Raw genomic sequence first — 42,231 nt, forward strand, 5'->3', positions numbered from 1 at the left:
GTCGCCCGCGTCCGCGCCGGGCTCACCGACCTGTTCTCCCTCCCCGAGGGGTACGAGGTCGTGCTCGGCAACGGCGGCACCACGGCGTTCTGGGACATCGCCTCCTTCGGGCTGATCCGGGAGAAGTCGCAGCACCTCAACTTCGGGGAGTTCTCCTCGAAGTTCGCGACGGTCGCGAAGAAGGCCCCCTGGCTCGCCGACCCCTCGGTGATCAAGTCGGAGCCGGGCACCCACCCGCTGCCGGTCACGGAGGAGGGCGTGGACGTCTACGCGCTCACCCACAACGAGACCTCCACCGGCGTCGCCATGCCGATCAAGCGCGTGGGCGGCGACGACTCTCTCGTTCTCGTCGACGCCACCAGCGGCGCGGGCGGCCTGCCGGTCTCCGCCGAGGACTTCGACGTCTACTACTTCGCGCCGCAGAAGAGCTTCGCCTCCGACGGCGGCCTGTGGATCGCGCTGTTCTCGCCGAAGGCGCTGGCCCGGGTGACGGAGATCGCCGAGAGCGGCCGGTTCGTTCCCGAGTTCTTCAGCCTGCCGACCGCAATCGACAACTCGGTCAAGGACCAGACCTACAACACGCCGGCGGTCGCCACGCTGTTCCTGCTGGCCGACCAGCTCGACTGGATGAACGGGCAGGGTGGCCTCGGGTGGACGACCGCCCGCTCGGCCGACTCCGCCTCGCGCCTGTACACCTGGGCCGACAAGACGTCGTACACCTCGCCGTTCGTGGCCGACCCGGCGCAGCGCTCCAACGTCGTCGGCACCATCGACTTCGACGACTCCGTGGACGCGGCGGCGGTGGCGAAGGTGCTGCGGGCCAACGGCATCGTGGACACCGAGCCGTACCGCAAGCTCGGCCGCAACCAGCTGCGGATCGCGATGTTCCCCGCCGTCGACCCGGCCGACGTCGAGGCGCTGACCGTCTGCGTCGACTACGTGGTCGAGCGCCTCTGACGCTTCTTCACGGTGGCCGCCTCTCCGGCGGCCGCCGTCCAAGCCGACGGCCTCAGGCCGTCGGCTTTTTCTTTTTCCTCCGGACGTGTAACGGTGCGGGGTGCTCCGTCCAAGCAGGGGTGTGCTGAACCACACGACCGAGGGGAGCGCCGGTGCGCCGTGAACAGACCGGTCCGCCGGACTTCGCCCGAGATCCCGACGCGTTCGAGACCTTCTACCGGCGGCATGTCGACGCCGTGACGCGGTTCCTGGCCAGGCGGGCGGCCGATCCGCACCTGGTGGCCGACCTCACCGCCGAGGTGTTCCTCGCCGTGCTCGACTCGGCGCACACCTACCGGCCGGACCGGGGCAGTGAGATCGCCTGGCTGTACGGCGTGGCACGCAACACCGTGCTCGCGCAGCGCCGCCGTACGGCGAGGGAGTTGCGGGCCACCGGCCGGATCGCCGGCCGCCGCCTGCTCGACGCCGACGACATCGCCCGCCTGGAGGAACGCGTCGACGCCGAGTCGCCGGCCCGGCTGGCGCTGGAGGCGATGGCCGATCTGCCGGACGGCGACCGCGCGCTGCTCGAACTCGTGGCGGTGGACGGGCTCAGCCCCTCCGAGGCCGCCGCCGCGCTCGGCATCGGGCAGGGCGCCGCCCGGGTCAGGCTGCACCGCGCCCGGCGGCGGATCCAGCGCGTCCCCGGAGTCATGGAGCTGATCGGAGGAACGAAGTGAACGACACGTTCGAGGACAGGCTGCTCGCGGAGCTCAAGGCGGAGATCGTGGCACGCGAGGCCCGGACGCGCGCGCCGGGCTCGCGCCGGATCATCCGGCCCCGCTTCCTGGCCGGGGCCGGGGCCGGGATCGCCGTCGCCGCCGCCACGGCCGTCGCGGTGCCGCTCGTGGCCGGACAGCAGACCCCGGCGTACGCGTTGACCAGGCACCCCGACGGCTCCATCAGCCTTCAGATCAACGAGTTCAGGGACCCTGACCAGGTCGAGCTGGACCTTGCGAAGATGGGTGTGCGGGCCGACGTCACCTATCTGCCGCTCGGAAAGAGATGCGCCGACGGACGCGCTCCTTTCGTCGCGGGCGACCACACGTCCACCTCGAAGGAGGACCTGGCGAGCAAGGATCCGGCCGTGCAGGCGCGGATCCGGAAGGAGGCGCAGAAGCTGGCCTCGGCCCGGGCCATCCGGTCCGAGCACGGCATCACGATCCGTCCCCGGTTCATCGGGCCGGGGCAGATCGTCCTGATCGAGATCAACGAGAACCCGGTGCCGCCGGACACCGCCCACCCCGGAGTGGCCTGGCAGTTCAGCGGGCGCCTGACGGACGGCCCGGTGAAGCCCTGCCGGGTGGTCGACGATCCCGGAGCGTTCGACATGGGGACCGCCGGCCCGCCGCCCGGGTCGTGAGTCCGTGCGTCAGTAGGCCCGGCGGCGGCGGAGCAGCCAGGCGGCGATCACGCCGCCGATGAGGCCGAACAGGTGGCCCTGCCAGGAGACGCCCGGCTGGGTGGGCAGGGCCCCCCAGAGGATCGAGTAGTACGCCACGGCGACCACGACGCCGAGCACGATGTCGAGGGCCCGGCGGTCGAACAGGCCCCGGGCCACGACGTAGCCGAAGTAGCCGAAGACGAGGCCGCTCGCGCCGATCGTGAGCGTGTCGGGCGGGCTGGTGAGCCACACGCCCATGCCGCTGACCAGGATGACAATCAGGCTCGCGGCGAGGAAGCGGCCGATGCCCCGGATGGCGGCCACGAACCCCAGGATCAGCAGCGGCACCGAGTTGGCCATCAGGTGGGCGAAGCCCGCGTGCAGGAACGGGGCGAACAGGATCCCGGGCAGGCCGTCCGGCTCGTGCGCGACGATGCCGTACCGGTCGAGTCTGTTGTTCTCGACGTAGTCGAGGATCTCGATCGCCCACATCGCCGACACGAGCACGATCATCAGGATCGCGCTGCCGAGGGCGCCGGTGAGCAGCTCGGACGTGCGCTCCCGCATCGACCGGCCGGACGGGGGCAGCCCGGGCCCGGATACACTCATGGATTCACCGTACGCAGTCACGCCCATGGACGAGCGGACTGCCCCGGTCTGCGAGGATCATGCCATCGAGGCCGCTCGGACCTGGACCGCCCCGGGATCATCGAGGAGACCACCGCGCGGGTCACCCCGGCCGGCAAGGACACCGGCATCGCGCGCAGCCGTCCTCCGGGTTGGTCAGAGCGTCTTGGACGGCGTCGGCGTCGCGGGCCGCGTGGCAGACGGCGTGACGGACGGCGTCGGCGTCGGCGTCGCAGGTCGCGTGGCGGACGGCGTGGCGGACGGCGAGGTGGTGACGACCTCGGGCACGCTGGTCGCCATCAGCCTGCTCTCGGAGGTGACCGTGATGGTCTCCGTCGAGGAGAGCTGGCACGTGAGGATCACTGGGCCGGGCGTGTCCAGCTTGGCGGTGACGAAGAAGGCGAGCAGGATGCCCCCGTCCAACTTACTGGAGCCGGACTGCCGCGGCGTGGCGGAGGTGACACCCGTGGGCGTGCTGACGTCGCACGTAAGGATCTGGGACCCGTGCGACACCGCGACTATCTTGGTACTGATGCTGGTCTGGATGATGTATTCCCCCGCAGGAACCTCGGGGATCCGTGCCACCTCGACCTGCTTCCCATCCATGTAGCTCACGCTCTTCTGGGTGTTGTAGGTCTTTCCGTACGCGGCACCGGGGTCGCCCTTGTCCCCCTTGGGGCCCTGGGGTCCGGCCGGGCCCTGGGACCCTTGCGGACCGGTCTCTCCCTTGAGCCCCTGAAGTCCGGTCGGCCCGGTTTGGCCCTGAGGTCCGGCCGGTCCGACGGGGCCCTGGGGTCCGGCGATGTTCCAGGAAACGGTCCGGTACTCGGCGGGACACGTGCCGACGGAGCCCGGCGCGGCGACCTGCGCGCCCGCGGTACGGCCCCGGACCGACTCCTCCGGCGCCTGAGGCATCCGCATGACGCCGTCGGGGCCCACGCAGGCCACGATCGGCTCGGCCGTCGCCGCCGTCGTGGCCACGGCGACTCCCCCGCCGCCCACGAGCAGCCCCGCGACAGCCCCGGCCGCCAGCCAGGCGCTACGACCAGCTCTCACGTGCGATCACCCTTTCCTCGTTCCTCAATTTGATCAACACGAGGAAGCTAGACGGGCGTGCCGGAGCGACGCGTCATCCCAGCGGGCGATGCCCGGTCCGCCGCCCGGGCTAGCGCGCGGCCACGATGTCCCGGACCCGCCCGGGACACGCCTGGGACACTGGTCCCGGAAACCGTCCCGAGTCCGGACGAGCCCGTCCTCGGCCCGGACACGGCTCGGGGCGCCTCCCCGTGGAAGCGCCCCGGCGGCCTTGCCGACCTCAGAAGCTGAGAGTCACTCGCCCTTCCAGACGGGAGGGCGCTTCTCCGCGAAGGCCGCGGCTCCCTCCATCGCGTCGGCGGAGGTGAAGACCGGGCCGATGATCTCGCCCTGCCTGCGGAACATCTCCTCCCGGGACCAGTCGGCCGACTCGACGACGACCCGCTTGGTCGCGGCGAGGGCCAGCGGCGCGTTCGCGGCGATCGTGCGGGCCAGTTCGAGCGCGCCGTGCAGGGCCTCGCCCGGGTACGTGACCCGGTTGACCAGCCCCAGCTCGTACAGCCGGGCGGCCGGGTAGTGCTCGCCGGTCAGCGCGATCTCCATCGCGACGTGGTACGGAATCCTGCGCGGCAGCCGCATGATCCCGCCCGCGGCGGCCACGAGCCCCCGCTTGGGCTCCGGCAGGCCGAACTTGGCGTCCTCGGACGCGACGACGAGGTCGCAGGCGAGCGCCAGCTCGAACCCGCCGGCCAGCGCGTATCCCTCGACGGCCGCGATGATCGGCTTCTTCGGCGGCGCCTCGGTGATGCCGCCGAAGCCCCGGCCCTCGACCGTGGGCATGTCGCCGGTGAGGAAACCCTTCAGGTCCATGCCCGCCGAGAACGTGCCGCCCGCCCCGGTCAGGACGATCACCGACACCTCGGGACTGTCGTCGAACTCGTCGAGGGCGGCCGCGATGCCGCGCGCCACCGCGCCGTTGACGGCGTTCCTGGCCCTCGGCCGGTTGATGGTGACGACGGCGACCCCGCCGTCGACGATCTCGGCGAGCACCTCGTCCGGCGGGCCGGCCGCCCCTGAGTCAACCTCGGACAACCTGACCTCACTTGGGCTGGAAGCGGATGCCGCCGTCGAAGCGGATGACCTCGCCGTTCATGTAGTCGTTCTCGATCAGCGTGCGGACCAGGTGGGCGAACTCGGACGCCTTGCCCAGCCGCTTCGGGAACGCCACCGGCCCGATCAGCTTGGCCTTGAACGCCTCGGCGTCCTGGTCGCCGATCTTGCCGTAGATGGGGGTGTCGATGATGCCCGGCGCGATCGTCAGCACGCGGACGCCGACCACGGCGAGGTCGCGGGCGGCGGGCAGGGTCATGCCGATGATCCCGCCCTTGGACGCGGAGTAGGCCACCTGGCCCGTCTGGCCCTCGATGCCGGCCACCGACGCGGTGTTGATCACGACCCCGCGGGCGCCGTCCTCGTCCACCGGCTCGGTCCTGGCCATGGCCGCCGCGCCGACGCGCATGAGGTTGAACGTGCCGATCAGGTTGACGTCGATCACCTTGCGGTAGGACGCCAGGTCGTGCGGAGAGCCGTCCCGCCCGACGGTGCGCTGGGCCCAGCCGATGCCCGCACTGCTGACCACGGCGCGCAGCGGCTTTCCGGTGGCGACCGCCGTCTCCACCGCGGCCTGCACCGACGCCTCGTCGGACACGTCGGTGTGGGCGAACACGCCGCCGATCTCGTCGGCCAGCGCCTTGCCGCGCTCCGCGTTCAGGTCGGCCACGACCACGGTCGCGCCGACACGGGCCAGCTCGCGGGCCGTCGCCTCGCCGAGGCCGCTGGCGCCGCCCGAGATGATTGCTGCTGCTCCGTTCAGATCCATAGCCGGACCCTAACGCGACAACCGAATGAAGTTCTACTCGGGGTGACGCAAAATCGCGGTATCGACGTCCGGATAGACCTTGATCCGCCGGTCCAGCCCGGTCGTGCGCAGGATGCGGGCGACCGGCGGCTGCGGCGAGGCGAGGCTGACCCCGCCGCCCTCGCTCGTGGCGAGGCGCCAGGCCTCGATCAGCACGCTCAGGCCGCTGGAGTCCATGAACGACAGCTCGCCGAGGTCGAGCACGAGAGTCGGGCTGTCATTGGTTATGGCATCGCGCACCTCGTCGCGCAGGAACGGCGCCGTGAACAGGTCGAGTTCACCCTCGACGGCCACCACGACGGCGTTGGGGCGCGATTGGCGCGCGAGCCGCAGCTTCATCGTGAGACCTCCTCCGCTGCGCCCACTTTACTTATCCATCACCCGGGGTGAGCCGGCACGGCGAAGCCGTACGGCAGTTCGAGCCGATGTTCGGCGAGCAGCCGCTCGTCGGCGAGCAGCGTGCGCGTGGGCCCGTCCGCGGCGATCACCCCCTCGGACATGACGAGCGACCGCTCGCACAACTCCAGCGCGTACGGCAGGTCGTGGGTGACCATGAGCACGGTCACGTCCAGGCTTCTGAGGATCTCGGCCAGCTCGCGGCGCGAGGCGGGGTCGAGGTTGGACGAGGGCTCGTCGAGCACGAGGATCTCCGGCTCCATCGCCAGCACGGTCGCCACGGCCACCCTGCGCCGCTGGCCGAAGGACAGGTGGTGCGGCGGCCGGTCGAGGGCGTCGAGCATGCCGACCCGCTCCAGCGCGTCGCGGACGCGGCGGTCGAGTTCGGCGCCGCGCAGGCCGAGGTTGGCCGGCCCGAACGCGACGTCCTCGCGGACGGTCGGCATGAAGAGCTGGTCGTCGGGATCCTGGAACACCAGCCCGACCCGGCGGCGGATCTCCGGCAGCGTGCCGGCGCGCACCGGAAGGCCGCCCACCTCCACCGTGCCGTGCCCCGCGGTGAGGATGCCGTTGAGGTGCATGACCAGCGTGGTCTTGCCCGCGCCGTTCGGGCCGAGAAGGGCCACCCGCTCCCCCCGCCGGATCGTCAGGTCCACGCCGTACAGCGCCTGCGTCCCGTCGGGATAGGCGTACGCGAGCCTGCTCACCACGAGCGAGGGGCTGCCGGAGGTCATGTGGTGCTCCACGCCAGTAGGGCCGTCGCCGCGGCGAGGCAGGGAAGGATAGCGGCCGTCCCCCAGTCTCGCCCAGACGCCGATATATCCCTAATCGTCGGCATCTCGCCGGTGTAGCCCCGGCTCAGCATGGCGAGGTGGACCCGCTCCCCCCGCTCGTACGCCCGGATGAACAGGGCGCCCGCCGACTTCGCCAGCACCGGGGCCTGCCGCAGGTCACGGGCGACGAATCCGCGCGACTCGCGGGCGACCCGCATGCGCCGCATCTGGTCGAGGATCACGTCGAGGTAGCGCAGCATGAACGTCGCGATCTGCACGAGCAGCCGGGGCAGCCGCAGCCGTTCGGCGCCGAGCAGCATCATGCGGGGCTCGGTCGTGGCCGCGAGCAGGATCGAGGCGGCCACCCCCAGCGTCGCCTTGGCGAGGATGTTCCAGGCGGCCCACAGGCCGGGGAGGCTGAGCGACATCCCGAGCACCTGCACCCGCTCACCGGTGCCGATGACCGGGATCGCGAGGGCGAACAGCACGAACGGCACCTCGATCACCATCCGCCGCGCGATCGCGCCCGCGGGCACCCGCGCGGCCACCGCGACCGCGGCCAGCAGCAGCGCGTGGACGGCGAACGCCCAGAAACGCTCGCGCGGCGTGGCGACCACGCACACCGCGAACGCCACGACCGCCACCAGCTTGCACTGGGGCGGCAGCCGGTGGACGGGCGTGTCGGCGGGCCGGTAGATCGGATGATGGTGCCCGGCGCTCATCCGGCGCCCATCACTGCGTGCCCGACTTGGCGCCTGAGTTCGCGCCTGAGTTCGCGCCCGACTTCACACTCGACTTCGCGCTCACACTGCCATGATGGCCGACCCGCCGCCGCCCTCCGCGCACCCGAGGGGCGGCGGGGCTCGTGGAGGAGCTCACGCGAGAGCTCGCAGGGTGCGGTGCTCGCGAGAGGGCTCACCGGACGCTGGAGCAGGGCTCACGGGGCCCCGGCGGGCGTCACGCCGCCGGTCAGCCGCCGGCGTCGCCGGACCGCGTAGAACACCCCGCCGCCGGCCGCGACCGTCAGCGCGACGCCCGCGACCCCGGCCAGCCCGCCGGAGAGCCGCTGGTCGCTCAGGCCCTTCACGGAGTATCCGGCCAACGGGGCGTCCTCCGCCGCGTGCGGCTTCTCCTGCGCGCTCAGCCCCTTGTCGGACGCCACCTTCTCCAGCCCGTCGGGGGCGCTGGAGGCGTAGAACGACACGACGCCGGCCAGCAGCACGGCCACGATCACGCCGCCCGCCAGGACCGGACGCAGGCCGATCCCCGCCGGGGGCGCCTCGGCGGGCCGCCCGCCGACCTCGACCTCCCCCTCGGCCGTACGCAGCACCAGCGGCGCGGCCGTCCCGCGCGCGCCGTAGACGAGGTCGGGCCGTACGGCCAGCACGCTGCTCACGGTGAGCGCGGTGATGAGGCCCTCCCCCAGGCCGATGAGCACGTGGACGCCGCCCATCGCGGCGGCCACCGTGCCCAGGTCGATCGGCGCGGTGCCGCCGAGCCAGAACAGGACCGTGAAGACGAGCGCCGCGGCGGGCACCGAGACCAGCGCGGCCAGGAACGACGCGGCCACCAGCGTGCCGCGCCCGCGTGGGCCGGTCCGGGTGACCAGCCGGAACACCGCCCAGCCGACGACCGAGGTGACGATCGCCATGAGCGTGATGTTGACCCCGAGGGCGGTCAGCCCGCCGTCGGCGAAGAAGAACCCCTGGACGAGCAGCACGACCGCGACGCACAGCACGGCGGTGTACGGCCCGACGAGTATCGCGGCCAGCGCCCCGCCGAGCAGGTGGCCACTGGTGCCCGCGGCGACCGGGAAGTTGAGCATCTGCGCCGCGAAGACGAACGCGGCCACCAGGCCCGCCATGGGAGCGGTGCGGTCGTCGAGCTCCCGCCGGGCGCCCCGCAGGCACACGGCCACGCCGGCCGCCGCGAAGACGCCGGCGCCGACGGACACGGGAACGTCGAAAAACCCATCGGGTACGTGCACGATCAAACCCCTCTGAAACGGGCGAATCTCGATCCCACTTTAGAGCACGGGGTTGTAGTTGCAACTAATTCGCAATTAGCGCCGACGCAGGGCCCGGACCGCCCGCTTGACCATGGTCAGCGGGGTGTCCACGCGCACCGACAGGCTGAGCCGCCGGTTGACCGCCGTCGCGTACGGCCTGGCCGTCCACCGCATCGGCCCCTGCCACCACCGCATCGTCCGGGCGGGCGCGTCCATGGCGGCCACCTTGACCGGGAGGCGCACCGGCGGCCCGCCGAGGTCGAGTTCGAGGTAGGCGTCCCAGGTGCCGGGCCGCGGGACGTCCGTCTCGGCCGCGAATCCCTCGGGCGAGACGGCCGCGGCGCGCTCCCGGTGCTCCTGTCCCGATCCCCGCTCGCGCCACACCAGCTGCCGTACGGCCGGGGCCGCGGGCTCCTCGCCGACCCGCACCCGCCCCTCGATCAGCAGCCGCCCGGCCCGCCGACGGGCCCGGGTCAGCCGTGCGGCGGCCGGGACCCTGACCGCGTGTCCTCCGGCGTCGATCGACAGGTGTCCGAGCGACAAGGTGCCGTGCGACCGGGTGAGGAAGGGCGCCACGGCGACGCCGTTCACCAGGCGCGGGCCCGGGACGCCCACGTCCGGGTCGCGGCTGGAGCCGAACCGGGCCGGTCTGCGCACGCCCTCGCACTCGACGAACACGTGGACGTCCCACACGCCCGGGGGCAACGCGGTCACGTCGACCACGGTGGTGAAGGAGCCGGCGGCGTGGTGCGCGGGGAGCGCCCGTTCCTCCCCTGAGAGACGCTCACGCAGCACCAGCCCCACGACCCCGCCCAAACCACCCCGGCCCGGCCCGGCGACGCCCGGAGCGGGGGCGCCCGGAGCGGGGGTGGAGGACGCGACGACGGCCGGCGTGGGGTCCGGTGGTGCGGATGCGAGGGCCTCGGGGGCGGGGGCGTCGGAGGCGGGGGCGTCGGAGGCGGGGGCGCCGTGGGCGGATGGTTCGGCCAGGCAGGCGTGCCCGCCGACCAGCAGGTGATCGCCGTGCCACGTGACGGCGGTCAGCCGATGGCGCAGCGGCGCGGCCTCGACCCGCGCGAGCCGCACGAGACGGGCGGTGTCGTCGAGCGCGGCGAGCCTGGCGGCGTCCATGTCGTCGAGGGCGGCGCGCACGCCGGGCGTCAGCCACTGGCCGCAGATGTCGGCCACCTCGACGGCGATCTTCTCGCGGTCCGCCTCGTCCGCGGCCAGGAACGGCGCCCCCAGCCGGGCCAGCACGTCGCGGCGCAGATGCCGCAGGAGCAGCCGGTCGCGCAGCGCGCCGGGCGGCACGTGCCGTGCCATCACCTCGATCGGCGTGCGGACCAGCCGCAGCCGGGTCAGCGGGTCGGCCGCGCATCCCGGTACAACGCTCTCCGCTCCGGAGGGCTCTCCCACGGCTTCGGCCTGGTAGCAGTCGTGATCGGCCACCACCGAGACGACCCGGGCGTGGCAGTAGGCGTGCACGGTGAAGGTCATGTCCTCGCCGGTCCGCTGGGTCTCGTCGAAGCGGAGGGCGTGCCGTTCCAGGAAGGTCCGGCGGAAGAGCTTGAAGCAGGTCAGGTCGTCGTAGACGGCGGCTAAGGAGGCCCGGTCGGCGCTGTCCCGCAGCCCGTCGCGAGCGCCGGAGACCCGTCCCACGACGACGTCCGAGCCGTTCCGGTCGGCCGCGGCGACCAGGGGCGCCAACGCGTCCGGCGCGAGACGGTCCCCGGCGTCGCAGAAGAAGACGTACCGCCCGGCCGCGCTGGCGAGCCCTCTGTTGCGGGCGCCGCCCGGGGTGCAGGGGTGGCGGTCGTGGATCACGGTGATCAGCCGCGGATGGCAGGCGGCGTAGAGGTCGAGCAGCTCACGGGTCCCGTCGCGGGACCCGCCGTCCACGACCACGATCTCCTTCGCGACGCGCTGGACCAGCAGCGAGGTGAGGCAGCGGTCGACGGACGCCCGGCAGTTGTACGCCGGGACGACGACGCTGACGTCGATCCGCCCGTGGGGCCCCCGGCCGACGCGCCGGTCACTCTCCGTGTCCATCGCCTATCATTATGTGCCCCTGACCCTCGCGAACAGCGCCTGAACCGTTCGACCGGCGCGTCACGCCTTGCCGGGGACGGAACCGCAGGATCAAGGAGGGGAACCGGCCGTCGATCTGCCGCCGGTCGCGGCATAGGTTGTCTGGAGTTCCAGCCAACTGACGGCAAAGGCAGGTCACTGTGACTCACGAGCTCAGTCACGAGCGGTTCGAGACCCTCAAGCGTGAATTCGACGCGATCGACCGCGACGGCGACGGCTTCATCACCGAGGCGGAGTTGCTCTCCTACTTCCCCGGCCTGCCGCCGGAGGCGATCGCCGCACTGGACCGGGTCGCCGACGTGGACGCCGACGGCCGGTTCTCGCTGGAGGAGTTCGTCCGCCTGGCCGGCGCCCGCGACTGAGACGCCAACATCAGGAAATTGCGCGTTCCGCAAATTTGCCTTTTGCGCATCTTTGCGGGACGCGCAAGTAGTTGTATGGTGGTCCTGTGAGCGGGGATGACGGGCGCCCGGGGCTGCGCGAGCGCAAGAAGCAGGAGACGCGCATCGCGCTGAGCTGGGCGGCGATCCGGCTCGTCGTGGAGCGCGGGCTGGAGAACGTCCGGGTGGAGGACATCGCCGCGGAGGCCGGCGTGGCTCCGCGCACGTTCAACAACTACTTCTCCAGCAAGGGCGAGGCGATCGCCGCCAGGCACCTCGAACGCACCCGCATGATCGCGCAGGAGCTGCGCCGCCGCCCGGCGTCGGAGCCCCTGTGGGAGGCCATCACGAGCGCCGTGATCACCCAGCTCGCGATGGGTGCGGACTACGACGACCGGCGGCCGGACCAGCAGTGGCAGGCCGGCATCCGGCTCATGATCAGCGAGCCCTCGCTGCAGGGCGAGATGCTCAGGGCGAGTGCCATCGCCGAGAACGAGCTGGCCGCCGCGATCGCCGAGCGGACCGGCACCGATGTCGACCACGACCTCTACCCACGCCTGGTGGCGGGCGCGGCGGGGGCCGCGATCAGGGTGGCGATGGACCAGTGGCTGCGGGCCTCCCCGCCGGTGCCTGTCCGGCCGCTGATCGAGGACGCGCTCGGCCGGCTCGCCGCCGGTCTGCCCGAACCCCGATCGTCGTAGTCGTCACCGGCGGCCCGCGGGCCGCCGGACCTCACCGATTCAGTTCCTGAGGAACGGCCGTTCTCCGTGTGACTGACGTGCCATGTCTTCGGCACGCGGCCGTTCGTTTCCTGATCCGCCCGACCGGGCACCGGCGTCTGCCGGTGCCGCCGGTTGATTCGTCGTGCCCGGAATCTCCGGGCACGCCCGGAAACCAAGGAGGACCACCATGACCGTCGACGTCGTGATCGCCGGAGCCGGGCCGAACGGGCTGATGCTCGCCTGCGAGCTGAGCCTGGGCGGCGTACGGCCGATCGTGCTGGAGCGCCTGCCGGACGACACCAAGGAGAACCGGGCCAACGGGCTGGTCGGCCAGGTCGTGCGGGCCCTCGACCGGCGCGGCCTGTACGAGCGCCTCACCGGCGGCACCGAGCCGCCCCGGCCGAGCCCGGCCTTCGTCTTCGGCGCGATGCCCCTGGATCTGGGCAGGCTCGACGACAACCCGATGTACGGGCTGGCGGTGCCGCAGCGCCGGGTGGAGCAGGTCCTGGAGGAGCGTGCCCGGGAACTCGGCGTGCGGATCCGCCGGGGGCACGACCTGACGGGGCTCGCCCAGGACGAGGACGGGGTCACCGTGGAGATCACCGGCCCGGAGGGCCCCTACACGCTGCGTACCCGGTTCCTCGTCGGCGCGGACGGCGGACGCAGCCGCGTCCGCAAGCTGTGCGGCATCGGCTTCCCCGGAGTGACCAGGGACGACTCGGTCTCCATCGGCGCGCACGTCACCGTGCCGGCGGAACTGGTCGACGCGGCCACCGGCGGGCTGAACGTCCCCGGTTACGGGCTGATCCCCCCATTCATGCACCACCGCACCGATCACGGCCTGTTCGTGTACGCGCCGTTCCCCACCGGAACGCTCGTGAACACCACGGAGTGGGACCGGGACGGCGGCGGCGACGAGCCGCCGACGCTGGACGACCTGCGGGAGAGCGTGCGCCGAGTGCTCGGCGCCGACCTGCCGCTCGGCCCGCCGGCCGGGGACGGCCCGCACCTGCTGCGCCGGCTGAGCGGCGGCAACACCCGCCTGGCCGAGCGGTTCCGGGACCGCCGCGTGCTGCTGGTCGGCGACGCCGCCCACGTGCACAGCGCGATCGGCGGTCCCGGCCTCAACCTGGGTCTCCAGGACACGATCAACCTGGGGTGGAAACTCGCCGCCGAGATCCGCGGCTGGGCGCCGCCCGGCCTGCTCGACACGTACGAGACAGAGCGGCGGCCGGCCGCCGAGCGCGTCGTCATGCACACGCAGGCCCAGTCGGCGCTGATCGCACCCGGGCCGGAGGTCACCGCGCTCCGTGCGCTGTTCACCGAGTTGCTGCGGGACGAGCGGACCACCAAGCACATCGCCGACCTGATGTCCGGCGCCGACATCAGGTATGACCTCGGCGGGGGCCATCCCCTCACCGGCCGGCTCGCCCCCGACCTCACGCTGGAGACGGAGACCGGCCCCGTACGGCTGGCCGAGCTGACCAGGACGGCCCGCCCGCTGCTCCTGGATCTGACCCCCGACGCGGCACTGGCCGGGGCGCTGGAGGGCCGGCGCGACCGCGTCGACCTCGTCACCGGCCTCGTCACCGGCAGGGCGGGCGGGGACGCCCCCGCCGCGCTGCTCGTCCGGCCGGACTGCTACGTGGCCTGGGCCTCCGACTCGCCCCGCCCCGACGACAAGGAGCGCGACGCTCTGCGCGCGGCCCTGACCGCCGCGTTCGGCGCCCCCTCCGGCGCCGGGGCCTGAGCGGAGTGAGCGTCAGCCCGCGGCGCCGGACAGCTCGGGGTTCGGCTGCCGGATCGGGGTGAAGAACGCGGCGAGCGCGATCAGCAGGCAGGCCGCCCCGGCCAGCAGGCAGACCGCCGCCACCCCGTGACGCTGCGCGCCCCAGGTCAGCACGGCCGCCCCCGCCGGTCCGAGCGAGAAGTGGATGGTCCAGAAGGCGGAGGTGACCCTGCCGAGCAGGTGGTCGGGGGTGACCTGCTGACGCAGCGACATCGAGGCGATCCCGGCCACGCTGACACAGCCGAGGTAGACCGCGGCCGCCGCCGCGACCGCGGGCACGCCGCCCGACGTGCCGAGCCCCACGACGGCGAGCCCGGCGACGGCGATCGCCCCGATCCAGGACGCGCCGAACCCCAGCCTGCGGCGTACGGGACCGACCAGGAGCGAACCGGCGACGGTGCCGAGCCCGGCGACCGCGAGCACGGCTCCGACGGCCCCGTCCGGCTGGCCGAGGTCGTGCTTCAGGTGGTAGATCAGCACGTCGGTCAGCCCGAGGGTCAGGAAGATGAAGAACGACAGCAGCACGGTGAGGGCGCGCAGCACCGGCTGCCGCCAGAGGAAGCGGGCCCCGGCGAGTATCTCCCGCCAGGGCCCGCGGGCCTCCTGGTGCTCCTGGCCGTCGGGAGCCTCGCCTTCCTGCCGGACCCCCGCCGACGGCTGCCGCCCGAATCTGATCATTACGACGCCGAGCGCGGAGATCCCGAAACTGGCCGCGTTGACCGCGATCGCGGCCGTCGGCCCGGCCCAGCCCGCGACCACACCGGCCAGCAGCGGCCCGCCGATCCCCGCCGCGGCGGAGGTCGCGCCGAGCCGCCCGTTCGCCTCGGTGATCCGGCTCGGCTCGACCAGGTTGCGCACCACCGTCACGTACGTGACCTGGAAGACCATGCCGATCGCCTCGGCGGCGGGCAGGACCACGTAGAGCAGCCAGATCTTCGGCCCGAAGGCCCAGGCGACGGGCACGATCCCGTACAACGCCATCCTGGCGAGATCGCACCAGATCAGCAGGCGCCTGCGGTCGAGCCGGTCGGCGAGGACCCCGGCGAAGACCCCCGCCGCCACCGAGGCCGCGCTCGCCAGGCCGGTCAGCAGGCCCATCTGCGCCACCGACCCGGTCACGTGCAGCACGAGCAGCGGGACGGCGATCAGGGCGAACGAGTCCCCCGCGACCGACAGAGTCTGCGAGCCCCAGAAGACCATGAAGTTCCGGTCACGCCACAGCGGTGATCCTTTCCCTTCCACCCCCGACATGCTGCCGTACGGACGTGGGATCAGGTGCGCGGGCGGCGGACGACGGGGACGGGCTGGCCGCGGCGCGCGGCCTCGGAACGAAGGCGGCTCCTGAGCTTCCTGCCCTCGCCGAGGAACGACCTGAACCGCGCGCCGCCCCGGGGAAGACTCCAGTCGTTCAGCGCCCGCTCGACCCGCACGCTCAGCCGGTCGCCATCCCCCGTCGCGGTCCCGACGAGCACCACGTTCTCCTGCCAGGCGAGGGCCGGCCCGTGCCGGTGGAAGGTGAGGCACACCGGCCCGTCGGCCGCCTCGATGCCGGCGGGAAGCCGCAGGTTGAAACCCGTCCCGGTGCGTACGGCCGCGCGGGCGCGCACGGGCAGCGGCCGGCCGCCGGCGACCATGGTGACGACCGGCTCGCCCAGCCGCGCGGCGCGCTCGGCGAACGGCCGCCAGTCCGCGGGCGGAGCCGAGCGGCTCGGCAGCCGCGGGCCCTTCGGGGCGGGGTCGGAAGGAGGCACGACCGGCTCACCGGGATGGGCCCACTCCTCCGGCGGCCCGGACAGGTCGCCCTCGGGCCACCAGACGATCCTCTCGGGGGTGACCTCCACCCAGATGCGGGCGAAGTACCACCCCAGCCGCTTCAGCAGGAACCACGGCATCCCGGCCATGCCGCCCGCGTTCGCGGCCAGCGACTCGCGGACGTACCGGTCGGTGCCGGCCTGCAGATCCGCGTCGCGTACGGTCGCCCGGCCCTGGACGAGGACCACGGGCGCCCGGCCAGTGCCCTCGGCGGAGGAGTACAACAGGGCGACGCGCGGGTTCCTGCGGGCCCGCTCCGCCTTGTCCGGGTAGGTGAGGCCGGTGCTGACGTCGAGCGTGCCACCCGCCCCGGCATAGGGCGCCACGGGCCAGGTGACGGGCCGCCCGTCGCGGGTGAGCGAGGCGTACTCGCACACCACGGCACGTCCGAACAGGTCGGCCGCCTCGCGCGGCCAGGTGACGAGCGTGCTCATCACGCCTCCGGAACGGCGGGCAGAACGGCGGGCAGGGCGGCGGCGGTGCCGTACAGCCGGGTGAACCGGCGCCGGTAGGCGGGCCACCAGAACAGGCGGAACATCAGCCGGGCCGGCCCGGGCAGGTCCGCGAACGCGGTCGCGAGCAGGCCGGCGTCCGCGCTGGAGGCGAGCCAGCCGAAGATGACGGGCACCCGGCGGCGGCCGAAGTCGGCCATCGCCTGGCGCTTGTCCGCCTCGATGTCGTCGGCGGTGAGGTGCCGGAGCATCAGCGGCACGGCTGTGCGCTCCTCGTGGTCGAGGTGCTCGCCGACCAGCTCGTGCAGCCGCCGCAGGACGGGCGCGCGCTCCGGGATCGGGACCGCGCGGTCGGCGGCGGCCGCCACGAGCGGGTCGAGCACGGCGTGCTCGGCCTCCAGCTCGGCCAGCGCGGCCCCCGCTTCGGGGTCGCGGCCGGCGAGCTTCGGCCACAGGGTGGCGTCCTCGTGCGTGTGGTGGGCGTGGAGCATCTCCAGCACGAGCGTGAGCTGCTCCTCCAGGAGTTCCCGGTGCTCGCCGTCGCGGGGGTCGCGGCACGCCTCGGCGAGGCGGCCGAACTCCGCGCGGAACCCGGCGTGCATCAGCAGGAAACCGGCCAGGTCGTCTTTTGTGATCATCTCTCTGTTCCCTCTCGCCTGTGGGGAACAGCGTGCGTTTCCTGCCCTTATGAGCACTTGTCGAGGGCTTGGCGGGCCCTAGACAGCCAGTAGCCGGCCCCGGCCTGTTCGAGGAGGCGCACCGCGTCCCGCAGCCGCTCGCGCGCCGCCGCCCGGTCGCCGAGCGCGAGCAGCGCCTCGCCCAGATGGCCGTCGTACGCTCCGGTGACCGTGGTGCAGATGCCGTTCACGAGCAGGCCGCCGGAGAACGGCAGGAACAGGTCGTGCACCTCCCGCACGATGTCCTGTTCGCCGAGCCGGATCGCCGTGTGCAGCCGCACCATCATGGCCATCATCCAGGTGTAGTCGCGCGGCGGCGGAGGGGTCTCCCGCAGCAGCCGCCGGGCGCGGTCCCGCTCGACCTCCCCCCGCCCCGACAGCGCGTACGCCAGGAGGTAGACGAACCCGGGCACGCCGGTGCGCCGGACGATCTCCTCCAGCCGTTCCGCCTCCGGGGCGAGCGCGTCCTCCTTGATGAGCGTCTCGTAGCGCTGGGCGAGCAGGGAGACCTCGAAGTAGGCGAGGTCGGAGAACGACAGCGTCGCCCTGACCGGCCCGTAGTGGCGGGACGGGTCCGGCATGTCCAGGAACAGGTCGAGCCCCGCGTGCGCGACCGCCGCCTGCATCGCCAGCGTGGGACTGTGCAGCTCGCGCAGCAGCCCGTCGGTCTCCGCGAGCGCCGCGCGGGCGTCCGCCACCCGGCCCTGCTCGGCCAGGTGGGCGGCGACATGGAGCCGCGCGATGGTCTCCAGCTGCGGCGACAGGTCGGGTTCGGCGAGCAGGCGATGCGCGGTCTCGGCTCGCTGGACGATGAAGTCCTGCCCCTGCATGGCGACGAGCCGCAGGTGGAGCACCCGCCGCAGCAGATTCTGGTCCTCCAGGCGCTCGGCCGCCGTGACGGCCTCGGACGAGACCGGATCCACCTCGTCCTCACGGCCGGTCTGGGCGAGCAGGACGGCCCGTACGGCCTGCGCCGTCGCCCACGAGGCCGAGGCGGGAGGCAGCGCACTCACGGCGCGCTCGATCGACTCCTGCAGGACGGCCACGTCCAGGCCGTAGCGGAACGGGACCCAGACGCCGTGCCCCATGGCGATGTCGGCGGCCCGCACCGCCTGGTCCAGGTCGTCGCCGGCCAGCGCCAGCGCCTGCTCGATCGCCTCGTAGCCCTCGTCGAACCGCCCGGCGGCGTAGCGGCTCTCGGCCAGGCCCACGGCGAGCTCGAACCGCTCGCCCGCGCCCGCCCCGGCGAGCTCGGACACGGCGAGCGCCTCCTGCCAGGAGGTGGCCGCGTCGTCGAGGGCGTGCCTGCGCATGGCCGCCCGCGCCGTACGGGCCGCGTAGCTCGTCGCCATGCGGGCCGGCTCGGGCCCGAGCTCCGCCGCCGCCAGCCAGTGCCGCGCGATGGTCGCGGCCTGGTCGTCCCGGTCCCCGTACGCGCGGGTGAGCACGCCCGCCAGCCGCGCGTGCACCCCCGCCTGCCACAGGCGGGAGCGGCGCGACAGCAGCGCGTCGGTCACCAGGGCGTGCGCGAACGCGTACCCGCCCAGCCTGTCGCCCGACTCCCGGATCAGGCCCGCCGCCAGCGCGGCGTCCAGCGAGGGCACCAGGTCTCCCAGGCCGCGCCCGGCGACCTCGGCCATGACCGCCGCGTCGAACTCGTCGCCGGCGACCGCGGCCAGCTCCAGCAGGCCGGCCGCCTCCTCTCCCAGCCCGGCCACCCGGTGCAGCACGACGTCGAGCACGCCCTGCGGCAGCTCCTCGCCCGCCCGGGCCAGCTCGGTGAGGAAGAACGGGTTCCCGGCGGTGCGTCCGCGCAGCTCCCCGGCCTTGCGGCTGCCGGGGTCGCGGCCGGACAGCTCCCGTACGAGCGCGCGCACCTCCTCCGTCGCGAGACCGTCGAGTTCCAGCCTGCGCGCGCCGAGCCGGGACAGCGCCGAGAGCGTGGCGGTCAGCGCCGACGCCTCGTGCCGCCGGAAGCTCGCCACGACCAGCAGGCCCGGCCGCGCGGTGGAGGCCACGTGGACCAGCAGGCGCAGCGTCGCGTCGTCGGCCGCGTGGATGTCCTCGAGGACGACGACCACCGCGCCGAGATCGGCCAGGAACGCGCCGACCGCTTCGAAGAAGCGCAGCCGCGCCCCCTGCGCGTCGTACGCCGGGATCGCCTCCACCCCGCCCGACAGGAACGTACGGACCTCCTCGGGCAGCGCGGCTCCCTGCCCGCCCGTCTGCACGGCGTCCGCGAGATCGCGCAGCACCTGCTCCCACGGCCACAGGGCGGGCGCCGTCTCGTGGTCGGGGCTCGACCCCCACCCCACGGGGACGCCGGCCGTCGCGCGGAACCTCCTGAGCAGGCTCGTCTTGCCGACCCCCGGTTCGCCGTCCAGGAGCACGATCTGCCGGCCCGCGGACGCCGCCTTCGCCGCGCCGGCCAGGAACTCCAGCGCGCTCTCTCGGCCGACGAACGGCCCGTCATCCATGTGCCGGCCGGGTGCGGGCCGCTTCACGGGGGCCGGGGCGGGCCTCCGCGCCGGAGTCAGCGCGGCGTCCTGGCGCAGGACGGCGGTCTCCAGTTCGCGCAGCCGCGGCCCGGGGTCGATGCCCAGCTCGCCGGCGAGCACCTCGCGCACCCTGCGCAGGCACTCCAGCGCCGCCGCCTGGCGGCCCGACCGGTAGTGGGCCAGCACCAGCATCTCCCACGCCCGCTCCCGCAGCGGGTGGTCGTGGACGAACGGTTCCAGCCGCGCGACGACGTCGGTGTGGCGGCCCAGGTCGAGCAGGGCCTCCGCCAGCCCCTCGGCCGCGTCGAGCCTGAGCTGCTCCAGCCGGGCGATCTCCGGCCGCGCCCACTCCTCGGCGCGCACGTCGGCGTACGCGTCCCCCCGCCACAGGGCGAGCGCCTCGGCGAGGACGGCGGCGGCCTCCTCGTTCCGTCCCTCGCCGAGGTGGCCCGACCCCGTGGACACGAGCGTGTCGAAGTCCCGCGTGTCGAGGTCGAGCCCGCCGGTCATCAGGCCGTACCCGTCCACGGCGCTCACGAGGACGGCGGAGGGCGTCCTCGCCTTCCGGCCGGGCTCCAGACAACGGCGCAGGTTGGAGACGTACACCTGGATGCTGCCCTGGGCGCTGTCGGGCGGGCTGCCGGACCACAGCCGGTCGGCCAGCAGGTCGGCCGGGAGCACCCGGTCGGCGTGCATCGCGAGGAGGGCCAGGAGCGCCCGCTGCTTGGGCGGCCCCAGCGGTACGGCCTGCCCGGCCACGACGAGTTCCATGGGACCGAGGACGTTCAGCCGCACGGGCCAATGGTAGGGACCCGCCTTGAAACGGTCCAGCCGCACCCTAAGCCGCGAGCCATCACTTTCCCGGCTGATCGGACGGCGGCGGACCGGGCACCGGCGGGAACGGGATCTGCGCCAGGACCGGGAGGAGCCACTCCTCCTCGTCGTCGAGATGCGCCCGCAGCTCCTCCGACATGCGGTCGAGTTCCGCCATGAAGCGCGGAGGCTCGGCCGTGCCGATCCCGTCGAGCAGGGCGACCAGCTCGCCCTGGACGCGTGCGATCACCCGGTGCTGCTCGCCGAGGCGGTCGAGGGCGTCGCGCAGGTGCGGGTGCATGTCCGCGAGCGCCGGGAAGACCGCGGCGTCCTCGCCCCGATGATGGAGCTCCAGGCCCTGGCAGAACGCCAGGCAGTGCTGCCTGAGCCGCAACCCGAGCCTGAGATCGCCGCGCTCCGCCCCGCCCGGCCTCGCGGTCCCCGCCTCCCCCGCGCCGCGTGTCTCCTCGTGTTGTGCCCGCTCGGCGAAGTGGGCCCCGGCCTCCTCCCGTACGTGCCCGAGCTGGGCGCGCAGCCAGGCGTGGATCTCCAGCAGCTTGCCCGCCATGGTGGTGACGTCCTCGGGCACCTCGGCGGGCACCTCCGGGCGCTCCAGCACGACGACCGGCAGGGTGCGGGCCGTACGGGCCTGGTAGTCGCCGTACCCCGGGGCCACCCGCACGACGTGCTCGAACAACCGCTCGCGCGCCGCGCCCTCGGCCGGCACCGCGACGGCGTCGAAGACCTCCTCGCCGAGCTCGACCCGTACGGCCGGACGCGCGAGCAGGTTGTGATACCAGGCGGGATGGCGGGGAGCGCCGGCCGCGGACGCGACGACCAGCAGCAGATCGCCGTCGCGGATGTAAGCGAGCGGAACGGTGTGCTCCCTTCCCGACTTCGCGCCGACGGTGGTCAGCAGGAGCAGGTCGCCGCCCTCGAAGGGGCCGCCGACCTTGCCGCCGTTGGCGCGGAACTCGTCGATGACGGACTGGTTGAACGATTCGGACACTGATGAACTCCAAGAGCGTGGGACGAACGAATACAAGGGCGGGCACGGTGCACCGCCGGGCCGCCGGCCGGTCGTCGCGACAGGCGGCAGCGGGCGGGCACGGGCAGGCCGGGGTGAGGTGCGGTGACGGCGCGTACCGGCATGCCGCTTGGGCACATCGGCACACGGAAAGACCGGCAGGCGGAGATTTCCGTACGCGGCCGGACGGCGAGAACCGCACCGGAGGCACCGGAACGCGGCGGCTCAGCCGCGACGCGCGACCGCGGAGCGCGGCGTCAGGCGGGAGACGCGGAGTGTGTACTCACGGCGGAGGTCCCTTCACGAAGGTGCGGCCCGGCTGCCGATCGGCCTATCGCTGCCTCCCTGGGGCAGCGTCCATGTGATCGGCGCCACGCGGCACGCCGATCATTAGAACCGGCGCGATCTCCTCCTGTCAACGCGGTCCGATCACACCCGCGTCTCCAGCGCCGGCTCCACCTCGCCGGCCGCTCCGGCGTCACACCGACGGTCCGCATGCCGCTGGTAGAAGCGCGGAGCGTCGATATCGTCATATGTCGTGACGGGCCAGACCCGATGCGGATTCGCCCGGCGAGTCTCGCCCCTGACGGCTACAGAGAGAGAAGGCCACATGGCGGATCAGACCACCTCGATCCGGCTCATCCGGGTGGACGACGCCGAGGTCATCGCCGCGCACAAGGCCCGCGACCGGCAGGAGCACGCGCCGTGGGAGCCCGCGCAGCCCGACGGCTTCTACACCACGGCCGGGCAGCGGGCCCGCATCGAGGGGCTGCTCGACGACCACCGCCGGGGCGACCGGTGGCCCGCCGTCATCGTGGCCGGCGACGAGGTCGTCGGCCAGGTGACCGTGAGCACGATCCTGCGCGGCCCCTTCGGCAAGGGCTTCCTCGGCTACTGGGTCGCGACGACCCGCCAGGGCGAGGGGCATGCGACGCGAGCCGTGGCACAGACCCTCACGGTGATGCGCCGGGACCTCGGCCTGCGCCGCGCGGAGGCGCACACGCGACTGGAGAACCTCGCCTCGCAGCACGTGCTGCGCGCCAACGGCTTCCGGCCCTGGGGGATCGCCCACGCGCACATCCTGGTGGACGGCGCGTGGCGGGACGAGATCTTCTGGGAACGGCTGCTCGACGAGGAGCCGCCCGTCGCTTGACCCGCGCTTGGCGATTTCCTGGGGCACCAGTTGCCCGCCCCCGGCGCGTCGGGTGCCGCCGTACGGCCACGGTCTCGAAACTCACTCTCCGCAACCATCTCGTGGAGGAGGAGTTCGTGGTCACAATCGACCGGCGAGGATTCGCCAAGCTGGCCGGGCTGGGGGCGGTGGCGTCCGTCGCCGGCCCGTCCCTGGGTGCGGCCCCCGCCTCGGCGGCCCGCGCGCCGTACGCGGGAGAGCGCCGGCAGACCTGTCTTCGGGTGGCGCGCGATCTCCTGCTCGTCGGGGAGGACGGCACCGACCTCAAGCACCGGTATCTCCAGGTGCTGATCGACAAGGGTCTCCCCCGGGCCCGTACGCCCAAGAGGGTCCTGGTCGTGGGCGCCGGCATCTCCGGGCTCGTGGCCGCCACGCTGCTCAAGCAGGCGGGGCACCGGGTCACCGTCATCGAGGCCAACGGCAACCGGATCGGCGGCCGGATCAAGACCTTCCGCTCGGGGTTCCGCGACCGGCGGCAGTACGCCGAGGCGGGGGCGATGCGCATCCCCGACTTCCATCCGCTGACGCTGGCGCTGATCGACAAGCTGGGGATCACCCGCCGCCCCTTCTACAACGTCGACGTGACGCCCGGCGTCCTGCCCAAGGGACCGGTGCCGCCGGTCGTCTACACCTCGCGGCAGGGACAGGTGTGGCGCTCCGGCCCGCCGAAGGGCGACTTCACCGCCCCGCCGCGGATGAACCACACGTTCATCCACGTGAACGGCGTCACCCAGCGGAGGGACAAGTACGCCGCGGACCCGCGCAGGGTCAACGCCACGTTCGGGCTCAAGGACGGCCGGCCCGCGGCCCGGATCCTCGACGAGGCGCTCGAGCCGGCGAGGGACTACTTCTCCGTGGTCCGGGGCGGCAAGCGGGCCGACAAGCCGCTCCCGGAACTGGTCGACGGCTGGGCCCGGCTGCTGAACGACTTCGACGGCTACTCGATGTACGCCTACCTGAAGGAGCACGCGAAGCTGGGCGACGAGGCGATCGACGCCATCGGCACGCTGGAGAACCTCACCTCCCGCCTGCCGCTGTCGTTCATGCACACGTTCCTCACCCGCAGCCTCGTCAACCCCGACGTGACCTACTGGGAGATGACCGGCGGCAGCGGATCGCTGCCGTACGCGCTGGAGCCCGGGCTTCGCGACGAGATCCGCATGGACCGCAGGGCCATGCGGATCGACACCTCGGGCCGGGGAGTGCGAATCTCGACCGTCAGCGAGGCGGGCAGCACGGAGGACGAGTTCACCCGGCAGGGGCGGCGCGAGACCTTCGAGGGCGACGTCGCGATCATCACGGTGCCGTTCTCCGCGTTACGCCACGTCGAGATAGCGCCCGCCCTGTCCTACGCCAAGCGCCGCTCGATCATGGAGTTGCACTACGACTCCGCGACGAAGGTGCTGCTGGAGTTCGGCAGGCGCTGGTGGGAGTTCACCGAGGAGGACTGGAAGCGCGAACTCGGCGGCCGTTACCAACCCGGGCCGCTGACGCACGTGGCGGGCGGCGGATCGGTCTGCGACAACGCCAACCGGTTCATGTACTTCCCCTCGCATCCGGTGCCCGGCAGCGAGGGCGGGGTCGTGCTGGCCAGCTATTCGTGGGCCGACGACGCGACCCGCTGGGACTCCATGGACGACGAGGAGCGGTACGGCTACGCGCTGCGCGGCCTGCAGGAGGTGCACGGCGACCGCATCGCGGAGTTCTACACCGGCCACGGCCAGACCCAGAGCTGGATGCGCAACCGCTACGCCTTCGGCGAGGCCGCGGTCTTCACCCCCGGCCAGATGACCGAGATCCACCCCGCCATCGCCGTCCCCGAAGGCCCGCTGCACTTCGCCGGGGAGCACACCTCGCTCAAGCACTCCTGGATCGAGGGCGCCCTGGAGTCCGCCGTACGCGCGGCCCTGGAGGTCAACGCCTGACTCGTACCGATGTCACCGGAAAGCGGTGAAACCTGGCCGAGGGCACCGTGAAACCCGGGCCGCCGACAGTGATGGCATGAGCATCACAGAATTCCGACCCTCCGGGGGCGGCCCGGCCCCGGCCGGGGGCACCGATCTGGCCGTGCGGGTGCGAGGGCTCGTGAAGACGTTCGGCGAGCACCGCGCCGTCGACGGCATCGACCTCGACGTGCGTTCGGGCGAGATCTTCGGCGTCCTCGGCCCGAACGGCGCCGGGAAGACCACGACACTGCGCATGCTGGCCACCCTGCTGAAGATCGACGAGGGCCGCGCCGAGATCTTCGGGGTCGACGTGGCCGGCAACCCGCACGTGATCCGGCAGCTGGTCGGGGTCACGGGGCAGTACGCGTCGGTCGACGAGAACCTGACCGCCCGCGAGAACCTCTGGCTCTTCAGCCGCCTGCAGGGCGTCGCCGGGCCGCGCGCACGGAGCATCTCCACCGAGCTGCTGGGCCAGTTCGGCCTGGAGGACGCCGCCGACAAACCGATCTCGCAGTTCTCCGGCGGCATGCGCCGGCGTCTCGACCTGGCGGCCAGCCTGATCACCAGGCCGCCGCTGATCTTCCTCGACGAGCCGACCACCGGTCTCGACCCGCGTACGCGCGGCCAGATGTGGGACACCATCCGCGGTCTGGTCGCGGACGGCTGCACGGTGCTGCTGACCACGCAGTATCTGGACGAGGCCGACCAGCTCGCCGACCGCGTCGCCGTCATCGACCACGGCCGCAAGGTCGCCGAGGGCACTCCCGACGAACTGAAGACCGCCGTCGGCGACTCCACCCTCCAGTTGCTGCTCGCCGATCCGAGTGAGGTGCCCACGGCCGTGGAGGTCGTACGGCGCGTCCTCGGCTCCGAGCCGGTCCTCAGCCCGGAGAAGGGCCGCCTCAACGTCCCCCTCGACCAGGCCGACCTCGCCGCGGACGTACTGATAGCGCTGCGCTCCGCCGGGGTGTCGATCACCTCGGTGAGCGTGGACAAGCCCAGCCTGGACGAGGTGTTCCTGGCCCTCACCGGCCACGAGACGGACGGGGACGACGAGAACCGCACGAAGGAGAACCGATGAGCACCGTGATCGCGCCCTCCCGCGAGGTGGTCCGGGCCGCCGAGCGCGTGGCGTCCGCCCGGACGCGCGTCTCCGTCAGGGAGACGCTCGGCCAGACCCTGATGATGGCGTGGCGGGCGCTCAAGAAGATGCGCCGCAACCCGGAGCAGTTCTTCGACGTGGCGCTTCAGCCGCTCCTGTTCACCGCGATGTTCGCCTTCATCTTCGGCGGCGCCATCGCCGGCGACGTGGCGAGCTATCTCCCTCTGATGATCCCCGGCATCGTCGCCCAGACGGTGCTGACGACGTGCATGGCCACGGGCACCCAGCTCCGCGAGGACATGGAAAAGGGCGTCTTCGACCGGTTCAAGTCGCTGCCGATCGCCCGGATCGCGCCGCTCGCCGGCCCGATGGTGGCCGACCTGCTGCGCTACACGATCGCGGCCACGCTGACCTTCGCCATGGGCCTGGTGATGGGCTACCGCCCGGACGGCGGGCCGGCCGGAGTGCTCGCCGCGATCCTGCTGGCGGTCGTCACGGGCTGGTCGCTCGCGTGGGCCTTCACCTGGGTCGGCACGATCGCCCGGAGCGCCCAGGCCGTGCAGGGCATCTCGATGATGATCCTGTTTCCGCTGACGTTCCTGTCGAACGCGTTCGTCCCGGTCGAGACGCTGCCCGGCTGGCTGGCCGCGTTCGTCCGGGTCAACCCGGTCTCACACCTGGTCACGGCCACCCGCGACCTCGCCAACCACGCAGTCGTCAGCGGAGAGGTGGGCTGGACGCTCCTCGCGTGCGCCGTCGTCATCGCGATCTTCGCGCCGTTGTCGGTGCGGAGCTACAAGCGGCACATGTGACGCCCGTCCGTCCTGGCCGAAGACCTGCTCCACGAGGCGCCGCGCCTCGGGGAGCAGGTCCGCGCCGCGCCGGTCGCCGTACGCGGCCCGGACGGCGGCGAGCGTCCCGGGCGCGGCCCGTTCGGCGTACGGCTCGATCCGTTCGAAGGACATGCTGGGCATGCTGTTGTGGTACGTGAACCGCTCGGCCAGCACCAGCAGCCCGATCGCCTCGCGGGGAGTCATCGCTCCCCGCAGCAGCCCCCAGGCGCCGAGCGAGAAGAGCACCGTGCCGCACAACGGGAAGTCGAAGGCGGGGTCGTCCACGGACCACAGGGCGGGGCCCCAGGTGTCGGAGAACGAACCCTCCGGGGCTAGAGGGTTGTGGCTCCGGGCGACGGAGAACAGCGTCTCGCCGTACCCGGCGTCCTCCGGCGAGGCGTGGTACGCGTACGCCGTGAGGGCGACCGACACCGCGACGACCACCCACGGCGTCTCCGCCGGCTGGCTGCTCTTCGGCAGGCGGAGGTCACGCGCCCGCTCGACGGCCAGGCGATACTCCCGGAGAGCCGCGGCCGTCTCGCCGCGGGTGAGGGCGAGCTCGGCCGAGCACATCGAGGCGATCGCCGACACTCCGAGCACCGCCTCGCCGGCGTTGATCCGGGTGATCTCGGCGAGCTGGGCCTCGGCGGTGGCGAGATCGCCGTCGGCGAGGGCGGCCACCAGCAGCACCGTACGGAGCTGGCTCTCGTCCTCGGTCGCCGCGAGCCGGTGCAGCACCGGAAGGGCGGTCAGCGCGTGCCCGACCGCCCCCCGGTGGTCGCCGCGCCGCATCACCAGGTGGGCGAGCGCGGTGTGCAGGATCGCGGCGAGCCACGGCCCGTCGTCCTCGGGCAGCATCGCCAGGGTCCGCTCGGCGGCCTCGATCGCCCCGGCCACGTCTCCGGCGTTCTCCAGGATGTAGACGCTCATCTGCGTCGCCATGGAGGCGACGTGCGGGTCGGGGCTACGGCGCAGCTCCGCCAGCCGGCGGTGTATCTCGGGCCCGTCGCCCAGGTGACACGCGAACAGCACCGTGGCCATCGCCACCAGCCGGGGGTCCGTCGTGGCGCTGACGGGCAGCCTCTGGAGGAGGTCGCGCACCGGCTCGGCCCGGCGATCGGTGACCATGCTGTTCATGAGGGTCAGCAGCATGGCGCCCCTGGTCACCTCGACGAGGTGCGGGGGCGGCGCCCAGGCGGTGACCACCTCACAGATCGCGTCCAGGTGGACGAGAAGCCGGGAGTGGTCGCCGCGGATCGACCACAGCGCCCCGAGGCCGGCCAGCAACTGGATCGCCGTGGCCGGGTCGGCCTCACCGAGGGCCTGCCGGAACAGATCGGCGACGTTGCCCTCCTCCGCCCGCATCGCGTCGACCGCCGTGAACTGGGCCGCGGTGAACATCGCGCGGCCGTGTTCCACGGCGTACGCCGTCGCCCAGGCCCGTTGCGCCTCCCGGGCGTCCGTCTCCTCACCGGCCTCCCTCAGCCGCATCCGCCCGAACTCCCTGACGGTCTCCAGCATCCGGTAGCGCAGGCCGTGCGGCGTCTCGGTCAGGCTCAGCATCGACTGCTCGGTCAGCGCGGCGAGGACGTGCAGGGCGTCCGGGCCGAGCACCTCTTCGGCCGTGGCCAGCGTGAAGCCGTCGCCGAACAGCGACAACCTCCGCAGCGCCCGCCGTTCCGGCTCGTCGAGCAGGTTCCACGACCAGTCGATCACCGCGAGCAGCGTCTGGTGCCGGTCCGGAGCCGTACGGTTCCCGCCGCGCAGCAGGGCGAACCGGTCCGCCAGCCGCCGCGCGATCTCCTCCACCGACATCACCCGCACCCTGGCCGCGGCGAGCTCGATCGCGAGCGGCAGCCCGTCGAGGCGGGCGACGATCTCCTCGGCCACGCCGTCGTCGATCCGTACGCCGGGACGGGCGGCGGTGGCGCGCTGGCGGAACAACTCGACCGCGTCGGGCGCGGGCAGCGCGCCGAGCGGATAGGCGCGTTCGGCCGGGATCGACAGGGCGGCGCGCGAGGTGGTGAGCACCCGCAGGTCGCGGGTCGTCACGGTCAGGAAGCCCACCAGGTCGGCGACGGCCTCGATCACGTGCTCGCAGTTGTCCAGGATGAGCAGCGCCGGGGCCTGGTCGAGGTGCCGGGCGATCCGGGCACGGATGTCGGAGCGCTGCTCGGCGGTCAGGGCACGGCGCCCGCTGACCGAGTCGCGGACCCCGAGCGCCGAGCCGACCTCGCCCACCACGCCCTCCGGCGAGGAGACGCCGACGAGCTCGACGAAGTGCGCGACGGGCTGCGCGGCGTTCCGGCCGACGACGTGCGCCAGCCGCGTCTTGCCCAGCCCTCCGGGGCCGATGATGGAGACCACCCGGTTGGTCCGGAGCAGGGCGTGCACCGCGCGGATGTCGCCGTCCCGGCCCAGCAGCGAGGAACCGTCGAAGAGGATGCCCTCACGCACGGGCCGGTCGGCGGCGAGGAGTTCGGCGTACACGCGGGTCAGCTCGGGCCCGGGCTCCGCGCCGAGCCGCTCCGCCACGGCCGCGCGATACCGCTCGTAGCGCTCCAGCGCGGCGGCGGCGCCCCGTACGGCGGCCTCGCTGCGCAGCAGGCAGGCGAGCAGTTCCTCGTCGTGCGGCCGGTCGGCGGCGGCCTCCTCCAGCAGCGGCAGCGCGCCCTCGTGGGCGCCGCTCCGGCCACGGGCGATCGCCGCCACCCGCCGCGCCTCGGCCGCCCACCCCGCCGCGACGCCCCTGAGCTCCGCGAGCGGGCCCGTCGCGCCGTCCGAACCGATCTTCCCGAGATCGATCGCCTCCTCGGCGCGGCGGCGCGCGAGCGCCACGTCGTCCTCTCCCAGCGCGACGCGTGCCTGCTCCACCAGCGCGGCGAGCAGCAGCGCGTCCACCTGGTCGGCGGCGAGCCCGAGACGGTAACCGCGCGGGACCCGGACCACCACATCGGCGTGGGTCGCCGCCCTGGTCCGCGACACGACCACCTGCAGAGCCTTCGCCGGATTGGCCGGCGCCTCCTCAGGCCACAGCTCCTCGATCAGGCGCTCGTCGCCGACCCCCGCGCGTCCGTGCATGGCGAGCACCGCCAGCAGGGTCTGCGCACGGAAGCCGACCACGCGCGCACCCCGCCAGCGGACGCCGTCGAGCAGGACAAGTTCAGGGGACACACCTTCAGCTTACGGACGAGCCCCCCGTCACGAGCGTGCCCGCACGCGACCTGAACCCGTTTGTCAGCGAATCCGTTTTCCAAGAGCACGCGATCACCTCACGGGCGCTCCCCGGGGAGTGGACCGCGGCCGGTGTTCACGGCGCTATCTCTGATCGAGTACGCGCGTCATCCAGATCGTGTCGCCGCGTTCGGCGTCCTCGGTGACGCGGTCGCTTCGGTGGAAACCGAGCTTCTCCAGGACGCGGAACGAGGGTGCGTTCCACTCCCGCACGGTCGCCCAGAGCCGTCGGCGTCCTGTTCGCGCCGCGGCTTCCATGACCGCACGGGCGGCTTCCGTCGCGTAACCGTGGCCGTGAGCTCGCCGGGCCAGCTCGTACGCGATCTCGGGTTCGTCGAAGGTCGCCTGGCCGACGGTCAGTCCGCAGTACCCGATGAACTCACCGGTGTCCCGCAGCTCGATCGGCAGCAACCCGAGCCCCGGATCCGCCATCAGCGGATTGCCGAGGAGCCGGCCGCGCATCTCCTCGATCGTCGGGCGTCCCTCGGCGTCGATCCGCCGTAGCGCTGTGGGACCCCGCTCAAGCCACAACCCGCGGTAGTCCTCGGCATCCGACGGCGCCCACCGCCGCAACCGCAGCCGCTCGGTCACCAGCTCGGCCGGTAGATCCGTATAGATCCCCACCCGGCCAACCTAACCCGTGCCGGCCAGAGATTGGCGGGGAAAGTTTCAGCGCCCGTCCGGCATCGCCGCAGGTCGTCTCTTAGGAAAACAACGGCGGAGAAGATGAAACTGTACGGATATCGCCCGCGCTGTGATGCTTCGCAGTGGAAGTCCGGCACGACATCCGCTCCAAGGAGGGTAAGTGCGGAAAATCAAATCATTGGCCGTCGCCGGCGCATTGATCAGTGGGCTGACGGTCGTCGCGAACGCCGCCCCCGCGCACGCCGACACACTTCGCAACGTCTACTACTCCTCCTCCGACTGCTACCGGTACGGGGACTACGGCGTCCAGAACCACATGTGGACCTGGTACCGCTGTGATTACCAGTACAACCTCTGGTTCCTCTGGAGCGTCCCGTAAAAGGTCCTCCGGCGCCGTGACCGGATCCGAGGTTCGCTGATCGCCGGGCGGAACGAATTCCGCCCGGCGATCAGCTCGTTCACGCCATGCTCATCGAATGGTGACCCGGTCGCCGGCCGGCGCGCTGACCGGTGAGTTCTTCACCAGATAGGTGGCCAGGGCACCCCTGTCGTCCGGGCCGCCGTGATAGACACTGGTGACTCCGGGCCATCGGGGGAAACCTTCGTAGCCGCCCACCAGGACGTAGTTGGCCGCGACTCTGATGACCTGGTCGTCGGCCACCGGAACGCCGTTCAACGTCATCTCGGTGACGGCGCCGCCCTCCAGCGTGTAGCGGAGCGAGGACGACGGCGTGAGCACCCAGCCCTGCGCGTTCGGGTAAGCGAGGACGGACTTCAGCGCGGCGCCGGTGACCTCCCACACGTCCACGGCGAACCCGGCCGGAAGCGTCACGAACACCTCCTCGTAGGTGACCGGGCCCGCGTCGAGGTCCTGGTGGAATCCGTACCTGCTGACCAGGGCCGCCTCCGCGCCCGACCGGGCCTGGACCGCGGCGAGGTTGGCGTCGGCGACCAGTTCGGCCAGTGGGCCGCCGCTGGGCGTCCGGACGATGGGCTCGGAGGTCTCACCGAAGGTCTCGTCCGCGCCGGGCATTCCGCACTTGAAGTAGTAGAGCGTGTCGGACATCAGACCGTCGGGCTGCCTGAGCTCGATCTGGACCGACGTATGACCCGATGGAACCGTCGCGAGCAGGGCGGTGAAGCTGCCGTGGTGCCTGGTGGGGGATTTCAGGTTCTTCCATTGCTCGGTGCCGACGACGCGGTATTGGATGAGCTGCGGACCCGGAGGGAGTCCTTCGAAGGTCCCGTAGACATCGAAGGTGACCGGGCACTTCGTCGCAGTGGTTCGCTCGAATGAGAGAGTGAGTTTCCGCACCGGATTGTCGGCCGATGCGAGTGGGGCGGAAGCCGTCCCGGAAAAGGATCGCAGGGGTGCGGCCTGCGCAGAGGGAACGAAAGCACCGGACACGAGGACCGCGATGCCCGCCAGCCCTGCGATCCGACGCCCGGCCCTACTGAGTAATCCCACAGTTTTCCCGTCTGTCGATGAGGACAAGGACGAGCAGACACTGTCCACGCCGACCGACAATTCCGCGCGCTGAATTATTTGACGCCGTACGACACGACCGTCGTGCTGATGTCCCCGCACCGCACGGGCATCGTGGGGCGCCCGGCGACCGCCACCGGCGCCCGGTCCGCAGGCACCGACCGCCACCGCATCGTCGACCGGCTGTTCGCCGGCTCCAGCCTCGACCAGCTGTGGGCCACCGATCGAATGTGATCGCTTTTGTTGATGAAAGTTTCACCAGCATGTGCGATTCACCACCGGTGATGCGAGCCGCTCCTCCCTCGGCCCGCCCGGATCGCGGACCGGTCCGGACAGGGGGTCTGGTGCGCCACTGACACCGCCTGCAGGGCCACGCCAGGCGACAGGCAATCGGCACGAAGGCGGAGGAACCGGCACCTGAACTGGCAGAACGGACCCACGAGCGACCAGATCCCCCCGTACGCCCGACCGGCGGCGTCCCACCGCGACCCACGGGAGGTCCACCGCGCCGCGGATTGATCACCCGGCATCGCGTCGCCGGGTGGGTGAAGGGCTGCCTGCCCGCGCTCCATCGACTGTTGCCAGGAACCTCTGTTAATGCGACATTACCCCCACACATCAGTCGGCATACGTCATACGTTACTGCGACCAATGAGCCACCTGCGGGGCACACCCCGAGGAGTTCTCTCACGGCGGGGTTATTACGCGGTGAAAATCTGCTCGGAATCAGCGAAAGGAACAGAGCGTGAAGTCAGCCCTGTCCACCACTGGGAAGGCGTTAGCAGCGCTTGCGGTTTTCGTCGCCGCTGCACTGCTGCCGGTCTTCGCAGGTAGTACCCCGGCCTCGGCGGCGACCCAGGCCACCTACTACGTCGCCCCCGACGGCAACGACGCCAACCCCGGAACGATCACGTCACCGTTCAGGACACTGCAGCGCGCGAGGGACGTCGTCCGCACGGTGAACGCCAACATGACGGGTGACATCTTCGTTTATCTCCGCGGGGGCACCTATTCGGTCAGCAGCACCATCGACTTCACGCCCGCCGACTCCGGCACGAATGGCTATCGGATCACATACGCCGCGTACCAGAACGAGACGCCGGTCCTCACCGGAGGCGTCCAGGTGACCGGATGGACGCAGCACAGCGGTAACATCTGGAAAGCCCCGCTGAATCGCAGCAACAAGCTCCGTGCGCTCTATGTCAACGACAAGCGAGCGTTCATGGCCTCGAAGACGATGAACTCGGCGGGATGCTACGGCACCTACACCATCACGGCGGGTCAGGCGTCCTGGGCGTGGGAATCCGGTTCGCAGTGCGCCGGAGCGAAGTACAGCCTGAACGACTTTCCCGCCGTCGCAGCCAATCAGGACGACATCGAGATAGAGACCGCGACGACCTGGACCACGGCCATCGTGGGTGTCCGGCAGGTCACCACCGAGGGCTCGAACCGGATAGCCCTGTTCCAGCAGCCGGGAGCGGCCATCGCCCAGGGCGCCTTCAACGGCAACGCCCAGGTCGGCGGCAGCCACAAGGTCATGAACGCCTACGAGTTCCTTGACGCGCCGGGCGAGTTCTACTTCGACAAGACGAGCCGGACGTTGTACTACTACAAATCGGGCTCGGAAGACATGACGACCGCGTCGGTCTGGGCGCCGAACAACGTGTCCACCCTTCTCCGGGTCGCCGGCACCTCCACGAGCAGCCGCGCCCGGAACATCACGTTCTCCGGCCTGACGGTCCAGCACTCCGACTGGAATCTGTTCAACGTGGCCGGCTCGGTGCTCAAGCAGGCCCAGCAGGGCAATCTCGGCGCCATCGCGTACGCCAAGCAGAACTTCCACGCCTACTACTACCGCAACGTCGACCTGGCGCCCGGCATGATCCAGGTCGAGAACGCCGACGGGCTCGTCCTGCAGAACAACCGGATCCAGCACACTGGCGTCGACGGAATCACCCTGGCCAACGACGTGGTGAACACGCAGCTGATCGGGAACTACACCAACGACATCGCCGGATCCGCCATCTCCGTGGGCCATCCCCAGCATGTCTACATCGGTGACTACACCTCGACGAACCGCGAGAAGTATCCCGTTCAGGTCGAAGGCGCGCCCAAGAACATCGAGATCAAGAACAACTACATCTACGACAGCGCCGTGTTGTTCAACGGGCACAGCCCGATCTCGGCGTACTTCGCCGACACCCTGTCCATCCAGCACAACCGCATCGAGAAGACCCCGTGGTCCGGCATCACGCTCGGCTGGGGGTGGTGGAACTTCGACGGGTCGTCAGGCTCGATCGCACCCAACCGGCCGACCACCACGGCGAAGAACAACACCATCAGCTACAACCACATCATCGACACGGTGCAGCGGCTGAGCGACACGGCGCCCATCTACACGCTGGGCAACCAGCCAGGAACCACGATTACCAACAACTACCTGCAGGGCGTCCCGTCCGGTCACAAGTACGGACTCCACCCGGACGAGGGCTCGGGGAACATGACGTTCCGCGACAACGTCCTGAGCGTGGACAAGAATGTCACGTGGCTCATCAACTCCGACGACTTCGGGCGTAAGCACGACCTGAGCATCACGCAGACATACGGCCCGATCAACAAGGTCTCCAACAAGAACCTGCCGAACAGCACGGTCCAGGACATCCTCGTGTACTCCGACTATGTCTGGCCGTCGCAGGCCTACGGCATCGCCGTGAACTCCGGGCTCGAGGACGCGTACCGGAACATCGTCCCGCAGAGCAATCTCTCTCTGCCGGATTACGTCCTGCCCGCCAGCACGTTCGTCGCCGCCGGTGCGACATCGATTCCCATCCGGAGCGCCGGCGACGCGAGCAAGACCGTCTGGCTGGCTCCCTCGGGCACGACGTCCTTCACCGCCGGCGCCACGATGACCAGGGCGGACGGAACCGCGACCTCCCTCGCCGTTCCGACGACGAACGGTGAATATCGGCTGTACGTCGTGGACGCCCAGGGAAATCGATCGGCTGAGTCGAAGTCGCTCGTCAGGCAAGGAAACGGCGGCGGGAACGGCCAGCAGAGCGGCACGATCGTGGGCACCCAGTCGGGCCGGTGTGTGGACGTCAGCGGCGGCTCGGCGACCAACGGCGCTCAGGCGCAGCTGTGGGACTGCAACGGCCAGACCAACCAGCGGTGGACGTACACGTCGGGCAAGCAGCTGCAGGTGTTCGGCAACAAGTGCCTGGACGCCTACGGCCAGGGCACCACGAACGGCACCCAGGTGATCATCTGGGACTGCAACAGTCAGACCAACCAGCAGTGGAACGTCAACTCCAACGGCACCATCACCGGTGTGCAGTCCGGGTTGTGCCTCGACGCCAACGCGGCCGGCACCGCCAACGGCACCAAGCTCATCCTCTGGGCCTGCAACGGCGGCAACAACCAGAAGTGGAGCCTGCGCAGCTGACGTAACGGTTCCACCGGGCCGCGGACGGTGCCACGCGCACCGCCCGCGGCCCACCCTGCCGACGGTCGAGATTCCAGCCGAAGGCATTGCACTGGAGGCGATGTGACTCTCCACGTCGATCGAGGGGTCGCTTACGGCACGACAGGCAGGTTGCTGGATGTCTACCGCCGTGCGAACGCGGAGTCGGATCCGGTGATGCTGCTCTGGCACGGCAGTGGTCCCGATGAACGGAGCGTTCTGGAGCCATTGGCTCGAGCTACGGCCGAGTTCGGCGTGGTGGTGTTCGTTCCTGACTGGCGCTCCGATGCCCCAGATGGGGGGCGTGCTCATCTGCTGGCGTCGATCTCCTTCGTACGGGCCCATGTTCACGCATTTCGCGGAGATCCACGCCGCGTGCTTCTCGCGGGTTGGTCGCGGGGGGCCCGGGCGGCTTCGGGGATCGCTGTGGATGTTTCGGCCGCCGGCGGTTGGCGGCCGTCGGCAGTCGCGTGCCTGGCGACAGGCTACGGCCGACCGACTCCCATCTCCCCCAGGGTGCCGCTTGAAGCGGTAGTGCACGATGACCTGGTCCCCGTTCCCTTCTGGCTCCTGCATGGGGTTGATGACGAACTGGTGGACGTGGAGCACTCACGTGAGTTCGCGAAGGTGCTGCACGACCACGCTTGGCCAGTGCATTTTCACGAACTGGAGACGAATCACGCGGGCATCGTGATGACGCAGTACGATCCCGGCCTGAGGCGATGCGTTCCGGCTGCGGATGGCCACGCGATGGAGGCTGGTCACCGTGTCGCGGCACTCCTCGCGAGTGCCGCCGGCGGGACCGTGGCATGACACTGCCGATGCGAGGCGCATGCCGTAATCCGGATTCGGTAGGACAGCTCATCATGAATAGGCACCTAAAGGGCCTCGCAGTCCGAGGTCGTCTGGAGTAGCTTCGACCTGGAGAGCCATCTCGGTCGTCCGTGGCAAAGGGCATCGGTCATGCCGAAAAGCAGGGTGCGAAAAAGACAAAATACGCGTATCTTGTCCAAAAAAGCCGTGATATGCCAGCGCTGCCTTCGAGAAAAAGGAAGAATTCCCGTCTCGATAACCGGCCTCATCAAACTTCCCTTAAGCCTGCTCTGGAGTTTCATCTCCCCCCCGAGAAAGTCCAGGAGGCGGGCATGGTCACGGTGGATCTTGTCCACCATCGTGGCCGGATGGCTCTTCGGTAATATATTGTTCGGCCTGTTTGAGAGTCATGCGACATTCACCTCCACATGGACGGGGCTTCGAGACAGTTATCGACAGGGCCAGCTCCCTGAGTACCTCAAGGTCCCGCCTTCGGCGTCCGCCTGGCTTGGCGCTCCTCCTTGGGTGGATCCCGCTCTTCTGAGCGCTCTTGGGCTGCTGTTATTGTGGGCAGCGTTTCCCGGCAAGGGCTCCAGCCGATTCTCCCCGAGAAGATTCTCAATACTTCGCTGCACCGGCCACGCGGATGGGCATAGTAATCACACGTCCTATTTGGGGCCACCAGAAGAAGATTGGTTGTGACCACGACTGTGACGTAGGTGCAGGGCGGTCGTCGTTCAGGGCCGAAGCGTGGCGCACCTGGTCGGCTGGACCGACATCACCGCCGACACCGACCACTACCGCGGCCATCCTGCGGACGGCCATCAGTTACTCGGTTTTACACCATGAGAACGCATCGGCCTTGATTACGCAGAGGACCGTTTCCGCCGACAGAGACTGTCATCCTGACACTCGAAGGGCCGCCTGCCGCGAGATGTACGCCGGGATCGGACAGACGCTGATTGCCCTGGCCTGGACCACCTACGCGGGAAGGGCGTCTCCGGGGAAGCCATGGCACGGGTGAACCTCGCAGCGCATCGTCCCCGCTCGAACGCAGGGGTCCCCGGACATGATCTCCGCGGCTTCCTCGGCTGGCACGGTCATGATCGCGACGTCGGCCACGGTGTCGGAGGCGACCGGGCACAGGACCGCGATCACCCCCTCGGCGCGCAGCGACACCATGCGTCGCTGGTGTTCGAGTTCGATCGCGCCCGCGCCGTCCATGGCCCGCTCCGGCCCCCACTGAGGGAGCGCCAGGCTGTGGGGCTTCGCGGTCGCGGCCCAGCTACTCGGTCTCACGACATGAGAATGCTTCGGCCCTGGGTCGTCAGTCTGCTCATCTGGTTTCCTCCCATGCCCACCGCCGCGCCTCCTACTTGCCTCGGCATAGGCATGAAGCCCGAAAGCACCAGGCCCCTGACCGCGAGAGCGCGGTCAGGGGCCTGTCGTACGAGAGCCGCCTTGGGGAATCGAACCCCAGACCTTCTGTTTACAAGACAGATGCTCTGCCGATTGAGCTAAGGCGGCCTGCTACCCAGACGAGTTTAGTGGGCCGGGGGCCGTACCGTCACGGCGGAATCACCGGCGGCGGTGGCGGGCGACCTCGTAGAGGGCGATCCCGGCGGCCACACCGGCGTTCAGCGACTCGGCGGCGGCGTTCATGGGGATGCGGGCGATCTGGTCGCACGACTCCTTGACCAGGCGCGACAGGCCTTTGCCCTCCGAGCCGACGACCACGACGAGCGGCTCGGAGGCCAGCTCGACGTCGGCGATGTCCACGGTGGCGGTGCCGTCGAGGCCGACCACGAAAAGGCCCTCCTCCCGGTACGCCTGGAGCGTCTGGGTGAGGTTCGAGGCGCGGGCGACGGGCAGGGTGGCGAGGGTGCCCGCCGAGGTCTTCCAGGCGCCCGCGCTGACGCCGGCCGAGCGGCGGGACGGGATGAGCAGCCCGTGCGCGCCGAAGGCGGTCGCGGAGCGCGCGATGGCGCCGAGGTTGCGGGGGTCGGTCACGCTGTCCAGGGCGACGATCAGCGGCACCTCCGCCGCGTCCCTGGCCCGCTCAACGAGCTGCTCGGGATGCGCGTACTCGTACGGCGGGATCTGCAGCCCGACACCCTGGTGGACCGTGCTCTCGGTCAGCCGGTCGAGCCGGTCGCGGCCGATCTCCAGCAGCGCGATCCCGCGATCGGCCGCGATCTTGATGGCCTCGCGGACCCGGTCGTCGCTGTCGATCCGCTGCGCCACGTACAGCGTGCTCGCGGGGACGCCGGCCCGCAGCGCCTCGACCACCGGGTTGCGCCCGCCGATGACCTCGGGAGCGTCGTCCCTGCGCGTACGGCTCGGCGTACGCGAGGATGCGGCGCCGCCCCGCGACTCCCGCTCGATCCGCTCGGCACGGGCCTTGTCCTTGTACCAGTGCCGCATCTCCGCCGGCGGCGTCGCTCCCCTGCCCTCCAGGGAGCGGCGAACCTTGCCACCGGAGCCCTTTGCCGGCCCCTGCTTCTTCGACGGCTTCCCTGAAGCCCTACCCGCCATGGTCTCTAGCGTAGGGCCACGTTTACCGTGCCAGTTCCCACCGCGGGCCCTGCGGGGTGTCCTCGACCACGATGCCCGCGGCGGCGAGCTGGTCGCGGATCGCGTCGGCCGCCGCGTAGTCCTTGCGGGCGCGGGCGGCCTGCCGCTGCTCCAGCGCCACCGCCACGAGCGCGTCCACGACCTCCCGCAGCCCCGAGTCGCCGGTCGTACGCCACTGCTCCGACCTCGGGTCGAGGCCGATCACGTCGAGCATGTTCTGCGTCTCGGCGAGCAGCCGGGCGACCTGCTCCTTGTTGCCCTGGGCCAGGGCGACGTTGCCCTCGCGGACGACCTCGTGGACCACGGCGAGCGCCTGGGAGACGTTCAGGTCGTCGTCCAGGGCGTCCACGAACGCCTGCGGCAGCGGAGCGGCGGCGTCCACGTCGTGGATCACCTCGGCAGCCCGGGTGACGAACCCCTCGATCCGGCGGTATCCGGCCGCCGCCTCCTGGAGCGCTTCGTCGGAGTAGTCGATGGCGGAGCGGTAATGGGCCGCGACCAGGTAGTAGCGGAGCTCCACCGGGCGCACCTTGCGCAGCATGTCGGGGATCAGCAGCGAGTTGCCGAGCGACTTGCTCATCTTCTCGCCGCCGAGCTTGAGCATGCCGTTGTGCAGCCAGTAGCGCGCGAATCCGTCGCCCGCCGCCTGCGACTGGGCGATCTCGTTCTCGTGGTGCGGGAAGATCAGGTCGACGCCGCCGCCGTGGATGTCGAACGTGCCGCCGAGATACTTGGTCGCCATGGCCGAGCACTCCAGGTGCCACCCCGGACGGCCCCGGCCCCACGGCGTCGGCCATGTGGGCTCGCCGGGCTTGGCGCCCTTCCACAGCGCGAAGTCGCGCGGGTCACGCTTGAGCGAGTCGGTGTCTGTGTCGCCCGCCGCCCGCATGTTCTCCAGCTTCTGGTTGGAGAGCTTGCCGTACCGGTCGGCGTAGGAGACCACGTCGAAGTAGACGTCGCCGCCCGACGCGTACGCGTGGCCCTTGTCCATCAGGCGCCGCATCAGCTCGACCATCTCGGGCACGTGGCCCATCGCGCGCGGCTCGACGGTCGGCGGCAGGCAGCCGAGCTGGTCGTACGCCCAGGTGAAGGCGCGCTGGTTGCGCTCGGAGACGACGAACCAGGGCACGCCCTCCGAGGCGGCCACCCTGATGATCTTGTCGTCGAGGTCGGTCACGTTGCGGCAGAAGACGACGTCGAAGCCCTGCCGCAGCAGCCATCGGCGCAGGACGTCGAAGTTCACGCCGGACCTGATGTGACCGATGTGCGGCGGAGCCTGAACGGTCGCACCACACAGATACATCGAGACCCGGCCGGGCTCGACCGGTACGAATTCACGGACCGTACGCGTGCTGGTGTCGTAGAGGTGCAGGCTCACGAAGGCTAGGCTAACGCCTGACGCCACAGCACAGGGCTACTTGGGCGCCGGTGAATGCCTCCGCCTGGCGGAGCAGTGAAACATACGTCACATAAGTCCCGATTTAAGCCCCAGCAAAACCGGTATTGATCGAATCGGGACCGCGCGAAAGCCTCGCCGCCAGTGCCGCGACGGCCGCGCTCCGGACACACCCCGCGGGCAGGGCCCGACCCTTCACACCGCGCGACGCGCCGTCACGACACGAAGCGGGCCGGCACCCCAGTGCGATCAACCCGCCGGTCCGATTCTGTAGGCTCGAAACGCCATGGACGTGACTCCCCCCGGCGCGGCAGGCAGGGCCTCCCGCCCGTCCCGAAATACCCCTTCCGGAATCCCGCTGGTGCTGCGCCGCCTCGCCGTCGGGCTCGCGGGCGCCGCCCTCGCGATGCTCGCCGCAGCCGCATGCGCGCTCTCCTTCGAGGATCTGCGGGCACTGGCCGTCTCCGGACGCGCCGAGCCCCGCCTCGCCTACCTCTATCCCGCTGCCTTCGACATCCTGCTCGTCGTCGCCCTGGTCAGCGTGCCCGTGTTGCGGGGCGCGCGTCTCCTGGTGCGGGTGCAGGCGGGCTTCGTCCTGCTGGTCCTCCTCGCGTCCGCCGCCGCCGCGAACGCCTCGGCCGCCATGGGCGTCTCCTTCGATCCCGAGGACGCCGCGCTCGTCGTCGCGCTCCTGCCCTGGGTGATGCTCACCGTCGGGCTGTGGTTGCTGCTGCTCCTGCTGAAGCACGTGCGGACCAACCGGGCCGACCTCGACCTGGACGGCGACTCCGACGAGGGCCTCCTGCCGTTCGACGGCGAGCCCATGAGCAGGCGCGCCCCCCTGCCCGCCGCCACCGCCCCCTACCCCGCCGTCCCTTATCCCGCCGTCCACGAGGAACGGCACGCTCCCCCGCATCCGCCCGGCGAGGAGCATGCCGCCTCGCTGCAGCCCGCGCCCGAGGCCGTGGCGCCGCCTGGCTATGTCCCCCCGCTGCCGGTCAGCCCGGTCTCCGAAACCGTCGCACCACCCGAGTACGCCCCGCCCCTGCCGGTCATCGCTCCGGCGGACGACGAGACGACCGGCCCCCACGCCGCGGAGCCCGGCCCCGTCACCCCTGACGCCGTCACTCCTGACACCGACGAGGACGGCGTACGGCTGCCTCCCGAGGCGGTCCCCGGCGAAACGGTGTCCAAGGCCGAGGCCGCCGAGGACCGGGACGACCCCGAGGCCTTGGCGGTCGTGCCCCCGACGGCGGCGCCCCCGACGCCCCCCGTGACGGAGCTTCCCCTGGAGGAGCCCGCCGAGGAGGCCGTGGAGCAGACCACAGCGCAGACCACCGAGCAGTCCACGGCGCAGAACGACGTGGGGATGTCGGAGCCGGCTCGGAACGCGTCGTCCGATGAGACGGCCGAGGCGGCTGCGCCCGCCCCGGAGCCCGTCGCCGACGAGACTTCCGAGAAGCTCGACCCTGCCGTCACCGGTTCCGCCGAGAACCCCGCCCCCGAGAACCCTCAGAGCCCCGCGGAACCCGGCCCGGCCGAGCAGACGGCCCCGCCCCGGCGGAACCGGCCGGTGCGCTGGGGTGATCTCGTCCGGCCCCACACCGGCGACGTCCTCGTGCATCCCCGGCCGAAGCCGGCGGCGGAGGAGACTCCCGAGCCGGACGGCATCGCGGACGGCCCGCAAGTGGACGACACGCAGGTGGATGACGCACAGGACGAGGCGGGCATCGACACCCAGCCGCTCCGCACCATCCGCGACGTCCCCGACCCCGCGCACGCGGCGGACTGCGCCGAACCGGACGAGCAGGCCGCACGGCACGACCAGTACGTCGCCGAGGACGGCGAGCAGTCCTCTCAGGAGACCACCCAGGACGGCGGAGATTCCGTGCCCCTGGCACCGCCGTCGGGCCGGATGCGCAGCACCCCCCGCCCGCCCGCCTGACGAGGCGGCCTGTAGGGGGTCACGTGGACCCGCGGCAGCCACGGACGGGTCGTACGTACCCGCACAGGGGCCGGGCCGCGGTTCCCGCAGCCGGCGTGGAGTGGGCCGGCCAGGTGCGAACGCGGTGCAGGCCACGAACGCGGTGCAGGCCACGAACGCGGTGCAGGCCACGAACGCGGTGCAGGCCACGAACGCGGTGCAGGCCACGAA

At 71.4% G+C, this 42,231-nt stretch carries 34 protein-coding genes, 1 tRNA gene and 1 pseudogene (1 of these 36 only partly in view); 15 read left to right on the top strand and 21 right to left on the bottom strand.

The annotated features are described in order from the left end of the window. From serC to Mam01_RS05260, 3 genes are all read left to right on the top strand, one after another. Positions 1-957: the 3' portion of a phosphoserine transaminase gene (serC, locus tag Mam01_RS05250; RefSeq protein WP_150930924.1), read on the top strand. 156 nt of this gene lie to the left of the window's left edge; the window shows 957 of its 1,113 coding nt (coding positions 157-1,113); its start codon lies off the left edge, out of view; it ends in the stop codon at positions 955-957. 152 nt (positions 958-1,109) lie between these two features. Beyond that, positions 1,110-1,676: an RNA polymerase sigma factor gene (locus tag Mam01_RS05255; protein ID WP_204284306.1), complete on the top strand. Its 567-nt coding sequence runs from the start codon at positions 1,110-1,112 to the stop codon at positions 1,674-1,676. Next, on the top strand, positions 1,673-2,359 hold the full coding sequence (locus Mam01_RS05260; protein WP_204284307.1) for a hypothetical protein: 687 nt from the start codon (positions 1,673-1,675) through the stop codon (positions 2,357-2,359). Before Mam01_RS05255 ends, Mam01_RS05260 begins: the two co-directional genes overlap by 4 nt. 9 nt (positions 2,360-2,368) lie before the next feature. Here Mam01_RS05260 and Mam01_RS05265 read toward each other — a convergent pair whose 3' ends face one another. From Mam01_RS05265 to Mam01_RS05305, 9 genes are all read right to left on the bottom strand, one after another. Continuing rightward, the gene (locus tag Mam01_RS05265; protein WP_239101047.1) at positions 2,369-2,989 is read right to left on the bottom strand and encodes a rhomboid family intramembrane serine protease; all 621 of its coding nucleotides are present in this window, start codon (positions 2,987-2,989) and stop codon (positions 2,369-2,371) included. 174 nt (positions 2,990-3,163) lie between these two features. Further along, positions 3,164-4,063, bottom strand: a complete 900-nt coding sequence (locus tag Mam01_RS37215) for a hypothetical protein (RefSeq protein ID WP_275408899.1) — start codon at positions 4,061-4,063, stop codon at positions 3,164-3,166. A gap of 273 nt (positions 4,064-4,336) precedes the next feature. Next, positions 4,337-5,134, bottom strand: coding sequence for a crotonase/enoyl-CoA hydratase family protein (locus tag Mam01_RS05275; protein ID WP_204284308.1), 798 nt, complete (start codon positions 5,132-5,134; stop codon positions 4,337-4,339). A gap of 7 nt (positions 5,135-5,141) precedes the next feature. Continuing rightward, positions 5,142-5,921 carry an SDR family NAD(P)-dependent oxidoreductase gene (locus Mam01_RS05280; RefSeq protein ID WP_150930932.1) on the bottom strand — a complete coding sequence of 260 codons (780 nt, stop codon included), beginning with the start codon at positions 5,919-5,921 and terminating at the stop codon, positions 5,142-5,144. A 33-nt stretch (positions 5,922-5,954) separates the two neighbouring features. After that, positions 5,955-6,299 carry an STAS domain-containing protein gene (locus Mam01_RS05285; protein ID WP_204284309.1) on the bottom strand — a complete coding sequence of 115 codons (345 nt, stop codon included), beginning with the start codon at positions 6,297-6,299 and terminating at the stop codon, positions 5,955-5,957. A 38-nt stretch (positions 6,300-6,337) separates the two neighbouring features. Next, positions 6,338-7,090 (bottom strand): energy-coupling factor ABC transporter ATP-binding protein, encoded by a 753-nt coding sequence (locus Mam01_RS05290; protein ID WP_204284310.1) that lies wholly within the window; start codon positions 7,088-7,090, stop codon positions 6,338-6,340. Then, entirely contained in the window at positions 7,087-7,851 is a 765-nt protein-coding gene (gene cbiQ, locus Mam01_RS05295; protein WP_204284311.1) for a cobalt ECF transporter T component CbiQ, read from the bottom strand. The genes Mam01_RS05290 and cbiQ overlap by 4 nt, the downstream gene beginning before the upstream one ends. A 215-nt stretch (positions 7,852-8,066) precedes the next feature. Further along, positions 8,067-9,116, bottom strand: coding sequence for an energy-coupling factor ABC transporter permease (locus tag Mam01_RS05300; RefSeq protein WP_204284312.1), 1,050 nt, complete (start codon positions 9,114-9,116; stop codon positions 8,067-8,069). Between the two features lie 75 nt (positions 9,117-9,191). After that, the gene (locus Mam01_RS05305; protein ID WP_204284313.1) at positions 9,192-11,186 is read right to left on the bottom strand and encodes a glycosyltransferase family 2 protein; all 1,995 of its coding nucleotides are present in this window, start codon (positions 11,184-11,186) and stop codon (positions 9,192-9,194) included. A 179-nt stretch (positions 11,187-11,365) separates the two neighbouring features. Between Mam01_RS05305 and Mam01_RS05310 the strand changes: the two genes are divergently transcribed. From Mam01_RS05310 to Mam01_RS05320, 3 genes are all read left to right on the top strand, one after another. After that, positions 11,366-11,587: an EF-hand domain-containing protein gene (locus Mam01_RS05310; RefSeq protein WP_150930943.1), complete on the top strand. Its 222-nt coding sequence runs from the start codon at positions 11,366-11,368 to the stop codon at positions 11,585-11,587. An 86-nt stretch (positions 11,588-11,673) separates the two neighbouring features. Next, a complete protein-coding gene (locus Mam01_RS05315) occupies positions 11,674-12,306 on the top strand; it encodes an acyl-CoA-like ligand-binding transcription factor (protein ID WP_150930945.1) in 633 nt (210 codons plus the stop codon). Positions 12,307-12,514: 208 nt separating this feature from the next. Then, positions 12,515-14,077 (top strand): FAD-dependent monooxygenase, encoded by a 1,563-nt coding sequence (locus Mam01_RS05320; RefSeq protein ID WP_204284314.1) that lies wholly within the window; start codon positions 12,515-12,517, stop codon positions 14,075-14,077. A 12-nt stretch (positions 14,078-14,089) separates the two neighbouring features. Here Mam01_RS05320 and Mam01_RS05325 read toward each other — a convergent pair whose 3' ends face one another. Genes Mam01_RS05325 through Mam01_RS05345 form a run of 5 tightly spaced genes read right to left on the bottom strand, consistent with a single transcriptional unit; the run spans position 14,090 to position 21,377 of the window. Then, on the bottom strand, positions 14,090-15,358 hold the full coding sequence (locus Mam01_RS05325) for an MFS transporter (protein ID WP_204284315.1): 1,269 nt from the start codon (positions 15,356-15,358) through the stop codon (positions 14,090-14,092). 29 nt (positions 15,359-15,387) lie between these two features. Further along, the gene (locus tag Mam01_RS05330) at positions 15,388-16,362 is read right to left on the bottom strand and encodes a pyridoxamine 5'-phosphate oxidase family protein (protein WP_204284316.1); all 975 of its coding nucleotides are present in this window, start codon (positions 16,360-16,362) and stop codon (positions 15,388-15,390) included. Beyond that, positions 16,362-17,018, bottom strand: a complete 657-nt coding sequence (locus tag Mam01_RS05335) for a hemerythrin domain-containing protein (protein WP_204284317.1) — start codon at positions 17,016-17,018, stop codon at positions 16,362-16,364. The genes Mam01_RS05330 and Mam01_RS05335 overlap by 1 nt, the downstream gene beginning before the upstream one ends. Positions 17,019-17,065: 47 nt before the next feature. Beyond that, positions 17,066-20,350: an ATP-binding protein gene (locus Mam01_RS05340; protein WP_204284318.1), complete on the bottom strand. Its 3,285-nt coding sequence runs from the start codon at positions 20,348-20,350 to the stop codon at positions 17,066-17,068. 58 nt (positions 20,351-20,408) lie between these two features. Then, positions 20,409-21,377 (bottom strand): nitroreductase/quinone reductase family protein, encoded by a 969-nt coding sequence (locus Mam01_RS05345; protein ID WP_204284319.1) that lies wholly within the window; start codon positions 21,375-21,377, stop codon positions 20,409-20,411. Positions 21,378-22,005: 628 nt separating this feature from the next. On the opposite strand from Mam01_RS05345, the gene Mam01_RS05350 reads away from it, so the two are divergent. The 4 genes from Mam01_RS05350 to Mam01_RS36360 all read left to right on the top strand — a co-directional run bounded on the left by Mam01_RS05350 (position 22,006) and on the right by Mam01_RS36360 (position 26,447). Continuing rightward, complete coding sequence (locus Mam01_RS05350) at positions 22,006-22,548, top strand: GNAT family N-acetyltransferase (protein ID WP_204284320.1); 543 nt, start codon at positions 22,006-22,008, stop codon at positions 22,546-22,548. 116 nt (positions 22,549-22,664) lie between these two features. Beyond that, positions 22,665-24,512, top strand: coding sequence for a flavin monoamine oxidase family protein (locus tag Mam01_RS05355; RefSeq protein WP_204284321.1), 1,848 nt, complete (start codon positions 22,665-22,667; stop codon positions 24,510-24,512). A 76-nt stretch (positions 24,513-24,588) separates the two neighbouring features. Then, positions 24,589-25,614: an ATP-binding cassette domain-containing protein gene (locus Mam01_RS05360; protein WP_204284322.1), complete on the top strand. Its 1,026-nt coding sequence runs from the start codon at positions 24,589-24,591 to the stop codon at positions 25,612-25,614. Beyond that, on the top strand, positions 25,611-26,447 hold the full coding sequence (locus Mam01_RS36360; RefSeq protein WP_239101048.1) for an ABC transporter permease: 837 nt from the start codon (positions 25,611-25,613) through the stop codon (positions 26,445-26,447). The genes Mam01_RS05360 and Mam01_RS36360 overlap by 4 nt, the downstream gene beginning before the upstream one ends. Positions 26,448-27,962: 1,515 nt before the next feature. Here Mam01_RS36360 and Mam01_RS36365 read toward each other — a convergent pair. Together Mam01_RS36365 and Mam01_RS05370 are read right to left on the bottom strand one after the other, a co-directional pair. Further along, positions 27,963-29,549 (bottom strand): annotated as a pseudogene (locus Mam01_RS36365) (ATP-binding protein); the annotation flags it as partial. 237 nt (positions 29,550-29,786) lie between these two features. Further along, positions 29,787-30,326, bottom strand: coding sequence for a GNAT family N-acetyltransferase (locus Mam01_RS05370; RefSeq protein WP_204284324.1), 540 nt, complete (start codon positions 30,324-30,326; stop codon positions 29,787-29,789). Positions 30,327-30,507: 181 nt separating this feature from the next. Here Mam01_RS05370 and Mam01_RS05375 point away from each other — a divergent pair, with 181 nt between their 5' ends. Then, positions 30,508-30,726 (top strand): hypothetical protein, encoded by a 219-nt coding sequence (locus tag Mam01_RS05375; RefSeq protein WP_204284325.1) that lies wholly within the window; start codon positions 30,508-30,510, stop codon positions 30,724-30,726. A gap of 90 nt (positions 30,727-30,816) precedes the next feature. Here Mam01_RS05375 and Mam01_RS05380 read toward each other — a convergent pair whose 3' ends face one another. Next, positions 30,817-31,413 carry a 5'-nucleotidase C-terminal domain-containing protein gene (locus Mam01_RS05380; RefSeq protein ID WP_204284326.1) on the bottom strand — a complete coding sequence of 199 codons (597 nt, stop codon included), beginning with the start codon at positions 31,411-31,413 and terminating at the stop codon, positions 30,817-30,819. A gap of 480 nt (positions 31,414-31,893) precedes the next feature. On the opposite strand from Mam01_RS05380, the gene Mam01_RS05385 reads away from it, so the two are divergent. The 3 genes from Mam01_RS05385 (at position 31,894) to Mam01_RS05395 (ending at position 36,106) form a co-directional block, all read left to right on the top strand. After that, on the top strand, positions 31,894-32,067 hold the full coding sequence (locus tag Mam01_RS05385) for a hypothetical protein (protein WP_204284327.1): 174 nt from the start codon (positions 31,894-31,896) through the stop codon (positions 32,065-32,067). 511 nt (positions 32,068-32,578) lie between these two features. Next, the gene (locus Mam01_RS05390; protein WP_204284328.1) at positions 32,579-35,275 is read left to right on the top strand and encodes an RICIN domain-containing protein; all 2,697 of its coding nucleotides are present in this window, start codon (positions 32,579-32,581) and stop codon (positions 35,273-35,275) included. Positions 35,276-35,377: 102 nt separating this feature from the next. Next, positions 35,378-36,106 (top strand): alpha/beta hydrolase, encoded by a 729-nt coding sequence (locus Mam01_RS05395; RefSeq protein ID WP_204284329.1) that lies wholly within the window; start codon positions 35,378-35,380, stop codon positions 36,104-36,106. A gap of 981 nt (positions 36,107-37,087) precedes the next feature. On the opposite strand, the gene Mam01_RS05400 is transcribed toward Mam01_RS05395, so the two are convergent. From Mam01_RS05400 to cysS, 4 genes are all read right to left on the bottom strand, one after another. Beyond that, entirely contained in the window at positions 37,088-37,405 is a 318-nt protein-coding gene (locus Mam01_RS05400) for a hypothetical protein (protein WP_204284330.1), read from the bottom strand. Between the two features lie 155 nt (positions 37,406-37,560). Beyond that, positions 37,561-37,633: transfer RNA gene (locus Mam01_RS05405), tRNA-Thr, on the bottom strand. A gap of 51 nt (positions 37,634-37,684) precedes the next feature. Continuing rightward, positions 37,685-38,641, bottom strand: a complete 957-nt coding sequence (gene rlmB, locus Mam01_RS05410) for a 23S rRNA (guanosine(2251)-2'-O)-methyltransferase RlmB (protein WP_204284331.1) — start codon at positions 38,639-38,641, stop codon at positions 37,685-37,687. A gap of 22 nt (positions 38,642-38,663) precedes the next feature. Further along, positions 38,664-40,058, bottom strand: a complete 1,395-nt coding sequence (cysS, locus tag Mam01_RS05415) for a cysteine--tRNA ligase (protein ID WP_150930983.1) — start codon at positions 40,056-40,058, stop codon at positions 38,664-38,666. A 304-nt stretch (positions 40,059-40,362) separates the two neighbouring features. On the opposite strand from cysS, the gene Mam01_RS05420 reads away from it, so the two are divergent. Further along, on the top strand, positions 40,363-42,021 hold the full coding sequence (locus Mam01_RS05420; protein WP_204284332.1) for a DUF2637 domain-containing protein: 1,659 nt from the start codon (positions 40,363-40,365) through the stop codon (positions 42,019-42,021). Positions 42,022-42,231 lie beyond the last annotated feature (210 nt).

It is taken from the genome of Microbispora amethystogenes, from assembly GCF_016863015.1.
Taxonomy (GTDB): domain Bacteria; phylum Actinomycetota; class Actinomycetes; order Streptosporangiales; family Streptosporangiaceae; genus Microbispora; species Microbispora amethystogenes.

Coding starts and splice junctions, on each gene's coding strand:
- Mam01_RS05320 (WP_204284314.1), top strand. CDS start 12,515: ATGACCGTCGACGTCGTGATCGCCGGAGCCGGGCCGAACGGGCTGATG.
- Mam01_RS05280 (WP_150930932.1), bottom strand. CDS start 5,921: ATGGATCTGAACGGAGCAGCAGCAATCATCTCGGGCGGCGCCAGCGGC.
- Mam01_RS05350 (WP_204284320.1), top strand. CDS start 22,006: ATGGCGGATCAGACCACCTCGATCCGGCTCATCCGGGTGGACGACGCC.
- Mam01_RS05360 (WP_204284322.1), top strand. CDS start 24,589: ATGAGCATCACAGAATTCCGACCCTCCGGGGGCGGCCCGGCCCCGGCC.
- Mam01_RS36360 (WP_239101048.1), top strand. CDS start 25,611: ATGAGCACCGTGATCGCGCCCTCCCGCGAGGTGGTCCGGGCCGCCGAG.
- rlmB (WP_204284331.1), bottom strand. CDS start 38,641: ATGGCGGGTAGGGCTTCAGGGAAGCCGTCGAAGAAGCAGGGGCCGGCA.
- Mam01_RS05285 (WP_204284309.1), bottom strand. CDS start 6,299: ATGAAGCTGCGGCTCGCGCGCCAATCGCGCCCCAACGCCGTCGTGGTG.
- Mam01_RS05335 (WP_204284317.1), bottom strand. CDS start 17,018: ATGATCACAAAAGACGACCTGGCCGGTTTCCTGCTGATGCACGCCGGG.
- Mam01_RS05290 (WP_204284310.1), bottom strand. CDS start 7,090: ATGACCTCCGGCAGCCCCTCGCTCGTGGTGAGCAGGCTCGCGTACGCC.
- Mam01_RS05305 (WP_204284313.1), bottom strand. CDS start 11,186: ATGGACACGGAGAGTGACCGGCGCGTCGGCCGGGGGCCCCACGGGCGG.
- Mam01_RS05265 (WP_239101047.1), bottom strand. CDS start 2,989: ATGAGTGTATCCGGGCCCGGGCTGCCCCCGTCCGGCCGGTCGATGCGG.
- Mam01_RS05420 (WP_204284332.1), top strand. CDS start 40,363: ATGGACGTGACTCCCCCCGGCGCGGCAGGCAGGGCCTCCCGCCCGTCC.
- Mam01_RS05330 (WP_204284316.1), bottom strand. CDS start 16,362: ATGAGCACGCTCGTCACCTGGCCGCGCGAGGCGGCCGACCTGTTCGGA.
- cbiQ (WP_204284311.1), bottom strand. CDS start 7,851: ATGAGCGCCGGGCACCATCATCCGATCTACCGGCCCGCCGACACGCCC.
- Mam01_RS05380 (WP_204284326.1), bottom strand. CDS start 31,413: ATGTCCGACACGCTCTACTACTTCAAGTGCGGAATGCCCGGCGCGGAC.